Here is a 50,049-nt window from a genome sequence, read left to right as displayed (position 1 = left end):
GTCGTTGTGGCGCTCCCATGGAGTATCTGTCCCATAGCGCATCCTTCCATTGCTGGCTGAATAATGCACCATCAAAGCCTGGGATAAAACAGGTATGTGACTTCGACGCAGTTCGACATCGATCTGACGGGTTACGAGAACATCGTGCTCTCGTTCCAGTACAAGCCCTGGAAAACCGAAGCCGGCGACATCCTCGAAGTGTACTTCGGCGATCTCGTTTACTCGGTCTCGCTCGACAGCGCCTGGGAATGGTTCAACGTCTCGCTCGCTCTCGACATCGAAGACATCGCCGGGACCGACCTCATCTTCAAGCTCATCTCGACCGACAACTCCTATGTCTCCTATTACTGGGAAGAGGAGTGCGAGTGGAAGTGGGTCGGCAAAAAGTACAAGAAAGTCTGCGAGGACGTAAAGAAAAAGCACGAGTGGAAGGACAAGGAAGACTGGGTGAAGATCGACAACGTCCTCATCACCGGCGACCTGATCCCGCCGCCGCCGCCGATCGATACGCCTGAACCCGCCGCGCTGGCGCTGTTCGGCCTCGGTCTGCTCGGCCTGGGTGCTGCCCGCCGCCGCAAGGCGAAGTAAGCACGCCTCTCACGGCAAAAGACAGACGGCGGCTCCGAAAGGGGCCGCCGTTTTCTTTGCGGTGCTCGCGCCGCCGTCAATAGCGCGCGGGGCGCTGCCGCAGATCATAGTCGATGCGGATACGCACCCATTCGCCCACCATCACCCGGCCGCCCACGCGGGGCGGGCGCACCCGGAACTGCCAGGCCGCAGCAAGCACCGAGCGCGCGATGTTCGATCCCTGCGGATATTCCCCGATCGCCACGCAATCCTCGACCCGGTAATCCGCCACCGTGCGGCAGGCGATGAGCCCCCACCCCGGCCCGCGCGCCGTCGACAGATAGCCGCTCAGTTCATCCTGATAAGGCTCCCGATACCACGCCGCGGCATAGAGCGGTTCGCCGTTCGGCCCGGTTCCGTCCACAAGCGGCGTATCCCCGCCCGTCGTCGGCGGCGCCGGAGGCCCCATGACGGGGCGCGGCGGCGCGGGTGCGGACGGCGGCGGCGGCAGTTTCGCGATGTCGGTAATCGCCATGTCCTCGCGCGAAAGCTGAATGACCGGAATCTCTATCGGCACAGGCGGCGGATCGACGGGCCGGGCCGTCTGCTCAGGCTGCGCTTCGGGCTGCGGCGCCTTCCTGGGTTCCTCCGGCTCTTCCGCAGGCTCGTCCTCGCGCACCTGATCCAGCCGCATGACGACCATGGGCACCATCTTTTCGGAAACCGACGGCACCAGCGTCAGCAGGATAAGCGCAAGGAACCCTTCGATGAGCAGCGCGAAGGCGATGCCGGCCGCGCGCCGTTTTACCCCGGCACGAAACCGTTCGGGCAAAACGCGGGCAAGAACACGAACCGGCTGAAACAAAGGCTCTCTATCTCGGCAGACACCGGGCGGCGGGGCTCAGCGATAGTGCGACAGCGGGCCGAGAGCAAGCCGCCGGCCGAGAAGGATCGATCCCTTATACCTTGGGCCGAGGATCATCGGGCAGCGGTATCCGTTCTTCGTCGTCGCCCGGAACGTGCGCGAAACGGTCGGCCTCCCAATCGTCGATGGCCTGATTGATGCGCTCGGGGCGGGAGGAGACGAAGTTCCACCAGATTTCGCGGTGGCCGTCCATCGCCTTGCCGCCCAGCATCAGCACGCGGGCATCGGTTTCCGCTGTCCATTCGACCTTCGCGCCGGGCTCCAGCACGAGCATCGTCGCCTCTTCGGCCACGCCGTCTGCAAGCGCGATGCGGCCGCTCGCCACATAGAGCGCGCGCTCCTCGTGTTCGTTGCAGACGTCGATCGTCGCGCCTGCCTTCGCATCGACATCCACGTAAAACGTAGGCCACACCACGCCCACGGGCGACTGCCTGCCATAAGCCGTGCCCGCGATGATGGTCAGCCGCGCGCCCTCGCGCGCGATCACCGGCAGCGTGTCCGCCGGGTGATGCACGAAGCTCGGCTCCACCTCCTCATGCGTTTTGGGAAGCGCGACCCAGGCCTGGATGCCCTCCATGCGCTGGCCCGTCGCCTGCACCTCGGGCGAGGTGCGCTCCGAATGCGTGATCCCCCGCCCCGCCGTCATCCAGTTCACCGCGCCGGGACGAATCGCCTGCGCGCTGCCCAGGCTGTCGCGGTGGAAGATCTCGCCTTCGAACAGGTACGTGACCGTGGCGAGGTTGATGTGCGGATGCGGGCGCACGTCGAAACGCTCGCCGGGCGCATACGCCACCGGGCCGAAATGGTCCCAGAAGATGAACGGCCCGACCATGCGCCGACCCGCCGACGGCAGCACCCGCCGCACCACGAAGCCGCCCCCCAGATCCCGCTGGCGACCTTCGATGCGGCGTTCGATCATGGCTTCAGTTCCCTTGCAAGTGTGGCGTGGGTTTTCTTCCCGTAAGGGGGTTTCAAGCCTGCCAGCCCCGCAAGGTCAAGTTTCGGCTGGCGGTAGATGCTTTTGGCATGGCTGAACGCGCGAAACCCGTCCTGCCCGTGATAGCTGCCCATGCCCGAGGGACCGATGCCGCCGAACGGCAGGTCTTCCGCCGAAACGTGGAAGATCACATCGTTCACCGTCACGCCGCCCGAGATGGTGCGATCGAGCACGCGGCGCTCCTCCGCGCCGTCTGCACCGAAATAGTAAAGCCCGAGCGGCCGGTCGCGGCCGTTTACGAAGGCGATGGCCTCGTCGGTCTCCCGGTATGTCTTCACCGGCAACAAAGGCCCGAAGATCTCCTCCTGCATCACGCGCATGTCGTCGCTGACGTTGCGCACGATGCTGAGCGGCATCTTGTTGGAATTGGTGTTCGCGAAATCCTCGTTTGCCGGGTTCACGGTCACGATTTCCGCGCCCTTCGCGGCGGCATCGACCAGCAGTTCCTGCAGCCGCTCGCGGTGGCGGGCGTTCACCACCGAGGTGTAATCGTCGTTGGCAAGCAGCGACGGGTACATCGTCGTCGCCGCCGTCTTCAGCCCCTCGACGATCTCGGCCTCATTCTCCTGCGGCACGAGCAGATAGTCCGGCGCGAGGCAGATCTGCCCCGCGTTCATCATCTTGCCGAGCGCCACCCGCTCCGCCATCTGCGCGATGTTCGCGCTGCGCGACACGATGACCGGCGACTTGCCGCCAAGCTCCAGCGTTACGGGCACGAGATTTTCGGCAGCGGCGTGCAGGATGTGCTTCGCAATGGCCGTCGCGCCCGTGAAGATCAGGTGATCGAAGGCAAGCCCCGCGAACGCCTTGCCGGTCTCCGGCCCGCCCGGCACGATCGCGAGTTCGGTCTCGTCGAAATACTGTTTCGCAAGTTCAGCCATCAGCGCGGCGGTGACGGGCGTGAATTCCGAGGGCTTCACCATTGCGCGGTTTCCGGCCGCGAACACGCCCGCGAGCGGCCCGAAGGTGAGGTTCAGCGGGAAGTTCCACGGGCTGATGATACCCACGACCCCCTTGGGCTGATACACGACCTGCGCCTTCGCCCCGAGCAGCCCGAGCGGGAAATCGAGCGAGCGCCGCTCCGGGCGCATCCACGCATCGAGGTGCTTGACGGCGTGTTTCAGAGGTTTCACGGACGACATGATGTCCGTCACCAGCGTCTGCTCGGCGCTCCGGTGCCCGAAGTCTTCCGAAAGCGCCTTCACGAACGGCAGCTTGTGCGTGAGAACAAGATCGACCGCCCTGCGCAGCCGGTCCTTGCGAACCGCCGCGCTCACCGGCAGCTCCGCCATGAACGCCGCGCGCTGGCGCTCCAGAAGCGCCTTCATCTCTGCGATGGATTTTGCCTCGCCCGGCAGAACGGCAACGGTCGCCATGAAGCGTCTCCCTCAAAACGCATGAATTTGAGCGAAACTTTAACCCGTCGCGGCGCGTCGCGCCAGCCGGGCGAAATCATCAGGTCAGGCGCAGCGATCCGTATAGACCGCCGCCTCACGCGCGGTCAGCGGTTTCAGCGCTTCGTCGAGCGACAGGCTGAAGCCTTCCCACGGCTGCTGCGGTGGCCTCGCCCCCGTCACCCAGAGATAGGCGGGGCGCTTGCCGGGGGCCGAGAGGCGATACCAGACCGGCGCGGGCATGGTTTTCAGCTTCGGGCAGCGCGCGAGCGTGGCGGTATAGCCCGCGCTTTTCAGCGCCGCGAGCATCGCGGGGGTGCCGATCGGCTTGCCCTCGTTCTTGAAATAGAAGGTCATCACCATCGTGCGCGCGCCGCCCGCCAGCACCTTGAGCTGTTGCCCGGCGACGCTCGCGATGCCTGCGCGGCGGAAATATTCGCCGTTCGACATCGGCTTGTCGAGCATCTCGGGCGGCAGCGCGGCCCAGGTGACGTGCGGCGCGGATTCGATATGGCGCCAGTCGTAATAGCTGTTCGCCGGAGAGGTCGCAGGCCGCAGCAGCCCGCCCAGAACCGACGCAAAGCCGTCCGCAGGCGTTTTCGCGGGCGGTGCGGGTTTCGGCAGGACCGGCTTCGCGGCGGCGGGTTTGGCCTGGGCGCCTTGCGGCGACGCCGCGCCGCACTGCTTCATCGCTTTCGCGCGGACCACCTGCGTCATCTGCGCACCGATCGGCGTTTTCAGCGTATCGTCGTGCTCGATATGAACGAGGCCGCGCTTTTCCTGCGCATTGAACATGAAGATCACGGGCATGTTGTCCCCGCCCCACTTGTCCTTGCCGTATTTCACATACACCCAGCGCTGGATGCCCTCGTACCGGGCGCCGCCCGCGCAGGAGTAGCAGACGCTGACCGGAAGCGGCCCCTGCCGCCCGGCGGCGGTATCGATGAAAACGCCGGGCTTGCCGACCTCGATGCGCGGCTGGAGCGAACAATCGCCGCCCGGCGCATAACGACCATAAAGCTCTTCGGGTGGCGCATCGAGCTGCGCAGCGGCGGGCGCCGCGATCAGGCCCAAAGCGATAAACAGAGCACGCATCCGCATTGCAGCCCCCTTTGTCCATTCATCTCACATGATCGTGTCCAGACTGTGACGATTAGCCGGAGGGAATCTCGCGCTGCGCTTTCCAGGCACGCGGATTGACGAACCACATGAACACCGCCGAGACGATCGGCAGGATCATGAACACGATCAGCGCCGCACGATAAGACCCGCCCACGTCATACATCCGGCCCATCAGCCACGGCCCGGCGGCGGATCCCAGGTTGGCCATCGCCGTGATCAATCCGGTCAGCAGGCCGAGATGCTGCGTCCCGTAGGTGTGGCGCGAGATCACCGGGCCATCCACCATCACGCTGGAATGGCCGAGCGCGCGGACCACGATATAGGTCACAAGCACGATCGGGTTTGTCAGCAGGAACGAAAGCAGCGCGCTGGCGGTCAGCAGCACGTAGAGCACCGCCAGACCGCGGTTGGAGTTGCGATCGAGGATGTTGCCCGCAACAATGCGCCCGGCAATCGTGAACAGCCCGATGATGCTGACCACCGACGCGCCCTGCCCTGCATCAAGGCCCGCATCGCGCAGCATCAGCACCTGATGCTGGGTCAGCGCCTGGTCAACGATCGTGACCAGAAAAAACGCGGCGGACATCAGCCAGAAGCTCGATCCCCGCATCAGCTTGCCGAAATAGGCGGCGACGCCGGCCTTTTCGCCCATATCGCCTGCCACCGCGACCTGCTGGGTGATCGGAACGCGCAGCAGGCCGTAAGCCAGCGCGGGGAGCGCGACGACCCAGATCCCGATCGACAGCATCGACATGCCGACGCGCCACCCGAACCAGCCGATAAACGCTGCGGTGACGAGCGGCATGACCACCCCGCCAAGCGCGGTGCCCAGCAGAACGACGCCGGTTGCGGTTCCCTGCGATGCGCGAAAGGTGCGGCCCACCAGTACGAAGCTGGAAACCATCGCACCGGGCCCTGCGATCCCCAGGAGCACGCCGACCGCATAATAGCTGTTGAGTCCCTCGACGAACGCGAAACCGATAAGCGCAATGCCGCCGATCACCACCGAGACCACCAGCGCGATCCATGCGCCCGCAACGTCAAGGAATCGCCCGACGACAAGACACGCGACTGCGCCCGTCAGATATTTTGCCGAAGCCAGCAGCGTCGCCTGCTCGCGCGTCCACCCGAATTCGCGGATCACCTCCGGGTAGATGAACGGCAGCGCATAGGCGGGCGCGGAAAATCCGAAGAACAGTGCGGTAATTGCAATCAGCAACACCCGCCAGTTGGCCGCGAATTCGTCACGGAATGCCTGGTCAAACTGAAACATCCCGTCACCCTCCCCCGATTGTCAGACTTTCGCGATGCGCACTGTTTGAAGCTGCGTATATTCTTCGAGCCCGTAAAGCCCGAACTCGACGCCGACGCCCGATTGCTTGGCGCCGCCGAACGGAACGTCCGGCGAGATGCTGGCATGGTCGTTCACCCAGGCCGTTCCGCACTCCAGCCGCTGCGCCAGCGCGATTGCCCCCTCGACATCCGCCGACCAGACCGATCCGCCGAGCCCGTTCTCACTGGCGTTGGCGCGTGCGAGCGCGTCTTCGACATTGGAATAGCGTATGATCGGAAGAACGGGGCCGAACTGCTCCTCGTCCACGATGCGCATACCGTCGCTCACATCGACCGCGACGGACAGCGGGAAGAAATAGCCTTCGCGGCCCATCGGCTCACCGCCCGCAAGGAAACGCCCGCCCTTCGCCTTCGCCTCGTCGGCGAGCGCGCAAACGTGATCGAACTGCATCCGGTTCTGTACCGGCCCGAACTGGTTCCCCGGATCGCTCGCAGGGCCGACCGACGCCGCGCGGGCCATTTCCGCCAGCTTTTCCGCCAGAGCGTCGTGCACGCTCTCGTGAACATAAATGCGCTTCACTGCGGCGCAGATCTGGCCGCTGTTCATGAAGGCCTTCAGGAACAGCTTCGGCGCAATCTTGTCGATATCCGCATCAGGCAGCACGATCGCGGCATCGTTGCCGCCCAGTTCCAGCGTCAGCCGCTTCAGGTTCGCGGCACCGCTCGCCATGATCGACCGGCCGGTGGGAGTCGATCCGGTGAACACGATCTTGTCGATGCCCGAATGCCCGGCGATTGCGCGCCCGATATCGCCTTCGCCGGTCAGCGAATTGAGCACGCCCGGCGGCAGATGCGCGTTTGCAATCTCCACCATCCGCAGCGCAGCCAGAGGCGTGTAGGAGGACGGCTTCATCACCACAGTGTTGCCCGCGACCAGCGCGGGAATGATATGCCAGATCGCGATCATCACCGGGAAGTTCCACGGGCTGATCGACCCGACCACGCCCAGCGGCTTGCGATGCACTTCGATGCGGACGCTGTCGTCGTTCTTGATGACATCGACCGGCAGCCGGAGCGCGGCGGTCGCGCGCGCCCAGCCGAGCGCGCCCATGATCTCCCCGCCGGCAGACACCAGCGGCTTGCCCTGCTCGCGCGACAGCAGCGCCGCGAGTTCGTCCTTCGCCGCCTCGATCGCATCCGCGACGGCCAGCACGGCCCGCGCGCGTTCCTCGATCGGCGTCGATGCCCAGCCGGGAAAAGCCCGCCGCGCGGCCGCAACCGCAGCGTCTACATCGGCGAGGCGCGCCAGCGGTGCATCGATGAAAGGCGCCGCCGTCGCAGGATCGATGACCGGGAAGGTCGTCGCCGTCGGCAACCGTTTCCCATCAATCACGAGCGCGGGCGAAATCACAGCTTGAACAGCTTCTGCGCGGTCCCGCTCCTGACAAGCTTCGCTGCCCCGGAATCCAGCGCATCCACCCGTGCCAGGCATCCCGCCATGTCGCCGATATTGTGCGGATAATCCGATCCGTACATCACGCGTTCCGGGCCGCCGGCGACTTCGATGCACAGATCCAGCGCGTTCTTCTCGTAGACCACGCTGTCATAATAGATGCGCTTCAAATAGCGCGACGGCTTGTCCTTGATCTTCTCGGCGCAGGCCGGAATCATCTCGTGGCAGCGATCCAGCCGCCCCGCCAGATAGGGCAAGGCCGCACCGCCGTGTCCGGCGATGATTCCGATATTGGGGTAGCGGTCGATGAACCCGTCGAGGATCATCCGCGAGATCGCCAGCGTCGTGTCGAACATGAAGCCGATCGGCGGCACCAGCCCATATTCGTCCAGTTCCATTTCCTTGGCACCCTGCGGCGCGGTGGGGTGGACCAGAACCGGCAGCGCCAGATCATCGATCGCCTGCCAGATCGGCGCGAACTGCGGCGCGGTCAGGCTCTTGCCGTCGACGTTTGCGCTCACGAACACGCCCACAGCCCCCTGCGCGATCGCTTCCTTCAGAACGCTTACAGCGCTGTCGGCATATTGCCAGGGCAGCGTTGCGAAGAAGCGTATCCGGTCAGGAAAGCGCCCCTGCTGATACGCCATGTGCGCGTTCATTTCACGCGCCACCCGCGTGCTCACCGCCTCGCCGCCCCAATAGGCGCTCGGGCAGGTCAGCGAGACGATCGCGACATCAACCCCCGCCTTGTCCATATTCGCGATGCGCAGATCGTAATCGAACATGCCGGGGAACAGCGTCATGAACGGCGCCCCGCTCACCCATACGCTGTCCTGCCCGGCCGCAGTCGGCTTCACGTCGTATTTGGGCGCGCCGTGCGCACGGATGTCGCTCAGCCATGCGTCGCTCAGCATGTGCGTGTGCACGTCGATGACGGGTACGGACATGCCTATTTCTCCATGTTGATGCGGTTGGAGAGACGGCCGAGACCCTCGACCTCGACGTCGCACAATTTGCCGTCATAGCCCGCGAGATAGGTGCCGATGTTTCCGCGCGGATGCTTTTCGGTGCCCTTGGACGCAGTGCCGGTGTGGATGCAATCGCCCGGTTCCATCGTGAACCATTTCGACGCTTCGGAGATGACGCGCTCGACCGGGAAGAAATAATTGGCGGTCGAATCGTCGGCAAAGCATTCGCCGTCGATATAGCCGCGCACGCGCAGTTTATTGGGGTCCGGAACCTCGTCCTTCGTGGTCAGCCACGGCCCCATCGCGGCGAACGTATCCGCCGCCTTGGATTTGGAGTGATAGATGAACAGCAGCCAGGTGTCCTCGCCTTCGAACTTCGGGCGCCAGGCGGTATGGTGCGGTTTCACGATGTCTGCGGTCTGTTTGAGCGCAATCGAATCCTGCCCGAACTTCACGCCGCTCGCGGTCACGTCGTTGGTCAGCGTGTAGCCGAACACATGGTCGAGCGCCTTTTCCGGCGGAACGTTCTTGGCCATCTTGCCGAACACGACCACCGGCTCCGGTTCAGGGATCGAAGGCCCGTGATCCTTCAGGATGTCGATCGTCTTGTTATGCCCGGTCAGCGCCGAACGCCCCTTGATGAAGAACATCGGGGCCGTCATCGGCCTCATCGCCTTCTCGTTCAGGTTGTTGTTGTTGACCGCGCAGCCCAGGATTTTGGACGGGCGCGGGTTCGGCGCCATCCAGTCGGCGCCCGCCAGGTCGATCACCGGCAGCCTGCCCGCGAGCGCCGCCTCGATCGCCGCGTTCGCGGCATCAAGACCGGCATTGCCCGCCTCGATCAGGTCTTCCATCCAGCGATAGGCGGCCAGCGCAACGGCCTTGTCGTCGGCAACGCGGGCGATCACCGTCGGTGTGCCGTCAATTCGGATCGTACCCAGTTTCATTCCCGTAAACTCCCTCAAAGATCGTTCTGGTTCAGATGGTTTCGGTCGCGTCCTCGGGGATCATCCCCATCGCGATCTGGTATTCGCGTTTCACCTCGTCGGGCTGGCCGACCTGATGCTGATAATCGGGCCGGTTGAGCCGGTACTGGATAGAATCGCCCAGCCTCCGGCTTTCCTCCAGCGTCATCGACGTGGTGAACAGCTCGCGGTGCTTGATCGGCATTTCGATGCACGTGTTGCGCTGCGGATCGCGGATCAGGCCCATCGGGTCGCCCTCTCCCGATTCCACGATCTTCATCGCCTTTTCGAACGCGCGCCGCATCATCACGATGCCCAGGTCGCTGCGTCCCAGATGCTCCTGCGTCCGGTCGGCAATCGTACCCTGACCGACCCAGGCGACGATATCCTGGTTCATCACATGGCTCGTGATCCAATTGCCGAATTCATCTTTCACAGGCCCCTTCCACCAGGGGATTCGCGGCTGGACGAACGGTTCGCGATTGCTCGGAACGCGGTGAAACATCCAGGTGATCGACAGCGTGTTCTCGTCGTCCACCGGCACGCGCCATTCGATGTGATCGCCCAGAAAGAATGCGTTCGGCCACAGCGCGGTGGCGCCGATCGTCCAGTGCGGATTGTCCTTGTCGGTATCCTCGCGCACGCGCCTGTAAATGTGCCCGAATTCGAACTCCTCGAACGACAGTTCCAGATGCGTCGGGCCGTAGCGGCCGTCGCCGCCGAGCACTGAGGACCAGTTGCGATGCATCCATTCGAAATGCACCGGATCGCAGCTGTTCTCCTGGCACTGGAACCAGTTGCACGGGATGTCCGCGAAAACGATCTGCTGGAACCCATTCTCCCACGTGAACGGCTCCCAGTTGGGGACAAGCGGCGCAGGCTGCGGCCCCAGATAGGCCCACAACATCCCGGCTTTCGCCTCGACCGGATAGGCCTTGGTCTGGATCTTGTCGCGGAAGCGCGCGCCGGGGTTGGCGACATCTTCGAACGGCTGCTCCAGGCACTGCCCGGACGTGGCAAAACACCAGCCATGATAGCTGCAGCGGACGCCATCGTCTTCGATGATCCCGTGCAGCATGTCGGCGCGGCGATGCGGGCATTGCCGGTCGATCAGTCCGTAGGCGCCGTTCTTCGCCCTGAACGCCACAAGGTTCTCGCCCAGCAGCCGCACCGGCTTGATCCCGGCCTCGTCAACCTCCGAGATTGCCGCGAACGGATGCCAGTAGCGGCGGAGCAACTCGCCCATCGGCGTGCCCGGCCCAACCTGCGTCAACCGTCGATTCTGTTCCGGACCCACTTCAACCTCTCTGCTCGGCTATAGGGCGAGCTACCGACATTGAATCGCCCTGCGCAACATCGAAGGTCATTAGTTGCATATGATGCGACAAAACCGGCCGCCGCAGGTCACCGCCCCGCATTGCCCACCGCCGCGATCGCATCGGCGACACGATCGACATTGCCCTCGTTCAGTCCCGCGACATTCACCCGGCCGCTGCTGGTGAGGTGAACGTGATGCTCCCGCCGCAGCGTTTCGACGCCTTCGGGCGAAATCCCCAGCATCGTGAACATGCCGCGCTGACGCGCAATGAAGCCGTAGTCGCGATCGCCGTGTCCGGCGAGCCGCGCGGAAAGACGGTTGCGCATGGTATTGATGCGATCCCGCATCGTCGCCAATTCACGCTCCCATCCCCGCCGCAGTTCCGCATCGCCGAGAACGTGCGCGACGATCGCCGCGCCGTGATCGGGCGGCATGGACCAGAGCGTGCGCGCGACCGGCAATGCGTGGGCATGCGCCCGCACCGCGTTCGTCTCGCTCGCCCCGACCACCGTCAGCGCGCCGACGCGTTCGCGATAAAGCGCGAAGTTCTTCGAACAGGAGGTCGCCACGATGAACTCGGGCAAACGCTCCGCCAGCAGACGGATGCCCGCAGCGTCCTCGCTCAGGCCGTCGCCCAGCCCCAGATAGGCAAGATCGACCATCACGGCGGCGCCTGTCTTCGATACAAGATCGGCGATCGCGCTCCATTGCGCCGCGTCGAGATCGGCGCCTGTCGGGTTGTGGCAGCAGCCGTGCAGAAGCAGCGTATCCTTTGCGCCCATCGCGCCGAGCGTTGCCATCATCTCGTCGAAGCGGACCTTGCCGGTTTCAATGTCGTAGTAGGGATAGACAACCAGTTCGTGCCCCGTGGCCTTGAAGATGGCGGGATGGTTCGGCCATGTCGGGCCGGGGATGAAGATGCGCCCGCCGGGGCTCAGCCTGCGAAGCAGGTCCGATGCAAGCCGCAACGCGCCCGTGCCGCCCGGCGCCTGAATGGTTCTGCTGCGCGCGAAGCCGTCGCTGCCGTCTCCGAACAGCAGCGCCCGGGTCGCCGCATTATAATCCGCGTTGCCCGAAGACGAGAGATACCGCTTGCTCGGCTGCGTCTCCAGGAGCCAGCGCTCCGCGGCCTTCACGCAGTCCAGCACCGGCGCCCGGCCTTGGTCGTCGTGATAGATGCCGATGCCCAGATCGACCTTGTCCGGGCTCGTGTCGCCCGCAAGCAATTGGGCGAGGCCCAGAATTGGATCCAGCGGCGGCTCATCGAGTTCAGCGAACATCAATCTCTCCAGTTGCTTCATAATGCGATACTCAGTATCGAATTATGATACAAGATGGATTTCCGCTTCCTCCTGCCTGGCAATGCGATTAAGGTTCGATCTCCCCAATGAGACCCGCCCCATGTGTCTGATCTGCCTTCCAGAAACGCCCGCAGGCCCGCCGCCCTCGGGGCCGGGCGTGGACACCGGTCGGCACGCGGCGGGGCTGGCTTTCCTCGAACGCTATCCCACCGTCGATCTGCACGCTCATCCCGGCCGCTTCTTCATGTCGGGCGCGCCGAAGACGCCGTTCGTCGCCTCCTATCCCGAGCCGGACGCCGCCCGCGCCGTGGCGGAGATGCGGTCTGCAAGGCTGGGCGCGGCCGTCTTCGCGACGGTCGCCGACCTTCCGGTGCTGGAGCGAACGGATCGCGGCATCGGCGCAACGCGGGCGTTTGGACCGGGCGAGGCGCTGGCCGATCATCAGCGCCAGATCGGGGCCGCAAACAGGGTCTTCCAGCGCGAGCAGCTCCCCCTCGCCCGCACGGGGGAGGATATCGCTGCGGCGCACGCGGAAGGGCGATTGGCCGGGCTGCTTTCGATCGAAGGCGGCGACTTCATCGAAGACCGGCTCGACCGCATCGCACACGCGGCCGCTTCGGGCGTGCGTTCGATCACCATCATCCATTATCGCACCAACCAGATCGGCGACACGCAGACCGAGGCGCCCACGCACGGCGGCCTGACGGCGCTCGGCCGTGATACGATCCGCGCGATGGAGGCGGCCGGTCTGCTCGTCGATCTTTCGCACGCCAGCCCCCGGACGGTTGCAGATGCCACCGCGATCGCCGCCCGTCCGATGCTGCTCTCGCATTCCAACGTCGCCCCGGCCGGCGGCAGCCATCCGCGCCTGGTCACGCTCGAAGATGCCCTGCGCGTCACGGCGACCGGCGGCGTCGTCGGCTGTGTTCCGGCGGGCTTCGCGCAGGCAAGTTTCGATGATTTCGTCGATACGATCTTCCGCATGATCGACCAGCTCGGCATCGACCATGTCGCGATCGGAACCGACATGGATTTCACCTACCGCAGCGTCCTGCCCAGCTACCGGGACTGGCCGACACTCGCCAGAGCACTGCTCGCGCGCGGGCTTGAAGAGACCGAAGCCGCCAGGGTGATGGGCGGCAATGTGATGAGGATACTGGCATGAACGAACCCGACACACGCGCGCCGATCGAATATTTCCCCGGCGGACGCCCCGGATCGCCGTTTTCGCGCGCTGTAAGGGTCGGCGACACGCTGTATCTGTCCGGCCAGATCGGCAACCGCGCGGACGGAACCAAGGCCGACGATCTCGCCGGCCAGACACGGCAGACGATGGAAAACATCAAGGCCGAACTCGCGGCCTTCGGCCTAGGCATGGACGCGATCTTCAAATGTACCGTGATGCTCGCCGACATGGATCAGTGGCGGGATTTCAACGCCGTCTATCTGGAATATTTCGCGCCCGACCGGCTGCCCGCCCGCAGCGCGTTCGGCGCCGACAAGCTCGTCGGCGGCGCGCTGACCGAAGTGGAATGCTGCGCCTACATGCCCGGCAACAACGCATGACCGACGCGCAGCGCGCCGCCGAGCGCGAAATCCGCGCGGCCCGCGCCCGCTCCAATGCCGCCATAGCGCGCCGCGACCCTGATGCCTCGGTCGCGGAGATGGCACCGGACGCGCTGGTGATCGCAAGCAGCGGAGCCCTCGTGCCGAACCGCGCCGCGATGCGAGACGCCTTCGCGCATGCGTTCGCCGAGACCGGGTTCATCAGCTTCGTCCGCACGCCGGAACGCCTGGAAATCAGCGCGAATGCCGAAACGGCAGCAGAGGAAGGACGGTGGCGTTCGTTATGGGAACCCGCAGCGGCTGGGCGTGAGCGCAGCGGCCCCTATCTCGCACGGTGGACCTGCAGGGACGGGCGCTGGGCAATCCAGTCGGAAGTGTTCATTCCCGTTTAGTTGAGTGGGATGCGTTTTGGGCGTCCACTTCATTCACGTGCGGCAAGTCACGCCGACGAGCATCCGATTTGCTCACAGCCTGTCGTGGCGCGAAAAACAGACCTGACCGGCCCCGCCCGACTTCGTTGGCAAACGCGTCCTTAGACTTAGAGTGCCTGGGGAATCAGCCTATGCTTCAAACAGGCTTGTTCTCAGCGCGTGTTTGGCATCTTATTAGACACGTGACAGATTCGGCGCCCCTTCGAAATCTCTGGATCGCCAGGCACGTGTTGCCGAACGAACCGGCGCTGCGGCGATACCTGGCGCGGCAGAAGCTGCCCGGCGGGCTCGACGCAGAGGATGTCGTTCAGGAGGTCTACGGCCGTATCGTGGGCCTGGAGTCGGTCGATCACATTCGCGATCCGCGCGCCTTCATGGTGGGGACGGCCCGCAACATCCTGCTGATGCACTATCGCCGCTCGCGGATCGTTCCGATCTGTTCGGCCGAGGATCTTGCGGTGCTTGATTTCGTTGCCGACGATCCCACGCCCGAACAATCCGCGGTCGATCGTCAGCAGCTGCATCTGCTGGCAATGGCAGTGGCGCGGACAAGGGAGCCCTGGCGCTCGGCGTTTCTGATGCGCGTGACCGAGGAATTGCCGCACGGCGAGATTGCGCGTCGGCTGGGGTTGAGCGAAAATGCCGTGCAAAAAGGTCTCGCCCGGACATTGACGAAACTGATGCTCTTTCTGGGAAGAGGCGGAAACGACCCCGTTCGTGCAACGAAGGACGGTGAGTTCAGGAAAGACAATGATGGACCGGAGCGAGTCGAGCGCGGAGATTGATGCGGCGGCTTCCCGATGGGCGGTGCGCACCGATCATGCGCCGCTTTCCCGAAGCGAACAGACTGAACTCGACGCCTGGCTGAGCGGGGATATCCGCCGACGCGGTGCCTTTGCGCGCGCGCAGGCGATGCTGATCCACGCCCGGCGGACGACGGCGCTCGGCGCGGATTTCGATCCCGACGCCTATCTCGCCGCGCATCGGGGTGAAGCGGAGGTCGAAACCGAGCGGTTCACGGCGGTCGATCGGCGCCGCTTCCTGCGCTGGGGCGGATCGGCTGCGGCGACCGCCGCCGTCGCGCTGACGGCATGGTTCGGCTTCGACACGTCCGCCGAGGCCTATGCGACAACGCGCGGCGAGGTGCGTCTCGTGCCGCTCCACGACGGATCGCAGATGACCCTGAACACCGCCACTCGCGCCGAGGTGCGGTTCACGCAGCGCGAACGGCAGGTCGTTCTTTCCAGCGGCGAAGCCCTGTTCGACGTGGCGGGCGACGCGGGGCGACCGTTCGTGGTGATCGCCGGGAACATGACCATCCGCGCCATCGGCACCAGCTTCACCGTCCGGCGCTTGCCGGACCGGTCGGTGCAGGTGCTCGTGCGCGAAGGCGTGGTCGAACTGCGTCCGGGTTCCGGCGGCAGCAAGCCCGGAACGCGCATCGCGGCCAACACGCGCGCGGTGGCGGTGAGCGATGCGCCCATCCGTGTCGCGGACCTTCCGCCCGCCGAGGTCAGCCGGGCGCTGGCGTGGCGCGAGGGCATGCTGTCGTTCGAGGACGAGACGCTCGCCGACGCCGCGGCCGAGTTCGCGCGCTACAGCGACTGGCGGATCAGCTTCGCTGACCCTGCGCTCGGCGGCGAGACGATCACGGGGCTGTACTCCGCGAGCAACCCCCGAGGCTTCGCGCGGGCGGTCGCATTGAGCCTCAACCTGGAGGTTCGGGAGACGGCCGAGGGCACCGTACTCGTGCGGTGAGCCGAATATTTATTGCCCGACCGGCGGTTTTCGACAGCATCAGGCAACTCATTCCCATCAGGGACTGCGCGGGCAAGACCGGGCGGCAAGCGAAAAGGGGATAAGAATGAAGCTCTCGATAAAGCGTAAACTGCTGGTGGCGACCGCGGTGATCGGCCTCTCCATGCCGGGTGTTGCAGCGGCTCAGCAGCGGATTTTCGATATCCCCGCGCAGACGGCGAACCAATCAATACCCGAATTCGGACGTCAGGCGGGCGTACAGATCGTCGCCCCCGGCACCATGCTGCGCGGCCTGCGCACGGGCGCGATCAAGGGCGCGTACGACGTGCGCGCCGCACTCGGCGAATTGCTGCGCGGAACCGGGCTGCGGATCGTCGCGGACGACGGCCAGACCATCACGCTCGCCGCCGCAGAGGGCGCCGAGGCCGTTTCACCTTATGGTATCGACGCCAACGAGATCGTCGTTACGGCGCAGAAGCGCAGCGAACCGCTGAGAACCATCGCCGCCAGCGTGCAGGCGGTGAGCGGCGCGAACATTCAGTCGCGCTCGCTGCGCTCCGTCGAGGATATCGCGCGCTTCATTCCGTCGCTCTCGATCGCGCCGGAAACCGGTATCGGCGATCGCAACATCATCCTGCGCGGCATCGCGCCTTCGGGCGGCACGCAGCCGACGGTGGTCACCTATCTCGACGACATCCTGATTCCCAATTCGATCGATCCGATGCTCTATGACGTTGCGCGTGTCGAGGTGCTGAAGGGGCCGCAGGGTGATCTGTACGGCGCTTCGGCCGCGGGCGGGCTGCTCCGCTATGTCGAGGAACGGCCGGACCCGTCGGAGATCGCCCTCGACGCCGAGATTCGCGGCTCCGCCACGGAAGGCGGCGCGGGCAATTACGGGGGTGCGGGCGTAGTCAATCTTCCGCTCGGCGACACCGCCGCACTCAGGGCCAGCGCAGTCTACGACAATCGCGGCGGCTATATCGACAATCTCGATCCCTACACCGGCGCGCGCCGCAAGAACGTCAACGACCTGGAGCGTTTCACGGGCCGGATCGCGGGCCTCTGGGAGCCGACCGAGGCGTTCGAGCTGCGGGTATCGGCGATGTACAATTCGCGCATCAACGGAGCGTTCAGCGAAACCGACCGCAACGACCGGCTGCCGGAGGGCTCGCCGGGATCGCTGACGACCAGCCGCTTTTTCCCCGAGCGCATTTCCGACAAGTCCTGGATATTCAACGTCACCGCCAACCTGGACCTCGGCGCGGGCACGCTGACATCGGCGACGGGCTATGTAAGGCAAAACATCTATCGCGTGCTCGAACTGCGCGACATCTACAATCTCGATCCCGATGTGATCGGCTTCGCCTATCCCGGCTTCGATCCCGACGTGAACGGACCGTTCGTGGGCAATCCGAACACCGAACTGCTTGCGCCTTCGACGCGTTCGGAGCGTTTCCGGCAGTTTACGCAGGAGGTACGCTTCAGCTCGGATTGGGATTTCCCGGTGCAATTGCTCGCGGGCGCCTTCTATCTGCGCAGCACGGTGCGTCGCACACAGTTCCTGGGCTTCAGCGCGCCGATCCCGGAATTTTCCGAAGAGTTGTACGGCGCCGACCCGGGCTCGCTGGTGGAAACCGGTTTTCGCGGACGCGAACGGATCGAGGAGATCGCTGGTTTCGCCAATCTGCGCGTCGCCTTCGACGAGGAGCGCGGCGAGTTGAAGGCGGGCGTCCGCTATTATGACCGCAAGAATCCGCGGCTGATTGTCGATACGCCCGGCGCGCTGTTCCCTAACGCTGTCGATGTGACGGCGAAGGACAGCGGCACGCTGTTTTCGGCAAGCGCGTCCTACAAGTTCACCCCTGAGACCTTCGCCTATGCGCGCTATGCGGGCGGGTTCCGGCCCGGTGTCGGCCGGATTCTTCCCGGCCCCGTCTGCAACCCGGATTTTCAGGCGCTCGGCATTGATCCGTCGACGATTGCGCCTTTCACAGGGCCGGAAAAGCTGAACAGCTATGAGGCAGGTGTCCGCCAATCGAGCAGCGACGGCCGCTTTTCGGTTGGCGTGACCGGTTATGTCATCAAGTATCGCGACATTCAGCAGAGCCTGGTGCTGCCGACGTGCGCCTCGCAATTCGACGTGAACGCCGGACGCGCGACCAGCAAAGGTTTCGAGATCGAAGCGCGGGCCGCACCCACGCGCTATCTCAGCTTCGCCTTCAACCTGGGCTACAGCGACGCCCGGCTTGACGAAGGAGATCCTTTCAGCGGCGGCGATGCAGGCGAACAGCTGCAATATGTTCCGGCCTGGACAGTCTCCGTGCAGCAGGATTACCGGGCGCCCGTCTTCGGCGAACTGGATTTGATCGTGCGCAGTGACATCTCCTACACCGACAAGCGGCAAACCCAGTTCGGCTTGACGGGCTCGAGTCCCGATTTTGCAACCAGCCTGCCCGATTACACGCTCGTGAACGCACAGGTCGGCGTCGGCCGGGGCGATTGGGAGGCGGTCGTCTTCGTCGACAATCTCGCGAACACGCTGCCGATCTACGGAACCAACCAGACCCGATATTTCGGTTCGGACGGGCGTACCTGGTCCGTCGGCACGCCGCGCACCTGGGGTCTTCGGCTGCGTTCGAGTTTCTGATGCACGGCCTTTCGCGGCGGCTCTTCCTCGGCGGGCTCGCCTCGTCTTGCGCGGCGGCCCGCGCATATGCCCGTCCAGCGGCGGACAGGCTGCCGACGCTTGCCGTGATCGATGCGGAGGTCCGCCGCATCACCGGCATACTCGGCAGCGAAGCGCGGACGCAGCGGCTGGGGCGGAGTCGCAGCGAAAGGCCGATCGACCTCGTTTCGATCGGGCGGGGCCCGAACGCCGTGCTCCTCGTCGGCGCGCCGCACGCCAACGAGCCGATCGGGCTGCTGACCATACTCCGCCTGATGGAGCGCCTTGCCCACGACCGGGCGCTTCGTCAGGACGGCGGTTTCAGTTTTCATTTCATTCCGGCCATAGACATCGACGGAGTCGCGCTGAACGAAGGCTGGCTGGAGGCGCCGCGCACGCCCGACCATTATCTCCGCCACTTCTTTCGCCCCGCTTTCGCCGACCAGCCCGAATATAGTTTCCCGCTCGATATGCCTGGATACCGATTCAGCACCCCGACACCCGAAAACCTCTGCTGGCAGGAGGCGCTGGAACAGACACGCCCGATGCTGCAATGTCCGCTCCACGGCAGCGACGCCAACGGCGTTTTCTACCTGGTCACGAGCCGTCGACAGGCGCTCGCGGACCGGCTTTCAAGGCTGCCCGGCACGTTCGGTCTGGCGATCAACCGGATCGGCGAGCCGGGACTCGGAACCGAATCCTATGCGCCGGGCGTCTTCTCCGAATTCGCCGTAAAGTCCATGATCGAAGACCTCACGGCCGAAGGCAAGGATCCACGCGCGGTGTGGAATGCCGGGCAATCGAGCAGCGAGTACGCTTTGCAGCGTTTCGGGACATTCAGCCTGATCTGCGAGGTGGCGTTGTGGGACGACCAGCGGCTCTACAGCGAACGTGCGTCGTCCATGAACATGGCGGACGTCACGCGAGACGCGCTGGCTCAGCTTCGCGAGGACAAGGCGCTCTTTGCATTTGCAAGGTCGCTTCGCCCACGTCTTTCGCCGGAGGCACAAGCGCTTGATGCCGCATTGGTTGAGGCACACAGCAGGATCGACACGCGCATCGAAGCGCTGACCATGGAGAAAGACGCTGCCGAGGACGACGTAAAGCCCTTGGCCGAACGTGATCTGGTGCAATACGAGCCGGGACTGTCCGCAATGAGGGCAGCAGCGATGCTTGCCCGCCGTGCCGGACTGTCAGACGACATTTCCATTGCAGCCAAAGCCCAGGCAGTTGTCGCGCGACGCCTCAAATCGCAGCTAAGCAAAGCCCCCTTGACCCCGATCCCCTACACGATCAGCGCTGATCTCCAGATGGAGGCGACACTGATCGCGGCCGATATGCTGGCGCAAGGAAAACCGTAGATCGTGTTTCAGCGCACCCATCGACAACGAGTTAATGGCGCACGGAATGTCTAACCGCGAACCCGGAAAATGCCAAACCTTCGGCAAGCCATTGAATGATAACGAACAAATGAAGTGGATGGTGACCCCTACGGGAGGGGTGATTAGGCCCCCTTGAGGCACCATATTTCAAGCACTTAGGCGTGTCTGGTATCTGGCCTGTATCACAGTCCTGTTGCCCGTTCCAGTGGGATTTATCACCCCATTCGGACCGGAACGTGAAGTCAGCGCAACAGTTCGCGGAATTTCGCCCGGCACATATTTTGGAGGGCAGGCTCCCGCGCAATGTCATGGGCGTTCAGCAACGCCTCAAAATCATCATCGGTGAAGACCAGTATCGCTCCCTGCTGGGCACGAAACGCATCACGGCATCGCTCGATCAATCGGTTCTGATCCACCACGGAGCGACAGGCAACAATCCCAAGCCTGCCCCGGCGAGGGTCAAACCTGCCGATCATCTGGTCGATTTCATTGTTCGCCAAATCTTCCGCGTAATTCTTGCACTCGATCATTATCTCACGTGCCATCAGAAAGACATCGCTCCGCTGGTCAGAGAAAAAACCCTGCTGGCTCGCATTCGCGAAAGCGATGTCGATCCTTTTGCGGCCTTGATTGATGTCCAATTCCAAGGTTGGCGTGATGAGGTGAGGAAAAAATAGGTAGGTGATTATGCCTGAAACCAAATGATGGTAATTGGTCGCATTAGGTCTTCCGGGTGGTATCGCACGAAGTAATGCGATTAGGTCGGTGTTGAACTGGCCTTCATTAAACTGCTGCCCATCAAGCTCGACGATTTTTCTGAGACCAATTGGCCCCTTTCGTTTAATTACCTCTTTGAACCGTCGATAGACATCAGGATTTTCAACGGAAAATCGTGCCAGATTTTCCTTTGTGGGAGGCATGTCTTTCTTGATGTCTTTTTTATAAACTTCCCTCTTTTCGCCTTTTTTTGTCTTTATAACCTGAACAAGATGGCCATTCGTGCGAAGTTGCTCGTCACGCACGAAATTTGTAACGAAGTGGGTGTAATAATGAGTTGCAACCTGCTGCATACCTCCGCGCCATCGGACGTAACGCTTCGGCACCAGTAGAACCCGCTGCCCCTCAATTAAGGGTATTCGGTCGAAACGATCAGTCTCCCATCTTCCTTCGCCGCGAACCCATAAGCGTCCAGTAGGAAGATTTGTTTGGAGAGGGATGTTATGAAACTCGAACTGTTGTTGGGTATACTCGATCAGGTTCCGGCGAATGATATTCGTCGTGATGTCGGAAACCTTGTCCGCCCCGATGTTTTCGATGAATAGAGCGCAATCCGTCAGGTCATGGAGTAGGCCCGTCTTTGCGGCGGGACTGTTTGCCAAGCTCTCCAGCAATTGCTCGGCCTGCTTGGCTCCTATTCCTCGTCCACGGGGTTCGCCATCAGATATACCAAGATGAGTTTCATTCGGCTCTTGCAGCGCGGCAAGTAACTCATTGCCCTTCGCCATATCTCCCGCGATGATTGCTTGAAGAACGGCCTCGAAAAAATCTCTAATGTCATCCTGACATTCTTGGGCAAAAGGCTCCCTTGGCTCAAGAAAGCCAATTGGGTCAATGAATAGTGGAAAGTCCAAATGAAGGTCGATGTCGATAAAATCCAACATCGGCTGACTAAGATTAAGCCCCAAAGCCTGCGATAGCAGCATCAAGTTTCTCCCCCGAAACAATAAGGTAGCTTGCGAGGGAGAAAATGGAAGGGCGTTATATCCACGCCACCTAATTATTCCGCGTCCCGGCCCGGCTGATGGCGTTCTGGGCCTTGGCAAGCTGCTGGGCTTCGGAACGGCGGAAGGTGTCCGGGCGGCGGCTATCAAGGGCCTGCCCCACGGCATCGGCAATTTGACGGGCAACGCGGGCGTCCTGTCCGCCTGCTACGTTCACGTTGACGCTGGGAGCGTAGGTGTTGGACATGCTCGCGCCGATGCGTCCGCCCGTGGCGAAGGCCGGGGCCTTGCCGCTGTTGATCGCCTCCAGCAGGGGCAGGTTCTCCCGGGTCGCCTTGGCGTTGATGACGTATTCCCCGTTGCTGGCCATGATGGGGATGCTGTCACTGGTGGACGTGCCCGGTCCCCGAATATGACCGCCCTCGGCAAAGCCCAGTAGCCCGCCAATGACGGCCCCGATGCCTCCTGCTCCCCCGCCGCCGAACAGCCCGGCCATGGGGCCGCTGCCCAGCAGCATGGATTGCAGGGCCATCTTGATAAGCGCGCTGGTCATGTCGAGAATGAATTGCTTTGCGCTCTTGGTGCCGGTGATGACGCCATGCAGGGCGTCCACGGCGCTGTCCCCGAAGAACCGCGATAGCTCGGCGGCGTTGCGCTGGGCTTGGGCAAAGGCCGTGGTGGCGGCTTCGGCAGCGGCCATGCCTTGGGCAAGCTGGGCAATCTCGGCGCGCTGGCCCGCTGTCAGTTCGATGCCCTGCTGCTGGGCCTGATTGAGCATGTCCTGTTCATGCAGGAAGGCGGACGCGGCTTCCGGGGCCATGCCCATCGCCTGCATCTCATTGCCCTGATCCCGGACGAAGTTCTGGCCGTCCCCGATGATCCCGGCATAGCTTTCCTGCCGCTCTTTCTGTTCCTGCGCCTGCCGCTGGGCTTCGGCCCGGTCCACGGCGGCGATGGCCAATCCTTCCATGAGGGCAAGCTGTTCCCGCAAGGCCGCGTTTTCGGTGTTCACCAATTCGGGGAACTGCCCCCGGATATTGGCAATCGCCTGTTCCTTGTCAGCCTGCACGTCCAGCCCATCGGCGCGCAGATCGGCAAGACGAAGCTGAAGGCGCAAGTCGTCGGTGGCCTGCTGGATGCGTTCCTGAAGCCGCTTTTCGGCTTCTGCCGCCCGCTCGGCATCGCTCTTGCCGGTGCGGGTCCGGCCCGTGGGCTTGCCCCCGGTTGCGGCTGGGGTGCGGGGATTGGTGGCGAACCGCTCCAGATTGCGGGACGCTTCGGCAATCGCGGCATCATAATCCGCCATGGCATCCTTCAGGTCCGTCATGCCGTCCTGAAGCTCGGCTTCCGGGTCTTCCAGCACGCCCAAGGAACGGCCCAGCCGGGTCAGGTCCGCTTTCCAGCCATCCGCGCTGAATATCTGATGCCGGATAGAGCCATCGCCCTTCACGCGGGCATCAAGGCCGCGCCGGGTCTGGCCCCAAAGCTCGCTATATTGAACGCTGGCTTCCTGCCGCTTGGCTTCCAGATCGGAAATCAAAGCGGCCTGCCGTGCCCGCGCCAGATTATATAGTTCCTGCGCCGCTTCGCCCACGGCCCCGGCGAAGGACCGCACCTTGGTTTCCGATGCGGCGGCTTCGCTGCCTACGCCCCGGACGCCCGTGGCGGCATTATCGGCCTTGCCCTTGGCATCATTGAGCGCACGGGCGGCATCGCTGGTGATGGCTTCCACGCCATCAAGGGCGGCGCGGGTCTTGGCGGTTTCGGATGCCAGCCCGACAAGGGCGACGGTGATGCCGGTGATGGCGATGCCCACGGGGCCGCCGAACGCCCCCAGCAGCGCCCCGCCCACGCCACGGGCAGCAAACGCGGCACGGGCTGCATTGGTGACGAAGCCGATGCCCAGCGCGGTAGACAGGGTGACGATGGCCGGGATCACAATATCCAGATTATCGGCCAGCATCTTGATGGCTTCGGCAAAGGCTGCGGTGGAACCGTTGGATTTGTCCGCCTCCCCGAAATACTGCACCATGGCATTGCGAAGGGTCTGGAAGGCCGCGCTGGTGGTCAGCACGGACTTGGCGGCGCGTTCCTCCAGCATGGGCGCGCCCGCTTGGAACGCCTCGAAGAACTCTCGGCTGGACACGGTGCCCGCCATGACTTCGGCGCGCAGCTTGGCAACGGAACCGCCAAAACGATCATTGCCCGCCGCGACGGCCTGAAGGACCGGGAACAGCCCTTCATTGATCGAATTGAACTCTTCGGCCCGAACCGTCCCGCTTTGCAGGGCTTGCGACAATTGCAGCAGCGCGCCCGATGCCTGCTGGACGGAACCGCCTTGCACCTTCACGGCGGCGGATATGTTATCGGTGAACTTCAGCAGATCGCTTTGCGATGCCCCCAGCGTCACGGCGGCTTGGGAGGCGCGCCCATAAAGCTGGCCCAGCGTTTCCAGTTCCACGCCATATCGCTGCGCTGATGCGAATAGCTGATCCTGCACTATCTTCAGGTTCACGCCCTCGACGCCCGCCACGCGAAGGCTGTTCTGGAACCGGGTGTAGCTGTCCGTCAGGGAAATCAGTTCACGGGCGGAAAAGGCAGCGGCCAGCGAACCGGCCAGCCCCTTCAGGCGGTTGCCCATGCCGGTGGCGGCGTCCGCCATGGATCGTTCCAGCCGCTTGGCGGATACGCGGGCGCGGCCCTCGATCTTGCCGAAATTGTCATTCGCCGCCCGGTTGGCGCGCTGGAAATTGCGCTCGAAATCCCGGATGCGGGCTTCAAGGGAAACAACAAGCTGTTCTGTTTCGGTGGCCATGATGCGTCCCCTAGAAAATCAACAGGCCATCGGCCCGGTCATCGGTTTCATAAACTGATCGGGTGTCTTCCCCGGTGGAGGCACGGGCGACGGCCATGGCGGCGGCAACGGCCCCGTCTATGCGGTCCCGGCTCTTGCCCTTGTGGAAGGACTTGTTCCCGGCCTTGTCCGTCTCGACAGCGATATTGTCGAAGTTCCAGCGCAGGACCGGATGCCCGCCGTGAAGGAACTTGCCCGCGATGATGGCGCGTTCCAGTTCCTTGATGGCCGGGGCCATCGTTATCCAGCCCTGCCGCATCTCCACGGCGGGAAAGCCGTCCTCCAGCAGGTTGTTCAGCATGTTGCGGGCAAGGTGCGGGTCGAAGGCGATTTCCCGCACGTCGAACCGCTCGCACAGATAGCGGATAGTGTCTTCCACATGCCGGAAGTCCACGACGTTGCCCGGCGTCGGTTCGATGAACCCCTGTTCGGCCCAATAGGGATAGGGAACGCCATCGCGGTCGGCACGGCGCTGAAGATTATCTTCCGGGCAGAAAAACCAAGGGTGGACGATATAACCGCCGTTGCCGTCCCGCCACGCGGCGACAATCACGGTCAGGTCCGAATTGCTCGACAGGTCCACGCCCAGCCAGCAGGGTTCGCCCTCCAGCTCGGCAACGTCGAACGCGCTGGCCCCAATGTCATAGATGGGCATGTCCACGAAGGGCGTGGAGCTATGGCCCAGCCAGACATTCAAATGCAGTTGCCGGAAGGCATCCCGGTCGGCTGGGCTGTTCGCGGCGGCACGGGCGATGCGGCGCAGGCCCGACAGGCTGGGATAGCCATGGGCAAGGCCGGGGTTGGCAAGGTGCCACAGGCTTTCGTCCTGCCAGTCCGCATCGGCGGGCGTTTCATACAGGACGGCCAAGGTGCTGGGGTCGTCGATCTCGCCCCGCGCCACGCGGCGGGCATAGTCTATGACTTGAAAGGCGACGTTTTCCTGTCCCCGGCCCGCCGTGGTGATGGTGACGCGCAGGCTGTTGTCCACCTTGGCAAGGCCGGTGTCGATCACGTCCCACAGGTCACGCTTCCGCCAAGCGTGGATTTCATCGCACAGGGCAAAGACGGGGGTGCGGCCATGCTGGGTTCCCGCATCGTTTGACAGGGCCTCCAGCCATGAACCGTTCGGGAAGCTGATGCGGTTCTTATATTCCTGGAGCTTTATCTGGCTGGCGGCGTCGAACCGGACATTGCCCTGTCCCTTGCGCCACAGGTCATGCTCCCCGGCCTGAATAAGACCGATGGCTTCCTGCAAGCCAATCTTCGCCTGTTTCTGATCGGCGGCGGCCAGCAGGACTTCGCCGCCCGGCACGGCTTCCGGGCCAATGGTGTGCAGCAGGGTCAGGGCAGCGGCTAGGCTGGTCTTCCGGTTGCCACGGGGCACCATGATGACAACGGACTGGATGATGCGATTGCCGAACTTGTCGCACGGGCCATAAATCTGGCGGACAATCTTTTCCTGCCACGGGTCTAGCTGGAAGGCTTGGCCCGGCAGCCGGGATTTGGGATGCTTCAGGCCGCGCAGGAAATCGACGGCCCGCTGGCCATGGCCGAACGGGTCCGGGATTTCCGGGAACGGATTGACCGGCGCGCAAGCAATATCACGGGTGCAATCACTTGGCCGCCGTTTGCGGATGGTGATGCGCCCGCTGCGGCGGGGGCGGGAGACAAGCGGTTCAGGCGGGGGAGCCTTGGCCTTTTTGCGGATGACGATGGCCACGGCTCATCCTCCCGTCGCCGTGCAGCGAAGTTCCAGCCCTTCGCGCCGCCCAAGCTCCTTGATCTCCTTCACGTCGAAGATGGCGGAACCTTCCTTCACGCGATCGGCAAGGGTCAGCCCGTCCATGTGGCGGAAGCGGAAGATCACGGCGGTTTCGCTGCTGGCCCCGAAGGACCGCATGAACTCTTCGGTGGTGGACTGGATGCGCTGCGCCCGAACCGTGGCGATGGTGGCCCAGCCCGAAACGGGGGTGCCGAAGTCGTCCACGGTGGTCGTGACGCGCTCGATGGTGATGATGCGATCAAGTTTCCCGGCCCTCATGATGCAAGTTCCACAAGCTGGGCTTCCACGCTGATGATGCCATGCGAATGCAGGCCATCGGGGTCGCGGATGAAGCGGCTGGACGTGATATGCAGGTCCGCGACGTGGTGCCCGTCTATCGTGTAGAAGGGCGTCCGAAACGCGCCCCACAATGCGCCTGCCACGCCCTTCACGAAGGCCAGTCCGGGTTCGGTCTGCCACAGGTGAAGGTCGGCAAAGACGGTGTAACGGGTGCGGGCAAGGCCGTCGCCCGGCACGGTCTGGGCCTCCCCGATGATGATGGACGGGAAGACTTCCGGGCGGCTGTTCTTGTCCAGCACGTTGGCGGCAGGCACCAAGGCCGTCACGGCTGGGGTGCCGATCAGCCGGGCGCGGATGGCTTTCTGGAGGGCAAGGCTCGGTTCCATCAGCGCGCCTCCTTCACGGCCTTGCGGATGGCCCGCTTCACGCGGTTGCCGATACGCTTCTTTGTCAGGCGGTAGGCGGGCCAGAAATAGGGCTGCGCCGGGGCGTCCGCCGTGCCGTATTCGACAAGATGCGGATAGCGCACGTCGCTGTTGCCCGCCGTCACCAATACCTGATTGTCCCGCGCAACGGTGGAACCGCCCGGCTGGCTATAGGGCGGGGTGGCCTGTCCGGGCGGCGTGACGGCGATGCTGTCCTTCAGGTCGCCCGTGTCTTCCGGCGCAAGGTGACGCATCCGCTGGGCCAGTTCCTCCCCCGACTGGATCAGGGACGGATGGACAGCGGAACGCACGGCCTTGGGGATGGCCGCAAGGCGTTTGGACAGACGGGATAGCTGGGCACTCATCAGAAAGCCCAATCCCGATAAGGGGCCATCAGGTCGAACAGGCCGGGCGACACGTCCACCATGTTCAGCCCGACAAGGGTGGCTTCCCGGTTCTCATAGAGGTGGGCGACAAGCTGGCGGGTCGCTTCCTTCAGCGGTTCGGGGGTGCCGTCCGGGAACGTCTCGGCATCGTCCAGCGCCGTGCCGATGAACTGGCCAATCCACGCTTCGGCGGCCCCGATCTTCGCCGTTATCAGGGCGTCGTCGGCATCGCTGGTGATGTTCATATGGGCCTTGGCATCGGCCACGGTGATGATGGTCATGCCGTTTCCCCTGATTGCAGATGATGAACGTGCCTCCCCACGCCGGTCCCCAAGGGATTGGCGAAAGTTGGAAGGTGCCCCCCGGTCATGGGGCGGAAGGTGGAGGCGATGCGGCGGATGATGCGACGATTGCGGAACCTGATCGTCCGCATGGTGTATCGGGGATCGGGAGGCGTGGTGATGGCGTCCACGGGGTGCCAGCCATGCGCTATGCGGGAATAGATTGTCTCTTTGCTGATCCCCATGCGCTTTGCCCACGCTGCTGCGGGCAGGGTTTCGCCGTCATGGGTTATCAGCAGGGCAGTGCTGGGGGCGTCCTGAAAGCCGCTGAAGGGATCAGGGGTTTCCCCGATGTCCAGCACGCGGTTGCCCACGACGCGGCGATATACGGTGTCGCGATGCCTGCCGATCATGGTGGCGATGGTCTTGGCGTCCAGCATCCGGCCCCGGAACTCATAGAGCCGGGGTTGTCTGCCTTCGGGGTTCAGGCGATGCTTGGGGGTGATGGGCATGGCGATGGCGTCCGCGACGGACATGCCTTTCACGCACAGCCGGAAATGCAGGGTGCTGGGCTTCATGCCCGCCATGCGCGCTATCTCCCGGATGGACCGGCCAGCGCCCTGATAGAGGAACAGGCGGCGCGTCATCGCGTGCATCCAAGAACGCTTGCAACTTTGGAAGCATCCTCTTCTATTGGATCATGCAACAGAAGGGGGCTTTCATGGTCGGAATGGATAAGAAAACGGGTAAGGCGATTGGCCGCGAACAGCACATTGTGCAGTCGATTGAGGATATTCTCACCACGCCGAAGGGAACCCGTGTGATGCGACGGGATTACGGCGCTTCCTACCTTGCCGAAGATGGCAGCTTTCGCATCGGCACATCGGGCGTAGCAATCGCTAGTGAAGCGACTGAACTTCTTAAAGAATACGAACCGCGCATCAGTATTGGCGACGTGTCCACTCGTATGAATGGCGACAAGCTGGACGCTATCGCTGTCAGCTATACGGACGTTGAAGGCGGCGGCGTTAAAGAAACGCAGGTGGTGTTCGCTTAGCATCGGCGGGCCTCCTGCGATTGCTTCCGGCTGGAATGACAAGGGGTGCATAGGGCCTGCCAGTTGGACCGCTGCCAGAACAGCTTGCGGTCGCCACGGTGCGGGGTCTTGTGGTCCACGACACGGCTGGGGTTGCCGCACATGACGCAACGGGGATGCGCCTTCAGGAAGTCGGCACGGGCCTGATCCCACTTGCTATCATAGCCGCGCTGGCGGGCGCTGGGGCGCTGCTGGTCGTGCCGGGCCTTTCGCTCCCGGTCGCGGGCAATCATGTGCTGGCAACGCTGGCCGGACGGCACGACGCAACCGCACATGCGGATGGATGGGGCGCGCACGGGCATCAGCGATGCTCCCCGCGAACGCTATGCCCATCTGCCCGCCTGATCGCGTCCAGTTCATAGCCCAGATAGGCCAGCAGGGTTTCCAGCGTGGTGATGGGCATATGACTGCTGCCAAGGTTCAGCCAGCGGCGCAGCGTGGCGCGGTGAACGCCCGTTGCCCGCGAAAGCTCGCGATAGGACACGCCCTTTTCGGCGATCAGTTCGCGGACCATGCCCGCCCAATACTCGCGGCCCTGCGCCATCATGCTGCCTCCCGGTTGATGATGGTGGTGCCGAAGGAGCCGAACGCCGCCCGGAACTTATCGTCCAGATTGCGGGTGTCGGGCTGGCGTGGTTCATCATCGGCGCTGCCGAAGATCGCCTTCAGCATGTCCATGCGGCCCCGATAGGCTTCCATGATCTCGGCGGGGATGGCGTCCAGCGTGGCGTCGGGCGTCCAGCCCAGCCAGCCGGTGCCGATGCGGTAAAGATGCTGGAGGTGTTCCGCGAAGGATATGCCGGGGCCTTCGGATGCGGCCTTGGGCGCGTTTGGGTCGATCCCCGCGCATTGCAGCACATAATCAATCAGGACCGGGCGCAGGCTGTCCAGCCCGGCGTCCATGATCCTGCTGGCAAGCATGGGATGGGAATGATGCGGTGCGATGATCGCGCTGGCGGCGGACAGGCTATCGTCCGCGATCTCGTCCAGCAGCCCCTTGAAGGAACCGGGGCGGCGCTCAAGCTGCATGGCGCAGGCCAGTGACGGGCGAAGCGTCACAGCCTCGCCCGCCAAGATGACGATGATCGGCACGGCCAGCCGCATCATCCCGCCCTTATGCCGCGACGTTCAGCGTATAGGCGGCGGACGCGGTGCCCGCCCCGTCGAAGGTCGCCGTCACGGTGAGGGTGTAATCCCCCGCCGCCGTAGGGGTGCCGCTGATTTCGCCCGTGGCGCTGTTCAGTGCCAGCCCAGCCGGAAGCGCGCCCGCCGTGACGGCATAGGCCGGGGTGCCAGCGCCGCCCGTCGCCGTGACGGTCGCGGTGTAGGCGGTGCCCTGCTCGCCAGCGATGAGCGCGCCAGCAGCCGGGGACATGGTGATGGCCGGGGCGGCGGGCAGTTCCAGAATGGCCCCGTCGATGGACAGCGCGAAGGTGGTCTTCACGATGTTGTCAGCGTTACCGTAGTTCGACTTGGCGGACATGACCGGGGCGCGGAAATAATAGATGGTGTTGGTGCCGGTCGGTGTCGGCTTGTCGTTCAGTTCCACCTTGAAGGGATATTTGAACCAATCGCCAGCAGCGGCGCGGGCACGGTTCTGGCCGGGGTCGCTGGGATCGCGCCCGGCGATCACTTCAAGGGTGCCGGAATTGAGCGAGCCTTTCAGCTTGCGGACATAGCCATCGGCCAGCGACAAGAAGGTCTGTTCGGACCCCTCGACGCCAAATTCGCCAATGTCCTCGACTTCCTTGATTTCCAGCCAGTCTTCCGCCTCGAACTCGGACAGTTCGCTGATGGTGTTATTCGCCACGCCGATGAACAGACGGCTTTTGGCGTTAGTGTGGACGGTCATCGCATGAACCTTTCAGATGGGGCAGCAGGCTGGGGGCGACGAAAACCGCCACCCCCGGTTCGGATCAGGCAGGCATGGTGAGGGTGCGGAAGGCTTCGGCCTTGGTGACGCCGCCGCCCACGCGACGACGCGCATGGAAGCGGACAAGTCCGTTCACCTGCTGGCTATAGGGATCGCGCAGGACGGACAGGTTCACGCGGTCGAAGATGCGGAAGCCCGAACCGAAGTCCCCGAAGACAAGGGGGATTTCCTCGGCATCGGCGTCCGGCATGTCCGGGAACTCGACAACGGGACGGCCCAAGATGGTCGCCGGGTTGCCTTCGCTGATCGGCTCCCGCCACAGATAGTCCCCGCCGCTGTTCTTCAGCTTGCGGACGGCCCCGATGGTGGTGCGGTTCATGGCCCAGACGGCACGGGCGGCATAAGCGCCGGGCAGCGCGTGATACAGGTCAATCAGTTCGTCCGCCGTGAAGGCGGCGGCGGCTGCGGTGATGCCGGTCAGGCCAGAGGTGTTCAGCAGGCCATTTGGCTTGCCGGTCCCGTCGCCGTTGACGAAGGCCGCGCCTTCCGCCCGTCCGAACTCTTCCGCGAAGTCGAACGCCAGTTCCGCGTCAAGATTGAACGCGCTGTCCTCCAGCAGGGTGTTGGACACGTCCACATAGCATTTCAGCTCATAGACGTTGATTTTCTGCTGGCCGTAAACGGGCTGGGTGCCGGTCGCGGGATCGGTCTCGCCGCCCCAGCTTGCCGTCATCGTGCCGGTGCGCTTGGGCAGAATGATTTCGCCCGAACTGGCGGGCGACACGCGGGCAGCGGCGCGGATCGGGCTGAACAGCACAAGGTTGCGGTCCAGTTCCCGGACAAACTGTTCCGGGGCCAGATAGCCGCCCGCCGTATCGGTCGAAACGGTCAAGGCGCGGACTTCATCCGCTTCCATGCGCTCAACGCCCGTGCGAACGAAGCTGTTGAACGCCCGCTGTTCAACGGCGGGTTCATCCTGCCGCTGCTCCTGCTGGCCGGTGCCAGGACGATTGAGCCGGGTTTCCAGCGCGGCGATGCGGTCCCCGATGGTGCGGACTTCATTGCCCAGCCGCTCATCAAGCTGGGTGCGGTGCTGTTCGGCGGCGGAGCGCAGTTCCTCCACGCCCGCGACGACAGCGGCCAGCGGGTCGTCCTGCTGCTGTTCGCGGGTTTCAATGGGCTGGGCACTGCGGATTTCGATGGGCTGATGAAGGGTCACGGTCATTTTCCTTTCAGGGCGGCAATGGCGTTGGTGATGGAGCGATTGAGGATGGACAGGTCCGGGACGGTGCGAACGCTGGTCACATGCGAGCCGGGGACGCTGGGGACCGCGACGAATGAGACTTCCACAAGCCGGGCTTGCGTGATGTGGCGGATGCCCCCGGCGCGGCTTTCGTCCTTCAGGCGCTTGAAGCCGATGGACAGGCCAGACACGTCCCCGGCGATCAGCATGGCCCGGACTTCACGGGCGCGCTGGACTTCCAGATTGAGCTTGCCCCGAACCTTCAGGCCATCGGCCTCGACGGACACGCTGCGGACGCTGCCCACGACTTCATCGGCGCGATGGCTCCACAGCAGGGGCAGGCTCTTTCCGTCCCATGCGAAGGCGCGGGGATCGAAGCTGGTGCGATAGCTGTCCACGGTGTTGAACCGGACGGCGATGCCCTCAATCGTGCCGTCATCGGCTGGGGGCGCGAACCGAACTTCGCAATCGAGCGTGTCGGGTACAATCAGTGTCACGGGTGCAGTCACTTGCGCCCCCATTGGTGATGCCAGCCGAAATGATCGGGGGTGCGAACGCGGCAACAGGCCAGCCCGATGATAGGGGCAAGCTGGCGCAAGACGCGCCCGATGTTGTTGGTGTCGCCGCGTGTGATTTCCTTGCCCGGATAGACACGGGCGGCGACTTCCTTGACGGTGAGCCGGACGCCCGGCTCATCCTCGAATATGGCCATGACGGCCCGCTGGGCGGACCCCAATCCGCTACCCATTGGCCTGCTCCTGCGATTGTCCGAACCAAGCGGTTTCAAGGATTGCCACGGCCAGCGGGTAGGTTTCGGCCAGCGGGCGGTTGACGGCATAGGCAGCGATCAGCGCGGCGGCGGGTTCGGGGTTTTCGCCTCCGCCGATCAGGCCCAGCCGGATGGTTTCGATGATTTCGCGGTGGTGGAAGTCGCCGCTGAACAGGCGACGGCACAAGCCGCCGATGCCCGCGCCCGTGATGCGTTCAAGCTCCACGATCAGCTCGGGCGGCAGCGCAAAGGCGCGTTCCCGGTCCCCGAAAAACTGGCGATGGCTGGGGGCGTCAGACATTGGCCGCGCCTCCCGTATCCTTGCCGGTGGTGGTGAACGGGTTTTGCAGCACGTCGCCGCCCGACAGCGGGGGCAGGTTAAGGCCCCGGCGAACCTCGTTCGCGGTCAGGACGCCCGCCGCACGATACTGCGAATATGCGGTCGCACGGGTGGCGAAGTCGGCGCGCAGCAGCGCGTCCGTCAGATGCTCCACGAAGATGCTGTCCCGGTCTTCGGCGGGGATCAGCTTCAGGGTGACTTCCGCTTCCCAACGGGCCAGCCAAGGGGAGAGCGAGTAGGTTAGGAACTGCTGTCCGCCCGTTTCGGCATTGGCCCAAGTCTGGCGCGTGTAGTCCATCAGCAAGACGGGCGGGACGCGAAGGACGCGGGCCACTTCGGTCAAGGATAGCTGCCATAGCTCGGTGAACTGATTGTCCACGCTGCTGAAGGCCAGCGGGGTGAAGGTGCCGCCTTCCTCCAGCACGGCGGTTCCGCCAGCGCTGCTGCCCGATGTGGCGGTGCGCCAGCTATCGCGGATGCGTTTGGCGACTTCCGCGCCCAATTTCTGGGGGAAAGACAGGATGCCGGACGGACGCCCGCCGTTGGCGAACAGGCGACAGGCATGGCCTTGCAGGACGATCAGCAGGCCGATGGCATCACGGGCCTGCATCAACGGTGACACGCCGGATACGCCATCGGTGCAGGTCGTGGCCGGGGCGCGCAGGTGGATGATGTCCATGAACCCGACAAGCCGTTGGCCCGCCTCGGTCGTGACACGATAGCGCGGCTCTCCGGTGAGGCGGTCGATTTCGATGGCGACGGCGGTGGGGTGGATGCGGTGAAGCTCGCGGGGTTCGCCCATGCCGTCCCGCACGATCAGCGCGAAGCCGTCCCCGTAGGCGATGGCGTCGGCGGTCAGCAGTTCGCGAAGCTGCGGCCCCCGCGTCCACGGGTTCGCATCAAGGTTCAGCAGGCGATAGGCGGGGTGGTCGTTGTCGCGGTCGCGGGAGGCGTCTTCGCCGCGACGATAGGCGGGCAGCGGGAGGATGCCGGTTGCCTCGGCCAGCGCCTTGACGCCCGCCGCAACAGCAGGGACGCGCATGGCGGTGACGGGATTGACGGCCACGCCTGCCAGCGACGGCACAGCCCCGAAGACAGCGAAGTCAAATGCGGTCGGCTCGGCAAGCGAACGGACTTCATCCGCGACAGGCGCGGACGCTTCAGGCTGCTGGCGTGAAAAGAGACGGAACAAGGCGCGGGCTTTCGGATGGTGGACATGGATTTCATGTCATCCGAAAGCTGGGTCAGCTTTCCCCGAAGCACTACGGGTCTGATGCGCTGTTCGGTCTTATGCCATTCGGGCGGGGCGCGGTCAATAATTCTCGGCGCGGCGGGAGGGGGGCTTTTGGGGGGTGGGGGGCCTGCGGCCCTCGGGAGAGGGAGACATGCGAAGCATGGCTACCGATCCCCATCGGGATACTGGCGTTATCCAGTGTCCCCACTTCCTTCCTGTCCCGGACAAGGTTCGGGAACTGTTGCAGCCCGCCAGCGGAGCGAAGCGGGTTGCACCTATTCCTATCGTAAGATGGGAATAGGAAGTCTCTCCTGTTATTTCCCTCTCCCGTTGATTACGAAGTAATTAAACGTCCAGAACCCGGACATTTACTAAACCGCTAAATTCGGCGTTTTAGGGGTAGAGCGGAAGGCCCTCGTTAACCGCCACTTTCAGTTCATATCCGGCTTCATCCAGTGCTGCGCGAAACGCGGTTTCGTCGAAGTGGACCCACGTCTGTTTGCCCGCGCCGCGCCCATGCGGTGCGAATTGCACGATATGGCTCGCATATTTTTTCAGGCGCGGGACAGCATAGTTTTTCAACTCGCTTGGCTCCAGCCCGGTTGAACTGCACCAGTCAGCTTGCGTCAGGGCAAGATACTCCCGGCTGCCGCCCGGCAATGTCATTTTGTTCGGGGTCGTCTCCCACAGATATGCGATGCGGTAGAGCAAGGTTCCCGCCCGCCAGTCCCCAGCAGCGATAGCACGGCACCTAGCCCATAAGCTCGGCGCGGATAGCCTTGCCTGTTGCTTCGCCTTGACATTGATGGCGCGCTTGATGTTCGCGGCGGTCTTCTGCTCGCGGACCGACGCTTTCGCCGTCTTGGCGTTGCTCTGGCCCTTGGTGAGGGCCTTCTTTGCTGCCGCCTTGGCCTTCGCGCTGGTGCTGAGGGATACGACATTGGACACGGCTCTGGTTCCTTCCGGTATTGCGTGAAGGGATCGCCGGGGGTAGTGTCGCTGTTGATAGTCAGCGTCGGTTTTCCGGCGTTCCCGAAGGCCCTCGCCCTGCAAGGCGGGGGCTTTCTCTTTAAGGTTGGGCAACTGACTGCGCCCGTGCAACGAATTGCTGAAAGGGTGGGACGGTCTTTAACCCACCCCGTTTGTTAGTCGGCTGGCGGCGCGGGCAGCTTCACGCCCACGGCCTTCACCGCCGCCATGCCCTCGACAAGCTGGAACAGCGAATAGCCGTTGCCGTAGTCGTCGGCCACGTCCTCGCCGCTATGGCCCATAATCTGGCGGGCCACGCCTTCGGGCAGGCCGCAATGCCGGGCCGCGTCCTTGAAGGTGTGGCGGAAGCTATGGAAAACCTTGCGCTTGTCGGTGATGCCGATGGTGCCGCGCAGGTAGCTGCTCCACCATTCGCCCCATTTGCTGCCCAACTTCCCATAGGCTCCCGGCTTCAACAGGTGGAATAGGCGGGCATGGCCAGCGTCCTGCTGGGCCTTCACGAATGCGATGAAGCCCAGCGTCTCCAGCACGGGATGCACGGGGACAAGGCGCTCGCTGCCTGCGGTCTTGACCGTGGTGCCGTCTTCGCCGTCATCTTCCACAATCGTGATGAACCAGCCTTGCCGGGTCTGGCCGTCGCCATCGGTATAGGTCTGCCGGGCCACGTCATGGGGACGAAGCTGGGCCATTTCCTCCAGCCGCGCCCCGCTGAACAGGGCAAGCAAGGGGAGCCAATAGGAGGCTTCCCCACGTCCGCTAAGGGGCCGCTGGCCATCCCCATGAACGGGACCGGCAAAGATCGCGTTCAGATCGTTCGCGTCGAAGGGCTGGCGCTTGTCCTTGCTCTTCTTCGGCACCTTGACGGTGATGCCCTTGGCAGGGTTGGCAGGCAGGTGCCCGTTCTCTGCGGCCCAGCCTAGCACGGTGTTGAGACGGCTTAAGCGGGTCTTGATGTTGGCGAGGCTCTGGCCGTCCGCGATCATCGCGGCCTTGTAGGCCAGCACGTCTTGCCGCGTTATTTCGCCCACGGCCTTCGGCCCGGTAAGGATCAGGAACTTGCGCGCTTCGCTCCGGCAACTGTCCACAGCTTTTTGCGAAGGTTTCCGCTCGGCTGCCCAGCCATCCACAATGTCAGCATCGAGCGCGGCCACGCTGGCGGTGGCTGGGGCCTGCGCGGCGGGATCAAACGCGGCATCGTGGAAGGCGGTGCCGTTTTCATTTGTCAGCCGCCCGATGTGACGGCGGGTGACTTCCACCAAGCCCCGCCGCACGATTTCCGCGAACTGCGCGACAAGCACGGCGTCGGTCAGGTCCGCCCCGTGGGCGTGGGCAATGCGGTCGGTCGCCCGCGACACGACTTCATCCTGCCGGGGGTCGCCGGGATCGGTCAGGATGCCAAGCTGGATTTCGGCATCCTGCACCATGTCAGCCAGCTTCTGCTTATCGGCGGGAGGGACCAGCGCCAGCCGTTCGGACGCCTTGCGGTCCATCTCTTCCACGGTTTCCCGCACATAGCTGGTGAGGGCGTCCAGCGAGACGGACATGCGCCCGATGCCGGGCTTGATGCCCTTTTCCGCTTCCCGAAACATTGCTTCGGTGCGGGCATCTTCCATTGTGCGGCGGCGGCGCGCTTCCTTGGGGCTGTCAGTGCCCAGCGCACGGCGAACAAACTTCTTGCCGACTATGCCGACAAGGTGGAGCGGCACGCGCCGGTGATAGTGGTAAGTGTCGCCGCGCTTCAGCAGCCGTTGCATATCAGCCATTTCTTCCATGCCTTTTTGTATCACAGAATTGTGACCAGTGGGCACGTCTAAATGTCTGAAATCTGCCGTTCTTGCCCATTTCTGGGACATTCGGCACCGAATGGTGACCCCTACGGGACTCGAACCCGTGTTTTCGCCGTGAGAGGGCGACGTCCTGGACCGCTAGACGAAGGGGCCACGAGCGGCTGGGCCGCTAGCGAAGGCGCGTGACTAAGCGCACTGCCCCTGGGAGTCAAGCAGGCAAGAAAACGGTCGCTCTGCGGTCTCCGCCGCCCGGTTTCAGGCAGCGACCATGCTTACTGGTCGATATCGCGGCGGAAGGTTTCCGGCAGGAACAGAAGGCCGATCACCAGCGTCATCACCGCCACGACAACGGGATACCAGAGACCGTAGTAGATATCGCCCGTCGCGGCGACCATTGCGAAAGCCATGGTCGGCAGAAAGCCGCCGAACCAGCCGTTGCCGATGTGATATGGCAGCGACATCGACGTGTAGCGGATGCGGGTCGGGAACAGCTCGACCAGAAGCGCGGCTATCGGGCCGTAAACCGCTGTCGCGAGCAGAACCAGGAAGAAAAGGATGGCCACGACCGCCACCTTGTCGATCCGGTCAGGGTCCGCGCGCGCGGGATAACCGGCATCGCCGAGCGCTTGCTCCAACTGATCCTGAAAGGCGGCAATCGCAGCGACGCGCTCTGCACCGACCACCTCTGCCGGGTTCGGCGCCTTGATCGTGGCAAGGCCGATGTGAATCTCGGCAATGGTGCCCGCCGGGGCTGCAACATTCTCGTAGTTAAGGCCCGTCCTGGCGAGATAGGCCTTGGCGATATCGCAGCTCGATGAGTCGAACGTGTTCTTGCCGATCGGATCGAACTGGAACGAGCATTCCGCCGCGTTCGCCGTTATCGTGACCGGCGCCGCCGCCTGCGCCGCCGCGAGCGCCGGGTTGGCGGCTTTGGTGAGTGCGCCGAAAAGCGGGAAATATGTGAGCGCCGCGATCAGGCAGCCGGCGAGGATTATGGGTTTGCGGCCGATCTTGTCCGACAGCCAGCCGAAGAAGATGAAAAAGGGCGTGCCGAGCGCGAGCGCGATGGCAATCAGGATGTTCGCTGTCGCGCCTTCGACCTTCAGCGTCTTTTCAAGGAAAAACAGCGCATAGAATTGGCCGGTATACCAAACCACGGCCTGCCCGGCGACCGCGCCCATCAGCGCGACAAGCACCCACTTGAGATTACCCCATCTCCCGAACGCCTCGGTGAGCGGCGCTTTCGATGTCGTGCCTTCGTCTTTCATTTTTTGAAAGACCGGGCTTTCCGAAAGCTGCAGGCGGATCCACATCGAAATGCCGAGCAGGATGATCGAGATCAGAAAGGGTATCCGCCAGCCCCAATCGGCAAAGGCCGCCTCGCCCATCACGGTCCGAATGCCGATGACGACGAGCAGCGCAGCAAACAGCCCGAGCGTTGCCGTTGTCTGGATCCAGCTCGTGTAGAGGCCCCGCTTGTGGTTCGGCGCATGTTCGGCAACGTAGGTCGCCGCGCCGCCGTACTCGCCGCCGAGGGCCAGGCCCTGCAGCAAACGCAGCGCCACAAGGATGAACGGGGCCGCCACTCCGATGGTGCCGTATGACGGCAAGAGTCCGACCGCGAACGTCGAAAGACCCATGATGCCCATCGTCACGAGGAAGGTGTTCTTGCGTCCGACGATATCCCCGATGCGTCCGAAGAAAATGGCCCCGAAAGGCCGCACCGCGAAGCCTGCCGCAAACGCCGCCAGAGCAAGTATGAACCCCGTCGTTTCATTCACGCCCGAGAAAAAATGCGCGGAAATATAAAGCGCCAGGAGGCCGTAAAGATAGAAATCGTACCATTCGAACACGGTGCCCAGCGATGAAGCCGCGATAACGAGCTTTTCGTTCTGGGTGGCCTTGTGTTGCTTCGGTATCTCCCCATCGCGCGCTGGCATGCTTATGCTTCCCCCTCCCCTGCAAACGGAGAATTTGAAAGGATTCACAGGGCAATGCAAGGGATGCTGTCAAGCGCCGTGCGCACGTCATGATCGGTTGCGCGCGAACGCTTCAGGAAGCGTTCATCGCTGCGCCGTAGGAAGACGGCACGATGCCGGACATCGACAGGACGCATTGCTTCGGCTGATGTCTGGATGAACGTCTACCCGGGCGACTCCCTCCCTTCGGAAAGCCCATCTGTGGCAATTGGACAATTGCACAGCTTCCGATTGGGAGGCAAAGCGTCCGCAACCAGGCCGAATGGCCGAAAAATCGCAATCCGGAAGAATGCCGACCGGAAAGGCGCAACCCACTGGGAAGCAAGGTAAGCATATGAAAATAAATAACAATGCCCGTTACAAAATAACCAATAACGTAACAGATGGCAATAAATTAAACGCGCTGCCGTCCGCAATGTCCAAGCGGGTCTGATCGCGGATCGGGCCTGGGCCGTTCGATAGGCCGCCCCGCGTGATACAGTTTCCGCTGAATGCAGCGGGTCAAGCCATTCCAGGGACTCGATTTTGTTTTCTCGCTGCACATCGCCGCCGTCCGGCAGACGCACCCCTCTGTTACGACCTTCAAGCCACATGCGCGCCGCGATCTGTCGCTCCTCCGGTCCGGACGCATCGGCATAGATCGCGGTCGTCTTCATGTCCGCATGCCCGAGCCATCGCTGCACGAGATTGAGCGGAACGCCCGATTGAACGGCGCGAACGCCGAAACCATGCCGAAGTCCGCGCGGCGTCGCATAGTCTCCGGTAAGTCCTGCTTCGACCATCACCTCGCAAACACGGCGGTATGCGGTCATTCGAGACCAAGTCCACAGAGAAGATTGTGCAGCCGACTTGTCCTTTTGCCACCTTTTCAGGAACGACAGAAACTTTTCGGAAAGCGGAACCTCCCTGTACACAGATTTACCGCGCTTCTTGAGGCACTTTATAATCAGCGTTCCGGCCTGAAAATCTATGCTGTCCTTGGTAACGGAAAGAGCTTCCGATATTCTGCAACCTGTTTCCGCCATCAACCAACAAAATGCGTAAACATCTTTACTTTTTTGTTTCGCAAATCTAACAAAATCTACAGTTTCGGATTCAGTAAGATATTTACGCTTTCCGTTATTGTTATACATGTTCCAGGACATTTTTGCTCTACCATTACATTGGCTTTTTGAATTTTCTTCTTCTGATACAGAATATTGACGCCCTATACTCTGCCGTCCAGCCGTCTCTGATACCGTTTTGGTTATTTCGTCTCAAACTCAGGCGAAATGATTTTGGCGGGACGCATGGCGGATATGGCGGCAAGGTTCACGGCAATCGAGGCGGCAAGCGCGCACCCGGACCTTTCCGTGGCCAGCGCTTTTCACAGCACCCCGATCCTCATCGCGCTTCGAATCGACAATATCCGGTCGATCGCGAAAGCCTACGGCGAAGCCGCTGCGCTGGCGTCCCAGCAGCATCTTGAAACCACGGTCGCTGCACTGGCGACGATGCATGTCGCGAACCGCGCCCTCGGCCGGCTCGACGCTGCGCTCGTCGTTCCCGGCAGCGCCGAAGGCTTCAACGAGCAGTTGCGTAGCGTACTTGCGTGTTCGCCGGCCCGGCATCTGGACATTTCGATTTTCCTGACCGTGTCCAGTGCCTGGTCGGCGGCGACATTCTCGAGCGGGGCAGACATAAGCCCCGCCGGGTTTGCCGCGCTTCACGACAGCCTCGGCGCCTCCCCCGCCGCATGCCCGGATGCCGCGCGCTATCGCCGCGACATGGCGACCGCCGCGCAGGTGTTCACGGCGGCGGCGGAGGGGCGTCTGTTTCCGGCGTGGCAGGCCGTGAGCAGCGAAGGCGATATCCTTTATCACGAATGCCTGTTGCGCCTGATCGGCGACGACATGCCTTCCGTGAGCGACGCGATCACGGCGCTCGAACGCACGGGCCTTGTGCGGGCGTTCGACCAGATCATGGTGTCGCTGGTGCTCGACGAGCTGGAGGACGATCCCGCCGTTCAGCTTGCGGTTAATATTTCAGCGGAGAGCGCGACGCTCGACTCCTGGTGGGACGGCGCGCGCGCAAGGCTGAAGGCGAACCCCGCTGTCGCGCGCCGGCTTGTCGTCGAGATCACCGAGACTGCGGCCTTCCCGTCGATTTCCTGTGCCGCGCGCTTCACGTCCGCGCTGCGTGAACTCGGCTGCCGGATCGCGATCGATGATTTCGGCATGGGCTTCAGTTCGTTGCGAAGCGTGCTTGCGCTGTCGCCGGATTATCTGAAGGTCGATGCCTTCTTTCTGCGCCGCGCGGATCAGTCGGCGCGCAACCGCAGCATGCTCGCGCACCTCATCGGGCTCGCCGGAACGCTTGCCGCCGGAGTGATCGTCGAGGGCGTCGAAACAGAGGCCCAAAGCCTCCTGGTCGCGGCTCTTGGCGCGAATTGGCAGCAGGGTCACTACATCCATTTCCCCTCGACGCTGCGTCCATGGATCGCGCGCCGCAGCGTGGCCGTTTCGGAGAGCAGATTTGCATCCACAATGACCGCATCTGAAGGCGCGGCATTTCTCCCCGCAATTTCGCCGCAGAGATCGATCGGACTGCACGGATGATCCGCACGCGATCGTTGCGCGCGCGGTCCGAAGCACCGGAACGGTTCCATCCCCGGTTCGCGTTGGAGGAAGCCGCGTTTATGCATTTTTCGGCGAAGTCGAACGGCAGTCGCACAAAACAATAACAAATGCTGCTGGTGATCAATGCCCCTGTTACTCTACGAGGATCCCGTCCTTCTCCAGAAGGAACTCCACAGACACGCCGCACTTCTCGCCAGCGAGAGCTATCAATTTGCCGCAGGCGCCGTCGCGGTCCCGCTGAACATGTCGGAGTTCGCGCTCGCGGCGCGTTTCTATCCGATCGTGTTCGCCGACACCGAGGGGATGTTGCCCCTTGCGGTGACCGGGCTGCGCGACCTCTCCAACCTGTTCGTGGACAGGGAGGGGCGCTGGTCGGAAGGCGTCTATGTCCCCGCCTATGTACGCCGCTATCCGTTTCTGCCCGTCACCATGTCCGGCAGCGACGCGCTGATGCTGGCGATCGACCGGCCGCGCCTTGTCGAAGGCGGCGGCGCCGTGCCGGACGATCCGAACCGGCTGTTCGAAGACGGCAACGCCTCGGCGCTCGCCGCCCGCGCGCTCGCCTTCTGCGAGCGTTATCATCGCGATCACCTGCAAACGTCGGTGTTCGCGGCGGCGCTTCGCGAGCGCGATCTTCTCGATACGCGGCGCGCAGAGGTGCGCCTTCCCGATCAGTCGCAATTCCGCGTCGACGGCTTTCGCATGATCGACCGTGCGAAGCTGCGCGCGCTTCCCGACGACACGCTCGGCGACTGGTTCCGCAATGGCTGGCTCGATCTCGCCGCGCTTGCCGAAGCCTCTCAGGCGAACTGGCAGGCTCTGCTCGACCGCCAGGCCACGCAACTCTCCGCCGCAGCGGACGCACCGCAAGCGCGCCGGCGATCAACCAGAAAGCGCACCGATGCGTAAACCCTTCCCGGCGGCCACCGCGCTCGCCGTCATGCTGTGCACCACCTTTGCGGCGGAGGCGCAGGTGACCCCCGCCGACATTCCGCGCACTGCGGAGCCGCGCGCGCAGCAGACGCCCGATCAGACCCCGCAGGCCCGCGCGGCCGCACCCACCCCGACGCCGCTGCTTCGCCAGCAGGTCGCGCCGGAGGCGGCGGCCGAAACACGTTTCACGTTCCGCACGCTCGCGATCGATGGCGCCTCCGCCATTTCCGAAACCGAATTGCGCGCACTCTGGCGCGCAGCGCCGGGGGACGAGATTCCTGTCAGCGATATATTCGCGTTCGCCGACGCCGTCACCCGCGCGTATTCGGCAAGCGGCTACCTGCTCTCCTTCGCGCTGGTGCCCGAGCAGGCGATCTCGGACGGCGCGGTGCGCATCCAGATCATCGAGGGACGTGTCTCCGCGATCCGTGTGAAGCGAAACGGCAAGGTGCGCGAAATCCGCAGCGCGGCAGACGCGGCGGGCGAACCGCTCGCGGTGCGGACGGCGGCGCGCATTCTCGATTCGCGCCCGCTGAAGGCGGACGCTCTCGAACGCGCCTTGCTGCTGATGAACGATCTGCCGGGTCTTGCCGCCACATCGGAACTCGCGCCTTCGCCCGACACCCCCGGCGCGTCGATACTCACGATCGATCTCTCGCACCGCGCCGTGCGCGCCGACTTCAGCTACACCAACATGATGTCGGGCGTGCTCGGGCGCGACATGCTGGGCGGCGGACTGCGTTTCAGCGGCGACAGCGGAGAGGTGCGTCTGCGCGGATGGGCGAGCCCCGATGGAGACCGCTACCGATCCTTCACCGGCGAAGCCAGCAAGTGGCTCGGCCCGAACGGGTTGCGCGTGGACGGGCGCGCCGGTTTTTCGTGGAGCCGCCCGATCGGCGAACTCCTCGAAGCGATCCGCTATCGCGGCGAAACGCTTAATGTCGATCTCGGCATTGCAGTGCCGATCCGTCGCAGCCGCGCGCACAATATCAGCCTCACCATCGCCGGGCACGTGATCGATTCCGATTCGACCATTCTTCGCACGGCGTTCACGCGCGACCGCATTCGCACGGCAAGCGCCGATCTCGATCTCGATTGGGCCGACGCGAGCGGGGGCATCAACGTCGTCCGCGCGGGCGCCGTCAAGGGCTTCTCCGGGCTCGGCGCAACGGCGGATGACGATCCGCTGCGCACGCGGTTGAACGGCTCGGCATCGTTCCTCAATTTCGCGCTCTACGCGCAGCGCTATCAGCCGATCGCGCGTATCGCCGGCGGCGATTTCAGCCTTGTCGCCAAGGGCTCCGGCCAGTGGGCCGCAACCGATGCGCTGCTCAGCGCGGCGGAATGCAGCTACGGCGGCGCGGGGTTCGGGCGCAGCTACGACAGCGGCACGGTGAGCGCCGATCACTGCGTGATGGGCGCGCTCGAAGCGCGCTGGCGCGGTGCGGTGGCGGGCAAGGTCGGGGTCGGCGTTCACGGGTTCGTGGACGGCGGCATCGGCTGGCAGAAAGGCCTGCTCGATACGGGCGAGGCGCGGCGCCATTCCGCGTCCTCGGCAGGCGGCGGCATTTCGGTGCAGATCGGGCCGCGCCTCTCCGCGCTCGCGGAGGCCGCACACGGCCTTTCGGGAGCGACCGAACGCAAATGGCGCGCGAATTTTTCGATCTCTCTCTCGCTATGACCCTGAGCAAGGACAGACTCATGATCACCCTGCCCGCCCTGCTTCTCGCGCTCGCCGCTGCCGCCGAAACCCCGAGGGGCGGCGTCCACGGCGACTGGACCGTGCAATGCACGAAGGCGGCGGACGTGCCGCCGTGCGAGATCGCGCAGGCGGCAACCTCCAAAAGCACAGGCGAGCAGATCATGCGCATCGCCTTCGCCTATCGCGGCAGCGGCGAACGCTATGCCGTGCAGATCCGGCTGCCGCTCGGTGTGCGCCTGTCGCAGGCGCCGCTGCTGCGTCTCGACGAGAATTCCGATCTCGAAGGTTACGCCTTCACGCGCTGCGATGCGGGCGGGTGCTACATCGAGCGCATGCTCGGCACGCCCGAAATCACGCGCCTGCGCGCCGCGAAGGCGGGCGTGCTCGCCGTGCTGGGCAGTGACGGCAAGCCGATGGTGCTGCCGCTCTCCTTCAACGGATTCGCCGAGGCGCTCGACGCATCCGCACTTCAGAATACAGCGTGGGCGAAAGCCGCCAACCGCTGAAAGACCAATAACAAAAAAAGGCGTTCCCGATGGCCCCCCTTCCCGTTTTCAACACGCGCCGCATCGTCCTTGCGGGCACCAGCCTTGCCGCGCTCACGCTTGCCGGCGCAGCCCATGCGGGGCCGAGCGGCGGCACGGTAAGCGCCGGGAGCGCATCGATCGCGGGGGACGGAACCGGCCGCGTGACGGTGACGCAGACCAGCGACCGCGCCATCCTCGACTGGAACAGCTTCTCGATCGGCGCAGGCGAAAGCGCGCGCTTCATCCAGCCCGGCAGCACGTCCGTCGCGGTGAACCGCGTGACGGGCGCCGACCCCTCCGCGATCCTCGGCAGCCTCACCGCGAACGGCCGCGTCGTCCTCATCAACCGCAACGGCATCGCCTTCGGGAAGGACGCCACGGTCGATGTCGGCGGCCTCGTCGCGACGACTGCGGATATCGACCGGCAGTCGTTCATGGCGACGGGATCCCTCAATTTCTCCGGCGGCAGCCTGCCGGACGCGATGATCGTCAACGAAGGCCGCATCACCGTGCGCGACGCGGGGCTTGCCGCGCTCGTTGCGCCGAGCGTGCGCAACAGCGGCACGATCGTCGCCAACCTGGGCCGCGTCGCGCTCGGCGCGGGAACCGGCTTCACGGTCGATTTCTACGGCGACGGGTTGGTGTCGTTTGCGCCCGATGGTCTCGTCGCTGCCACGATCGGCGATGGGAGCGCCGCGCTCGTCGAAAACAGCGGCGTGATCGAAGCGAGCGGCGGCAAGGTGCTGCTGAGCGCGGCGGCGGCGCGCGATGTTCTCAACGCATCGGTGAACGTGTCGGGCATCGTGCGCGCCGACGGCATCAGCCGGAAGGGCGGCAGCATCGTGCTTTCGGGCTCGGGCAACGTCACCGCGGCCGGGCACGTCACCGCCGACAGCGACAGGCAGGGCGGCGGCGCCATCGCGATCAGCGGCGGCAGCGTTTCGCTCGGCGGGCTGATCAGCGCGAGCGGTGCGGACGGCGGCGCGGTGACCGTCGAGGCGGCAGGGCTGCTGTCGCTCGCGGAAAACGTCGCGGCTACCGGCCGTCTCAGCGACGGCGGCACGATCCGCTTCAACGCCGGGCGCATCATCGAAACCGCGACGAGCCGCAACGATGCCTCGGGCATCATCGACGGCGGCGCGATCCGCGCCGTCACCGATGGCGGATTCGCGACCTCCGGCAGCTACGTGGCTGAAGGTGTTTACGGGCGCGGCGGCCGGATCGATCTCGGCGGCGCCGACGTGTCCCTGCTCTCAACGCACATCAGCGCACGCGGACGTCTTGCGGGCGGCCTCGTGCGCGTCGGCGGCGCGTTTCAGGGCGGAAAGACGCCCGATACGGCGCAGGCCTATCATTCCACGTTCCTCGGGCGCTGGGGCACGCTCGACGCCCTGCCGAGCGCGGACACGATCTTTGTCGGCAATGCAACCTCCGTCGATGTCTCCTCCACGCGCGGCGATGGCGGCACGGCGGTGTTCTGGTCGGACACGCGCACGACGTTCCTGGGGTCGGTCGATGCGCGCGGCGGGCGCGGCGGTTCGGTGGAAATCTCCTCTGCAGGCGACCTGCGCCAGGCCGCGCTCGACCGGGTGTTCACGGGCGCTGGCGGACACTTGCTGCTCGATCCGAAAAACATCGTGATCGGCACGGTCGATGATGTCGAAGGCTGGCAATATGCCGCGATTCTCGGCGCGGTCTACGCCAACGACAGCAACCCCGATGAATTCGAGAATTCCGTGGCGGCGGCGCTCGAGTCTTCGGACCGATTCGGAACATCCGTGGCGCTCAACGCCTCAGGAACGCGCATGGCGGTCGGCGCGTTAGCAGACGGCGGCGCGAACAATAGCACGACCAATGTGGGCGCCGTCTATCTGTTCAGTTTCAGCGACGGCGATTTCTCGAACGGCACGCTGACCGGCATCGTCGGCAAGGGTTACGCGGGCGGCAAGAACCTCGATATCGCGCAGCTCGCTGCCGACGACGCGTTCGGCGGTTCGGTCGCGCTGAACGCGACGGGCGATCTGCTCGCGGTCGGCGCTTTCAGGGACGACGGCAAGAATGAAGACGCGAGCGGTTCGGGCGCCATCTATCTGCTGCGTTTCGCGGACGGCAATTTCAGCAGCGGCACGCATGTCGGCACGATCGGCAAGGATTATAACGGCGCGGGCGACATTGCGATCGCCGTTGAAGCCGGCGACGACTTCGGGCGGTCCGTTTCGCTGAACGGCGACGGCGACCTGCTCGCGATCGGCGCGTGGAGCGACAGCGGCTTCGGCAACGCCGCCAACAAAACGGGCGCGGCCTATCTCGTCAGCTTCGCCGACACGAGTTTCGGCGGCGGCACGCACACCGGCACGATCGGCCACGGTTACGTCGGCGCGAATGATGTCGATCTCGCGCTGGACACCGAGGATTTTCTCGGCGTCTCCGTCGCGCTGAATGCGGCAGGCGACCGACTCGCTATCGGCGCGGGCAACGACGACGGCTTCGGCAATAGCGCGACGAATTCCGGCGCGATCCACGTGATCGGCTTTTCCGACACGAATTTCTCGAACGGCGCACGGCTCGGCACCATCGGCAAGGGCTACACGGATGCCGGAGATACGGACATCGCCGCCATCGTCGACGGCGACATGTTCGGCTACACGGTCGCGATGAACGCGGACGGCACGCGCGTTGCCGCAACCGCGCCCGGCGACAATGCCTCGACGAACGATATGGCCGGCACCGGCGCCGTGCACCTGCTGTCGTTCGCGAACACCGATCTTTCCGGCGGCACCTACGAAGGCATCATCGGCAAGGGATACACCGGGGGCAAAAACGTCGATGTCGCAGACCTGGAAGCGGGTGACACATTCGGTTTCGGCCTCGCCTTCAATGCTGCGGGCGATCGGCTGGCGGTCGGCAGCTACGGTGACGACGGCGGCAACAACGGCTTGAGCGATGCGGGCGGCGTCTACCTGATGCGTTTCGCGGACGGTGATTTTTCAGCCGGCACGGTCGCGGGCGTGATCGGCCGCGATACGTGGCGCACGAGCGATGTGGATGTCGCGGGTTTGCAAGACGGCGACCGGCTCGGCATCTCAGTCGCGCTCAACGCCGCCGGGGACCGGCTTGCGGCTGGTGCCATGTATGACAGCGGCGTGCTCGACGACACGGCGCACGCGGGCGCCGTTTATTTGTTCAGCTTCACGGACGGTAATTTCTCCGGCGGAACGCTCTCCGGCATCGTCGGCAAGGGATATGTCGGCGGCAAGAACGTCGATATCGGGCGCCTCGATGCAGACGACTTTTTCGGGTCGGCGATCGCGTTGAATGCGGAGGGCTCTCGGCTCGCGATAGGCTCCATTGGCGACGACGGCGTCGATGAAGCCACGAGCAATGCGGGCGCCGTCTATGTGCTGGACTTCACCGACGGGGATTTTTCGAACGGCGCGGTCAGCGGCATCGTCGGCAAGGGATATTCCGGCGTGAACGGCGTCAACTCTCTTGATGTCGATGGCCTGGACGAAAGCGATCGGTTCGGGCGCGCAGTGACGCTTAATGCCGTGGGCAACCGCATGGCAATCGCGTCGACTGGCGACGACGGTGCGGGGAACAGTGTCGCAGAGTCCGGCGCCGTGCATCTCTTCCTATTGGAAAGTGCCACATCGATGGTGGGCACCATAGGGGCCGGCTATGCTGACGCCGATGATGTGAACATCGCGCTTTCAAGCGATGACAATTTCGGAAACGCGGTATCGCTGAATGCGGCAGGCGACCGGCTTGCGGTCGGCGCGAATGGCGACGACGGGAGCGATGACCTGACAAGCGGCGCGGGCGCGGTCTATCTGTTCGCCTTCGCCAATACCGATTTCACGGGTGCATCCCAAACCGGTACCATTGGCAAGGGTTATGCGGGCGCTGGAGACGTTTCTCTGGCGCTGGATGTCAATGAACAACTTGGACTGGCCGTATCGCTGAATGCGGCAGGGGATCGGCTCGCCGTGGGGGCGCCCGGCGATGCCGGCAACAGCAACACTGCAACGAATGCAGGCGCCGTCTATCTGCTCAGCTTCACCGACACGGATTTTTCGGGCGGTACGCTTTCAGCCCAGATCGGCAGCGGCTACAGCGGCGGCAAGAATCTCGATCTGGATAACCTGGAAGCGGGCGACCGGTTCGGTATCTCTCTTGCGTTGAATGCCGCGGGCGACAGGCTTGCCGTCGGCGCGTTTCTGGACAGCGGCGCGAGCAATCGAACGGCGGGTTCCGGCGCCGTCTACCTGTTCGGATTTCAGGACACGGATTTCTACGGCGGCAGCCTCACGGGGGTCATCGGCAGCGGCTATGCGCGCACGCTCGACCTCGCGCTCAACGGCCTCCCCGATACAGGCGAACAGTTCGGCATGTCCGTCGCGCTGAACGGCGCGGGCGACCGGCTCGCGGTCGGCGCTTTTGCCGACAACGGCGCGGGCAACACGACAGCGGGAGCCGGCGCCGTCTATCTCTTCAGCTTCTCCGACGACCAGTACTCGGACGGTGCGCTGGAGGGCATCATCGGCAAGGACTATGTCGGCGGCAAAAACGTGAACCTCACCCCGCTGGAAGCAAATGACGGATTCGGCATTGCCGTTACACTGAACGACGATGGTGATCGCATGGCGGTCGGCGCCTCGTCGGATGCCGGGTACGGCAACACGGCGACGGGATCGGGCGCGGTCTACCTTTTCAGCTTTTCCGACGACACATTTACGGGCGGCGACCATGTCGGCACCATCGGTAAAGGCTACACGGGCTCAGGCGATATCGACCTCACCCCGCTGGCTGCCGGCGACAGGTTGGGAATCTCGGTGGCCTTGAATGCTGCGGGCGACCGGCTTGCGGCAGGCGCCTATCTCGACGACGGCGTCGCGGGCGGAGCGGAAGCCAATTACGGCGCTGTGTATCTGTTCAACTTCGCCGACACCGACTTCGGTGGAGGCCTCCATACCGGTACGATCGGCAAAGGCTATACCGGCGTGGGAGATGTCGATCTGTCAGGCCTAGATGTTTAGTCCCTCGTTTTGATGGTGCGGTTCTCTGATAAACCGTTTTGGCTGCTCGGACCATATTTTGCAGACATATTCATATGGGGTGAGGCCT

Annotated in this window: 45 protein-coding genes and 1 tRNA gene; 14 read left to right on the top strand and 32 right to left on the bottom strand. The window is 63.9% G+C overall.

From position 1 onward, the window contains the following. Window positions 1–96 precede the first annotated feature (96 nt). The gene (locus tag GGQ98_RS18850; RefSeq protein WP_184070123.1) at window positions 97–588 is read left to right on the top strand and encodes a PEP-CTERM sorting domain-containing protein; all 492 of its coding nucleotides are present in this window, start codon (window positions 97–99) and stop codon (window positions 586–588) included. Between the two features lie 76 nt (window positions 589–664). Here GGQ98_RS18850 and GGQ98_RS12860 read toward each other — a convergent pair whose 3' ends face one another. The 10 genes from GGQ98_RS12860 to GGQ98_RS12815 all read right to left on the bottom strand — a co-directional run bounded on the left by GGQ98_RS12860 (window position 665) and on the right by GGQ98_RS12815 (window position 12,282). Beyond that, window positions 665–1,432, bottom strand: a complete 768-nt coding sequence (locus GGQ98_RS12860; RefSeq protein ID WP_184070120.1) for a hypothetical protein — start codon at window positions 1,430–1,432, stop codon at window positions 665–667. 94 nt (window positions 1,433–1,526) lie between these two features. Continuing rightward, window positions 1,527–2,411, bottom strand: coding sequence for a pirin family protein (locus tag GGQ98_RS12855; RefSeq protein ID WP_184070118.1), 885 nt, complete (start codon window positions 2,409–2,411; stop codon window positions 1,527–1,529). Further along, window positions 2,408–3,865: a coniferyl aldehyde dehydrogenase gene (locus GGQ98_RS12850; protein ID WP_184070116.1), complete on the bottom strand. Its 1,458-nt coding sequence runs from the start codon at window positions 3,863–3,865 to the stop codon at window positions 2,408–2,410. Before GGQ98_RS12850 ends, GGQ98_RS12855 begins: the two co-directional genes overlap by 4 nt. An 84-nt stretch (window positions 3,866–3,949) precedes the next feature. Further along, window positions 3,950–4,978, bottom strand: a complete 1,029-nt coding sequence (locus tag GGQ98_RS12845; RefSeq protein ID WP_184070114.1) for a hypothetical protein — start codon at window positions 4,976–4,978, stop codon at window positions 3,950–3,952. A 58-nt stretch (window positions 4,979–5,036) separates the two neighbouring features. After that, window positions 5,037–6,278, bottom strand: coding sequence for an MFS transporter (locus GGQ98_RS12840; RefSeq protein ID WP_184070112.1), 1,242 nt, complete (start codon window positions 6,276–6,278; stop codon window positions 5,037–5,039). 21 nt (window positions 6,279–6,299) lie between these two features. Then, a complete protein-coding gene (locus GGQ98_RS12835) occupies window positions 6,300–7,673 on the bottom strand; it encodes an aldehyde dehydrogenase family protein (protein ID WP_243451866.1) in 1,374 nt (457 codons plus the stop codon). A gap of 32 nt (window positions 7,674–7,705) precedes the next feature. Beyond that, the gene (locus GGQ98_RS12830) at window positions 7,706–8,698 is read right to left on the bottom strand and encodes an amidohydrolase family protein (RefSeq protein ID WP_184070108.1); all 993 of its coding nucleotides are present in this window, start codon (window positions 8,696–8,698) and stop codon (window positions 7,706–7,708) included. A gap of 2 nt (window positions 8,699–8,700) precedes the next feature. After that, complete coding sequence (locus tag GGQ98_RS12825) at window positions 8,701–9,666, bottom strand: fumarylacetoacetate hydrolase family protein (RefSeq protein WP_184070106.1); 966 nt, start codon at window positions 9,664–9,666, stop codon at window positions 8,701–8,703. Between the two features lie 31 nt (window positions 9,667–9,697). Continuing rightward, window positions 9,698–10,957, bottom strand: a complete 1,260-nt coding sequence (locus GGQ98_RS12820) for an aromatic ring-hydroxylating oxygenase subunit alpha (protein WP_243451865.1) — start codon at window positions 10,955–10,957, stop codon at window positions 9,698–9,700. Window positions 10,958–11,088: 131 nt separating this feature from the next. Beyond that, window positions 11,089–12,282 carry an amino acid aminotransferase gene (locus tag GGQ98_RS12815; RefSeq protein WP_184070104.1) on the bottom strand — a complete coding sequence of 398 codons (1,194 nt, stop codon included), beginning with the start codon at window positions 12,280–12,282 and terminating at the stop codon, window positions 11,089–11,091. A gap of 178 nt (window positions 12,283–12,460) precedes the next feature. Between GGQ98_RS12815 and GGQ98_RS12810 the strand changes: the two genes are divergently transcribed. The 7 genes from GGQ98_RS12810 (at window position 12,461) to GGQ98_RS12780 (ending at window position 20,084) form a co-directional block, all read left to right on the top strand. Further along, window positions 12,461–13,468, top strand: coding sequence for a membrane dipeptidase (locus tag GGQ98_RS12810; protein WP_184070102.1), 1,008 nt, complete (start codon window positions 12,461–12,463; stop codon window positions 13,466–13,468). After that, window positions 13,465–13,869 (top strand): RidA family protein, encoded by a 405-nt coding sequence (locus GGQ98_RS12805; RefSeq protein WP_184070100.1) that lies wholly within the window; start codon window positions 13,465–13,467, stop codon window positions 13,867–13,869. Before GGQ98_RS12810 ends, GGQ98_RS12805 begins: the two co-directional genes overlap by 4 nt. Continuing rightward, window positions 13,866–14,261 carry a nuclear transport factor 2 family protein gene (locus GGQ98_RS12800; RefSeq protein ID WP_184070098.1) on the top strand — a complete coding sequence of 132 codons (396 nt, stop codon included), beginning with the start codon at window positions 13,866–13,868 and terminating at the stop codon, window positions 14,259–14,261. The genes GGQ98_RS12805 and GGQ98_RS12800 overlap by 4 nt, the downstream gene beginning before the upstream one ends. Window positions 14,262–14,431: 170 nt before the next feature. After that, window positions 14,432–15,085: a sigma-70 family RNA polymerase sigma factor gene (locus GGQ98_RS12795; RefSeq protein ID WP_184070096.1), complete on the top strand. Its 654-nt coding sequence runs from the start codon at window positions 14,432–14,434 to the stop codon at window positions 15,083–15,085. After that, entirely contained in the window at window positions 15,051–16,058 is a 1,008-nt protein-coding gene (locus GGQ98_RS12790; RefSeq protein WP_184070094.1) for a FecR family protein, read from the top strand. Before GGQ98_RS12795 ends, GGQ98_RS12790 begins: the two co-directional genes overlap by 35 nt. A gap of 106 nt (window positions 16,059–16,164) precedes the next feature. Beyond that, window positions 16,165–18,705, top strand: coding sequence for a TonB-dependent receptor (locus GGQ98_RS12785; protein WP_184070092.1), 2,541 nt, complete (start codon window positions 16,165–16,167; stop codon window positions 18,703–18,705). Further along, on the top strand, window positions 18,705–20,084 hold the full coding sequence (locus GGQ98_RS12780) for a M14 family zinc carboxypeptidase (protein WP_184070090.1): 1,380 nt from the start codon (window positions 18,705–18,707) through the stop codon (window positions 20,082–20,084). The genes GGQ98_RS12785 and GGQ98_RS12780 overlap by 1 nt, the downstream gene beginning before the upstream one ends. 263 nt (window positions 20,085–20,347) lie before the next feature. Here the strand turns inward: GGQ98_RS12780 and GGQ98_RS12775 are convergent, their stop codons facing one another. The 8 genes from GGQ98_RS12775 to GGQ98_RS12740 all read right to left on the bottom strand — a co-directional run bounded on the left by GGQ98_RS12775 (window position 20,348) and on the right by GGQ98_RS12740 (window position 28,481). Continuing rightward, window positions 20,348–21,808: a hypothetical protein gene (locus tag GGQ98_RS12775; protein WP_184070088.1), complete on the bottom strand. Its 1,461-nt coding sequence runs from the start codon at window positions 21,806–21,808 to the stop codon at window positions 20,348–20,350. Window positions 21,809–21,878: 70 nt separating this feature from the next. Continuing rightward, entirely contained in the window at window positions 21,879–24,641 is a 2,763-nt protein-coding gene (locus GGQ98_RS12770) for a tape measure protein (protein WP_184070086.1), read from the bottom strand. Between the two features lie 10 nt (window positions 24,642–24,651). Then, window positions 24,652–26,400, bottom strand: coding sequence for a terminase TerL endonuclease subunit (locus GGQ98_RS12765; RefSeq protein WP_207791402.1), 1,749 nt, complete (start codon window positions 26,398–26,400; stop codon window positions 24,652–24,654). Window positions 26,401–26,403: 3 nt separating this feature from the next. Beyond that, a complete protein-coding gene (locus GGQ98_RS12760) occupies window positions 26,404–26,721 on the bottom strand; it encodes a head-tail adaptor protein (protein ID WP_184070085.1) in 318 nt (105 codons plus the stop codon). After that, window positions 26,718–27,128, bottom strand: a complete 411-nt coding sequence (locus tag GGQ98_RS12755; protein WP_207791401.1) for a DUF3168 domain-containing protein — start codon at window positions 27,126–27,128, stop codon at window positions 26,718–26,720. The genes GGQ98_RS12760 and GGQ98_RS12755 overlap by 4 nt, the downstream gene beginning before the upstream one ends. After that, window positions 27,128–27,532 (bottom strand): HK97-gp10 family putative phage morphogenesis protein, encoded by a 405-nt coding sequence (locus GGQ98_RS12750; RefSeq protein ID WP_184070084.1) that lies wholly within the window; start codon window positions 27,530–27,532, stop codon window positions 27,128–27,130. The genes GGQ98_RS12755 and GGQ98_RS12750 overlap by 1 nt, the downstream gene beginning before the upstream one ends. Then, complete coding sequence (locus tag GGQ98_RS12745; RefSeq protein ID WP_184070083.1) at window positions 27,532–27,834, bottom strand: head-tail connector protein; 303 nt, start codon at window positions 27,832–27,834, stop codon at window positions 27,532–27,534. The genes GGQ98_RS12750 and GGQ98_RS12745 overlap by 1 nt, the downstream gene beginning before the upstream one ends. Then, window positions 27,831–28,481, bottom strand: a complete 651-nt coding sequence (locus tag GGQ98_RS12740; RefSeq protein ID WP_184070082.1) for a hypothetical protein — start codon at window positions 28,479–28,481, stop codon at window positions 27,831–27,833. The genes GGQ98_RS12745 and GGQ98_RS12740 overlap by 4 nt, the downstream gene beginning before the upstream one ends. Window positions 28,482–28,555: 74 nt before the next feature. Here GGQ98_RS12740 and GGQ98_RS12735 point away from each other — a divergent pair, with 74 nt between their 5' ends. Beyond that, window positions 28,556–28,891, top strand: a complete 336-nt coding sequence (locus GGQ98_RS12735) for a GPW/gp25 family protein (protein ID WP_184070081.1) — start codon at window positions 28,556–28,558, stop codon at window positions 28,889–28,891. Here the strand turns inward: GGQ98_RS12735 and GGQ98_RS12730 are convergent. The 14 genes from GGQ98_RS12730 to GGQ98_RS12665 all read right to left on the bottom strand — a co-directional run bounded on the left by GGQ98_RS12730 (window position 28,888) and on the right by GGQ98_RS12665 (window position 40,290). Next, window positions 28,888–29,232, bottom strand: coding sequence for an HNH endonuclease signature motif containing protein (locus GGQ98_RS12730; protein WP_184070080.1), 345 nt, complete (start codon window positions 29,230–29,232; stop codon window positions 28,888–28,890). The genes GGQ98_RS12735 and GGQ98_RS12730 overlap by 4 nt on opposite strands. Then, window positions 29,232–29,477 (bottom strand): helix-turn-helix domain-containing protein, encoded by a 246-nt coding sequence (locus GGQ98_RS12725; protein ID WP_184070079.1) that lies wholly within the window; start codon window positions 29,475–29,477, stop codon window positions 29,232–29,234. Before GGQ98_RS12725 ends, GGQ98_RS12730 begins: the two co-directional genes overlap by 1 nt. Continuing rightward, window positions 29,474–30,034, bottom strand: coding sequence for a hypothetical protein (locus GGQ98_RS12720; RefSeq protein WP_184070078.1), 561 nt, complete (start codon window positions 30,032–30,034; stop codon window positions 29,474–29,476). Before GGQ98_RS12720 ends, GGQ98_RS12725 begins: the two co-directional genes overlap by 4 nt. A 10-nt stretch (window positions 30,035–30,044) precedes the next feature. Then, window positions 30,045–30,782 carry an Ig domain-containing protein gene (locus GGQ98_RS12715; protein ID WP_184070077.1) on the bottom strand — a complete coding sequence of 246 codons (738 nt, stop codon included), beginning with the start codon at window positions 30,780–30,782 and terminating at the stop codon, window positions 30,045–30,047. A gap of 64 nt (window positions 30,783–30,846) precedes the next feature. After that, window positions 30,847–32,022 (bottom strand): phage major capsid protein, encoded by a 1,176-nt coding sequence (locus tag GGQ98_RS12710; RefSeq protein ID WP_207791400.1) that lies wholly within the window; start codon window positions 32,020–32,022, stop codon window positions 30,847–30,849. Between the two features lie 2 nt (window positions 32,023–32,024). Continuing rightward, the gene (locus GGQ98_RS12705) at window positions 32,025–32,543 is read right to left on the bottom strand and encodes an HK97 family phage prohead protease (RefSeq protein WP_184070075.1); all 519 of its coding nucleotides are present in this window, start codon (window positions 32,541–32,543) and stop codon (window positions 32,025–32,027) included. An 8-nt stretch (window positions 32,544–32,551) separates the two neighbouring features. Next, window positions 32,552–32,758, bottom strand: coding sequence for a hypothetical protein (locus tag GGQ98_RS12700; protein ID WP_184070074.1), 207 nt, complete (start codon window positions 32,756–32,758; stop codon window positions 32,552–32,554). Window positions 32,759–32,786: 28 nt separating this feature from the next. After that, entirely contained in the window at window positions 32,787–33,116 is a 330-nt protein-coding gene (locus GGQ98_RS12695; protein ID WP_184070073.1) for a gene transfer agent family protein, read from the bottom strand. Beyond that, a complete protein-coding gene (locus tag GGQ98_RS12690) occupies window positions 33,109–34,347 on the bottom strand; it encodes a phage portal protein (protein ID WP_184070072.1) in 1,239 nt (412 codons plus the stop codon). Before GGQ98_RS12690 ends, GGQ98_RS12695 begins: the two co-directional genes overlap by 8 nt. A 435-nt stretch (window positions 34,348–34,782) precedes the next feature. Then, window positions 34,783–35,337: a hypothetical protein gene (locus GGQ98_RS12685; protein ID WP_184070071.1), complete on the bottom strand. Its 555-nt coding sequence runs from the start codon at window positions 35,335–35,337 to the stop codon at window positions 34,783–34,785. A gap of 197 nt (window positions 35,338–35,534) precedes the next feature. Continuing rightward, window positions 35,535–37,232 (bottom strand): tyrosine-type recombinase/integrase, encoded by a 1,698-nt coding sequence (locus GGQ98_RS12680; protein WP_184070070.1) that lies wholly within the window; start codon window positions 37,230–37,232, stop codon window positions 35,535–35,537. Window positions 37,233–37,243: 11 nt separating this feature from the next. Next, window positions 37,244–37,319, bottom strand: a tRNA-Glu gene (locus GGQ98_RS12675). 119 nt (window positions 37,320–37,438) lie between these two features. Next, window positions 37,439–39,106: an MFS transporter gene (locus tag GGQ98_RS12670; protein ID WP_184070069.1), complete on the bottom strand. Its 1,668-nt coding sequence runs from the start codon at window positions 39,104–39,106 to the stop codon at window positions 37,439–37,441. Between the two features lie 203 nt (window positions 39,107–39,309). After that, window positions 39,310–40,290: a tyrosine-type recombinase/integrase gene (locus GGQ98_RS12665; RefSeq protein ID WP_243451864.1), complete on the bottom strand. Its 981-nt coding sequence runs from the start codon at window positions 40,288–40,290 to the stop codon at window positions 39,310–39,312. Between the two features lie 144 nt (window positions 40,291–40,434). Between GGQ98_RS12665 and GGQ98_RS12660 the strand changes: the two genes are divergently transcribed. From GGQ98_RS12660 to GGQ98_RS12640, 5 genes are all read left to right on the top strand, one after another. Beyond that, the gene (locus GGQ98_RS12660) at window positions 40,435–41,742 is read left to right on the top strand and encodes an EAL domain-containing protein (protein WP_184070068.1); all 1,308 of its coding nucleotides are present in this window, start codon (window positions 40,435–40,437) and stop codon (window positions 41,740–41,742) included. Window positions 41,743–41,886: 144 nt separating this feature from the next. Continuing rightward, window positions 41,887–42,672 carry a SapC family protein gene (locus tag GGQ98_RS12655; RefSeq protein ID WP_184070066.1) on the top strand — a complete coding sequence of 262 codons (786 nt, stop codon included), beginning with the start codon at window positions 41,887–41,889 and terminating at the stop codon, window positions 42,670–42,672. Then, window positions 42,665–44,377, top strand: a complete 1,713-nt coding sequence (locus GGQ98_RS12650) for a ShlB/FhaC/HecB family hemolysin secretion/activation protein (protein WP_184070064.1) — start codon at window positions 42,665–42,667, stop codon at window positions 44,375–44,377. The genes GGQ98_RS12655 and GGQ98_RS12650 overlap by 8 nt, the downstream gene beginning before the upstream one ends. Before the next feature lie 20 nt (window positions 44,378–44,397). After that, entirely contained in the window at window positions 44,398–44,904 is a 507-nt protein-coding gene (locus tag GGQ98_RS12645) for an invasion associated locus B family protein (protein ID WP_184070062.1), read from the top strand. Between the two features lie 29 nt (window positions 44,905–44,933). After that, window positions 44,934–49,961 (top strand): beta strand repeat-containing protein, encoded by a 5,028-nt coding sequence (locus GGQ98_RS12640; RefSeq protein ID WP_184070060.1) that lies wholly within the window; start codon window positions 44,934–44,936, stop codon window positions 49,959–49,961. Window positions 49,962–50,049 lie beyond the last annotated feature (88 nt).

Source organism: Sphingosinicella soli, assembly GCF_014199685.1.
Taxonomy (GTDB): Bacteria; Pseudomonadota; Alphaproteobacteria; order Sphingomonadales; family Sphingomonadaceae; genus Sphingosinicella; species Sphingosinicella soli.
This window is presented reverse-complemented; position numbering and strand designations above follow the sequence as displayed.

Bases quoted from the DNA above. Each gene is read 5' to 3' on its own strand.
- GGQ98_RS12770 (WP_184070086.1), bottom strand. From the start codon at position 24,641: ATGGCCACCGAAACAGAACAGCTTGTTGTTTCCCTTGAAGCCCGCATC.
- GGQ98_RS12815 (WP_184070104.1), bottom strand. From the start codon at position 12,282: ATGTTCGCTGAACTCGATGAGCCGCCGCTGGATCCAATTCTGGGCCTC.
- GGQ98_RS12720 (WP_184070078.1), bottom strand. From the start codon at position 30,034: ATGCGGCTGGCCGTGCCGATCATCGTCATCTTGGCGGGCGAGGCTGTG.
- GGQ98_RS12700 (WP_184070074.1), bottom strand. From the start codon at position 32,758: ATGGCCATATTCGAGGATGAGCCGGGCGTCCGGCTCACCGTCAAGGAA.
- GGQ98_RS12845 (WP_184070114.1), bottom strand. From the start codon at position 4,978: ATGCGTGCTCTGTTTATCGCTTTGGGCCTGATCGCGGCGCCCGCCGCT.
- GGQ98_RS12735 (WP_184070081.1), top strand. From the start codon at position 28,556: ATGGTCGGAATGGATAAGAAAACGGGTAAGGCGATTGGCCGCGAACAG.
- GGQ98_RS12665 (WP_243451864.1), bottom strand. From the start codon at position 40,290: ATGTCCTGGAACATGTATAACAATAACGGAAAGCGTAAATATCTTACT.
- GGQ98_RS12730 (WP_184070080.1), bottom strand. From the start codon at position 29,232: ATGCCCGTGCGCGCCCCATCCATCCGCATGTGCGGTTGCGTCGTGCCG.
- GGQ98_RS12785 (WP_184070092.1), top strand. From the start codon at position 16,165: ATGAAGCTCTCGATAAAGCGTAAACTGCTGGTGGCGACCGCGGTGATC.
- GGQ98_RS12725 (WP_184070079.1), bottom strand. From the start codon at position 29,477: ATGATGGCGCAGGGCCGCGAGTATTGGGCGGGCATGGTCCGCGAACTG.
- GGQ98_RS12640 (WP_184070060.1), top strand. From the start codon at position 44,934: ATGGCCCCCCTTCCCGTTTTCAACACGCGCCGCATCGTCCTTGCGGGC.
- GGQ98_RS12805 (WP_184070100.1), top strand. From the start codon at position 13,465: ATGAACGAACCCGACACACGCGCGCCGATCGAATATTTCCCCGGCGGA.
- GGQ98_RS12780 (WP_184070090.1), top strand. From the start codon at position 18,705: ATGCACGGCCTTTCGCGGCGGCTCTTCCTCGGCGGGCTCGCCTCGTCT.
- GGQ98_RS12840 (WP_184070112.1), bottom strand. From the start codon at position 6,278: ATGTTTCAGTTTGACCAGGCATTCCGTGACGAATTCGCGGCCAACTGG.
- GGQ98_RS12745 (WP_184070083.1), bottom strand. From the start codon at position 27,834: ATGACCATCATCACCGTGGCCGATGCCAAGGCCCATATGAACATCACC.
- GGQ98_RS12715 (WP_184070077.1), bottom strand. From the start codon at position 30,782: ATGACCGTCCACACTAACGCCAAAAGCCGTCTGTTCATCGGCGTGGCG.
- GGQ98_RS12790 (WP_184070094.1), top strand. From the start codon at position 15,051: ATGATGGACCGGAGCGAGTCGAGCGCGGAGATTGATGCGGCGGCTTCC.
- GGQ98_RS12830 (WP_184070108.1), bottom strand. From the start codon at position 8,698: ATGTCCGTACCCGTCATCGACGTGCACACGCACATGCTGAGCGACGCA.
- GGQ98_RS12825 (WP_184070106.1), bottom strand. From the start codon at position 9,666: ATGAAACTGGGTACGATCCGAATTGACGGCACACCGACGGTGATCGCC.
- GGQ98_RS12800 (WP_184070098.1), top strand. From the start codon at position 13,866: ATGACCGACGCGCAGCGCGCCGCCGAGCGCGAAATCCGCGCGGCCCGC.
- GGQ98_RS12740 (WP_184070082.1), bottom strand. From the start codon at position 28,481: ATGACGCGCCGCCTGTTCCTCTATCAGGGCGCTGGCCGGTCCATCCGG.
- GGQ98_RS12655 (WP_184070066.1), top strand. From the start codon at position 41,887: ATGCCCCTGTTACTCTACGAGGATCCCGTCCTTCTCCAGAAGGAACTC.
- GGQ98_RS12680 (WP_184070070.1), bottom strand. From the start codon at position 37,232: ATGTCCCAGAAATGGGCAAGAACGGCAGATTTCAGACATTTAGACGTG.
- GGQ98_RS12755 (WP_207791401.1), bottom strand. From the start codon at position 27,128: ATGGAACCGAGCCTTGCCCTCCAGAAAGCCATCCGCGCCCGGCTGATC.
- GGQ98_RS12670 (WP_184070069.1), bottom strand. From the start codon at position 39,106: ATGCCAGCGCGCGATGGGGAGATACCGAAGCAACACAAGGCCACCCAG.
- GGQ98_RS12645 (WP_184070062.1), top strand. From the start codon at position 44,398: ATGATCACCCTGCCCGCCCTGCTTCTCGCGCTCGCCGCTGCCGCCGAA.
- GGQ98_RS12775 (WP_184070088.1), bottom strand. From the start codon at position 21,808: ATGCTGCTATCGCAGGCTTTGGGGCTTAATCTTAGTCAGCCGATGTTG.
- GGQ98_RS12660 (WP_184070068.1), top strand. From the start codon at position 40,435: ATGGCGGATATGGCGGCAAGGTTCACGGCAATCGAGGCGGCAAGCGCG.
- GGQ98_RS12795 (WP_184070096.1), top strand. From the start codon at position 14,432: ATGCTTCAAACAGGCTTGTTCTCAGCGCGTGTTTGGCATCTTATTAGA.
- GGQ98_RS12850 (WP_184070116.1), bottom strand. From the start codon at position 3,865: ATGGCGACCGTTGCCGTTCTGCCGGGCGAGGCAAAATCCATCGCAGAG.
- GGQ98_RS12750 (WP_184070084.1), bottom strand. From the start codon at position 27,532: ATGAGTGCCCAGCTATCCCGTCTGTCCAAACGCCTTGCGGCCATCCCC.
- GGQ98_RS12695 (WP_184070073.1), bottom strand. From the start codon at position 33,116: ATGTCTGACGCCCCCAGCCATCGCCAGTTTTTCGGGGACCGGGAACGC.
- GGQ98_RS12650 (WP_184070064.1), top strand. From the start codon at position 42,665: ATGCGTAAACCCTTCCCGGCGGCCACCGCGCTCGCCGTCATGCTGTGC.
- GGQ98_RS12855 (WP_184070118.1), bottom strand. From the start codon at position 2,411: ATGATCGAACGCCGCATCGAAGGTCGCCAGCGGGATCTGGGGGGCGGC.
- GGQ98_RS12760 (WP_184070085.1), bottom strand. From the start codon at position 26,721: ATGAGGGCCGGGAAACTTGATCGCATCATCACCATCGAGCGCGTCACG.